Origin of the sequence: Nocardia sp. NPDC050435 (assembly GCF_040655395.1) — a bacterium.
In the GTDB taxonomy this organism is placed as follows: Bacteria; Actinomycetota; Actinomycetes; order Mycobacteriales; family Mycobacteriaceae; genus Nocardia.
This window is the reverse complement of record NZ_JBFAJW010000004.1, coordinates 116,386-172,405: the sequence shown is the minus strand read 5'-3', so window position 1 is coordinate 172,405 and position 56,020 is coordinate 116,386. Positions and strand designations below refer to the sequence as shown.

The window sequence follows — 56,020 nt, the reverse complement described above, 5'->3', positions numbered from 1 at the left end:
CGGAAGTTCTTGCCGTACACCCAGCCCAGCAGTCCGTTGCTGCGCCGCACCACCTTGGTGTTGTGCGCGGCCATGACGAAGGTCGAGACCCAGCCGTCCAGGCTCGGATCGATATTGGCGGCCCGCTCCAGCGCCTGATCGGACTGACGGCCAACATCCGGGTCCATCGACTTGTCCGGGCTGAGCGAGTACGGGTGCATCATGACCGACGCCTTGGACGAATCGGCGGCGATCGCCTCCATCATGGCGCGCCCGGAATCGATGGTGCCGCCGCTGACGCCGCCCTTGAGCGCGGCGATCAGGGTGGTGTCGGTCAGCTCGCCGGTGTTGTCGGCGACCGTCGACCGGTACAGCTGGTAGACGCTGAGGTCCGACGGAATCGAGTCGTAGCCACAGGAATTCACGATCTTCGCGCCGCTGGCGACGGCTTCGTCGTGGTGCGCGTCGATGGCGTCGCGGATGAACAGCGGCTCGCCGGTGAGATCGGCGTAGTGCGTGCCCGCCTTGGCGCAGGCCGCGACCAGCGGCATCCCGTAGCGCAGGTACGGGCCGACGGTGGTGACGACGACCTTGGTGCGCGCCGCCAGGGCGTCGAGCGCGTCGGCGTCGCCGGAGTCGGCCACCACCAGGCCCCAGTTGGCCGCTCGGTCACCGAGTTCCGCGCGCACCCTGGTCAACTTGTCCAGCGAGCGCCCGGCCAGCCCGATCCGCACCTCCACCGGGGCCGCGTCCCGCAGATATTCGGCGGTCAGCTTGCCGACGAAACCCGTGGCGCCGAAGAGGATCAGATCGAATTCTCGGTTCTCAGCCATATGCTCACTCTTTCGTTCAGGTACGACGGGGGCGCTTGGCGCGCGCTTTCTTCTTCGGGGTGACCGGCGGATGCTCGGCCAACCATTCGGCGTGGATTTTTCCGAGCTCGGTGACCGGCGGCTCGTCGTAGAGCCATTCCCGGGCCACGCGGTGCCAATTCGCGGTGCAGTGCAACTGGCCCAGCATGCCGAAGGTGAGAAAATCCGCGCGCCGAGAGAACAGGTGCTCGGGCGGCAGATTCTGCTGTTTCATGCCGGCGAATTCACTCGCCCGCGGATCGACGGCGAGCAGGAACGCGCCGCTGGCCAGATCGGGGGTGATGGTGAGTTCCTCGTCCACCAGGCACCATTCCGAGGCGGCCAGCACGTATTCCAGGCATTCCTCCGGGCCGACCTCCTCCGGGGAATCGATGACGCCGCGCTGGATCATCAACTGCTGCAGATCTTCCGCGCGATCCTCGGCGGCCGCGCGCAGGCAGATCGCCTCGAATTTCACGTAGTCCGGATCCATCCGGTTGAACAGCCCGAAATCGAGGAATCCGACCCGGCCGTCGTCGGCCAGCATCACATTGCCCGGATGCGGGTCGCCGCAGAATTCGTTGAACGTGAACAGCGAGCCGACGTAGAACCGGTAGATGATCTCGCCGATCCGGCTCCGGTCGGCGTCGGGCAGCTGCCGGATCTGCTCGAAATTCCGGCCCGGCAGGTACTCGCTGACCAGCACGCGGGTGGAGCTGAGCTCGGGCAGCGAGCGCGGCACCACGATGAACGGGTGCCCGGCGTAGAGCTCGGCGATCTCGAGCTGGGTGGCGGCCTCGGCCTGATAATCGAGCTCGCCCTCCATGTTCAGGCGCAGTTCGTCGAGCACCGCGGGCGTCACCCAGGGCAACGCCGACTGCAGCACCTTGCGGAACATGTTGAGGTTCTTCAGATCCGCGCGGACGGCGGCGTCGATGCCCGGGTACTGCACCTTCACCGCGACCTCGCGGCCGTCGTGCAGCCGCGCGCGGTACACCTGGCCGATCGAGGCGGCCGCGACCGCCACCGGCTCGAACTCGGCGAACACCTCCTCCAGCGTGCGGCCGAAATCCTCCTCGATGACCTGCCGCATCGCCTCGAACGACACGTTCGGCGCGGAGTCGCGCAGCACGGCCAGCCGCTTCTGGAAGCGTTCCCGGTGCGCCTCGGGGACCAGATCCAGATCCAGCACCGACATCATCTGGCCGAGCTTCATGGCGACGCCCTTCATGGTGCCCAGCACCATGACCACCTGCTCGGTGGTGCGGATCATCGACTCCTCGGCCATCTTGGCCCGCACGGCCTCTGATCTGCCGCGCATGGACAGCCGGGTGCGCTGTGAGCGCAGCACCGAACTGGCAGCGACGGCACCCAGTTTGGTGCCGCGAGCAAGCCGGGAAGTCGGGACTTGCTTCGCCATCGAGGTACCTCCGTTGGTGCCGACCGCGCAGACGGTGCCCCCTGGCGCACCGCATCCGTCTCAGACTAACCAACCGCGCAAGGCACGGCCTCCGCCCGGCGCACTCCGCCCGCTCGGGCGCTATTCCGCGTCCGGCTCCGGCAGCACGTGCGGCATCTGGGCGAACTTGGCGGGCGAGCCACCGGCGCGCATCATGCCCTCGATCGCGCTCCAGGTCATCATCGTGAGGTAGTCGATGACCTCGTCACGCGACATCGTCTTGTCCGTGGTCCACCAGTGCGTGGCCAGCTGGATGCCGCCGACCAGCACGTAGGACCAGAGCATCGCGCCCTCGGTCTCGGCGCCGTGGGCCCGGCCGCGATCGGTGATCACCGTGGAGACCACCTCGGCGAAGAGTTTCTCGAACTCCGCCAGCGAGGACTGGTCACCCGAGCCGTTGCCCATGATGAACCGGTAGACCTCGGGGTCCTCGTCCACGGTGCCGACGTATTCGGCCAGCGCCGCGCGCACCAGTTCGTATTCGGCGGCGTCGAGGCTGATCGCGCCGTAGACGCGCGGCATCAGCGTGGTCTCGATGAACCGCTGCATGGTGGCGTGCACCAGGTCGTTCTTGTCGGAGAAGTAGCGGTAGAGCACGGTCTTGGAGACGCCGATCTCGGCGGCGATCTCGTCCATGCCCGCGTTGCTGCCCCGGGTACGGATAGCGGCCAGGGTGCCGTCGACGAGTTCCTCACGGCGGTCGATCTTGTGCTGGCGCCACCGGCGCTTGCGGCCGTCCGCCGGGGGTGGCGAGGCGGCGGAGCCGCCGGAGCGGGTGGGTGCTGCGCCGCCGCGCGCCGCCGGACGCTCGCCGACATCGACAAGGTCTTCGGTGGACAGCGTTGACTCCCTCGTTAGGTGGTTCCGTAGAACCAGGGCTTTTGCCACACAGCTTAGGTCCCCGGCACCCGGATGCGTCGCGTTTGGGTCCCGGATGCGGGGGATCCCACACATTCGGGCAGCGCGCGGCGGGGCCGTGTCACTACGACACAGCAGAATGGACGGCATGGAGAACGCGCCAACGAAGCTCGCGCCCGCACCGACCATGCCCGACGGATTCTTCGTCGACGAGGCGAGCAAGCGGCGCGACCTGTTCCGGATGAAGGCGTTCGCGACGGGTCTGCTGGCCTTCGCCTCGCTGATCTACCTGTTCTGCCGCTGGCTGGAGTCGCGCGGGCAGGGCGGGGATTGGGTGGGCTACGTGCGCGCCGCCTCCGAGGCGGGCATGGTCGGCGCCCTGGCCGACTGGTTCGCGGTGACGGCGCTGTTCCGGCATCCGCTCGGCCTGCCGATTCCGCACACCGCCATCATCCGCAAGAAGAAAGACCAGCTCGGCGCGAGTCTCGGCAGTTTCGTGGGCACCAACTTCCTGGCGCCCGAGGTGGTCTCGGCGAAGGTGCAGTCGGCGGAGGTCTCGCTGCGGATCGGGCGCTGGATGGCCGATCCCGGGCACGCCGCCAGAGTCGCGCAGGAGAGTTCGACGCTGCTGCGCGCGGTCGTCGGTGTCCTGCGCGACGAGGACGTGCAGCAGATCATCGACAACACCATCGTCAAACGGATCGCCGAGCCGCTGTGGGGGCCGCCGATCGGGCGGGTGCTGACCGAGCTGCTGGCCGACAACCGCCAGCTGGCGCTGCTGGACATGCTCGCCGAGCGCGCGCACCAGTGGGCGCTGGGCAGCCAGGAGACGATCGACCGCATCGTGATGCGCGACGCGCCGTCGTGGGCTCCGAAATTCGCCAATGTCCTGCTGTCGGAAAAGATTTACCGGGAGTTGGTCGAGTTCACCTGGAAGGTGCGCTCGAATCCGGAGCACGAAGTCCGGCTGGCGGCGAATCGATTCCTGGAGGATTTCGCCGATGATCTGCAGCACGACGACGCGATGATCAAGAAGGCCGAGCGGATCAAGGCGCAGGTCATGGGCCGCGAGGAAATCACCGGCATGGCCGAGGCCACGTGGCGCGCCGCGAAAAGGCTGATTCTGGAGTCGGTGGACGATCCGAACAGCACGCTGCGCCGTAAAGTGGCCGAGAACGTGCAACAGCTCGGTGAGCGGCTGCGCGACGACGACGCCATGCGCGCGAATGTCGACGGCTGGCTGGACCGCGGAGTTCGATACCTGGTGGAGAACTACGCCGCCGAGATCACCACCCTGGTCACCGACACGGTGGCCAAGTGGGACGCCGAGGAGGCGAGCAAGAAGATCGAATTGCAGGTCGGGCGTGATCTGCAATTCATCCGGATCAACGGAACGGTGGTCGGCGCGCTCGCCGGCCTCGCGATCTACACGATTTCACAGTTGCTGTTCCACGGCTGAGGTCCGGCGTGTCGCGCGGTGAATACCGTTGCGAGCACTGCCGATCGAATGCCGCTCGGCATTTGCCGAAATGGTGCTAACAGGGTGCTTGCAAGAGCTAGCACCCTGCCCTAGAATTGGACCCGTACAACCGCCAGAAGGTGAGTGATGGCAGACCAGCCCGAGGTTTCCGCCGAGTACACCGACAGACCCGACGAGCAATCCGAGGGTGTCGGCGACAAAGTGGGACGTGCTGCGCACGACATCGGAGGTTTCATCAGGTCACAGCGAGAGGCCGCGCAAGTCTCGCTGCGACAGCTCGCCGCGCTGGCGGGAGTGAGCAATCCGTACCTGAGTCAGATCGAACGCGGATTGCGAAATCCGTCCGCCGAAGTACTCGCGCAGATCGCCAAGGCGCTGCGCGTCTCCTCGGAGGTGTTGTACGTACGGGCTGGCTATCTGGAACAGCGGCCGCACAGTCCGGTCCGGGATGCCCTGCTCGCCGATACCTCGATCTCCGAGCGGCAGAAGCAGGTCCTGCTGGACATCTATGAATCGTTTCGCCGGGAAAACGGAGGAGACGAGCCAGGGGGGAATGCATGGGACAGCGCCGTTCCGCATCCGATAAACGACACTCCGCCACGCCAGGAGAACGAAGAACTATGACCGAAAAGAATGTCACCGTCACCAAGCCGCTGCTCGCCGCCGTGGGCGCGGGCGACACCGTCTACGCCGTCGTCACCGATGTGGTGACCCAGGTGCGCGAGCGCGCCACCGGCACCGACGTCCAGGGCCGCGTCGACGAGGCCCGCGAGCGTTTCGCGAATGTGCCCGCCGATGTGCAGGCCCAGTTCGAGTCGCTGCGCGAGCGCCTGGCCGGCCTGCCCTCCGAGCTGCCCGAGGATCTGGCCCAGCTGCGCGAGAAGTTCACCGCCGAGGAACTGCGCAAGCTGGCCGAGGAATACCGCGTCAAGGTGCTCGACCTGTACGCCGACCTGGCCGTGCGCGGCGAGGAGACCGTCGAGCGCCTGCGCGCCAACCACCTGGTCGAAGACCGGATCGAGCGGGTCGAGGCGCTGTACAAGGACGCCACCGTGCGCGCCGAGGAGGCGCTGGATCGGGTGAACGGCCTGCTGGGCCGCCCGGCCAAGGTCGAGGACGCCCCGGTCGTGGACGTCACCCCGGTCGTCGAGGCCGAGGTCGTCGAGGTAACCACCGAGACCGTTCCGGCGCCCGAGCCGGTCGTCAAGGCGCCCGCCGCCACCCCGAAGAAGGCCCCGGCCGCCAAGAAGGCTCCGGCCAAGAAGGCCGCCCCTAAGAAGGCGTAAACCTTCCCCCGGCGACCCCGCACCCCCTCCGGGTGCGGGGTCGCTGTGCTGTTCAAGGGATTTCGCACGCCGGGTCGCCGTCCGGCGGACAATTGTTGCCGACGACACCCCGGGTGCGCCGTTCCGGTGCATGAGGATGCGGCGGCGTTGCTCCTAGGATGGTGAGGTGACTGTCTTGCAGGTGAGATTGTGGATTGAGGCCGCGTTCTGGCTGGTGGCGCTCGGCGCGACGATCTTCGCGCTGATCCATGCGATCCGCCAGCGCGCGGACGCCTTCACCGCGGTGGACAAGCAGACCAAGCAGCTGTGGCTGGCGATCCTCGGCGTCTCGCTGTTCCTGCTGGTGATTCCCTTGCTCGCGGGCGGTGTCGGCGGGCTCTCGCTGCTCACCTTCATCGCGATCATCGCGACCGGAATCTACCTCGCGGACGTGCGGCCGAAGGTGGACGAGGTACAGCGCGGCCCGCGCTGGTAGACGGGCGTTCGCCGGGCCGCACAGCGGCCTGACGGCGGCCGGAGGCTCCATAACTATTCACTGCTAGCACTAGCAAGCAGGCGCTCCCGCGCGTTACTGTGATTATCAGTAACACAAAGGAGTGTCCGATGCGTGCCTTGCTGACGACCGTGTGGACCGGCCTATCCAGTGCCCTGTTCGACACGCACCGCGCGAACCTGCGTTCCCGTACCTACGCGACCGCCGCGTTCAATCCGCCCACCGCCCCGCACCGGGTCATCCCCGTGACCGCCCGGGACGGCGCCAGGCTGCGCGTGCACTCCTACGGCCCGAAGGACGCGCCGGCCATCGTGCTGGTGCACGGCTGGACCTGCGCCATCGAATACTGGAACGCCCAGATCAACGCCTTCGCCGGCGAGTACCGCGTGATCGCCTACGACCAGCGCGGCCACGGCGAAAGCGAATTCGGCCCCGGCACGCTCGACATGGACCTGCTCGCCGACGACCTCGCCGCCGTGCTCGACGCGACGCTGGCGCGGGACGAGCGCGCGGTCCTGGTCGGCCACAGCCTCGGCGGCATGACCCTGCAGGCCTGGGCCGGCCGCTACCCCGAGCAGGTCCCGGCCCGCGCGCACTCGGTGCTGCTCAGCAATACCGCCGCCGCGCACCTGATCTTCCAGACCACCGTGGTGCCGCTGTTCAACCGCCCGGCCCGGCTGCTGAAACTCAAAGTGCCGCTGCCGTTCCTGATGGGTCGCGCCGGGCTCGGCCTGCCCCTGGTCTTCCCGCCGATCGCGCCGGTGAAATGGCTGTTCGCCCGGCAGATCATGAGCACCGCCGCCACCGGCGACCTGCTGGACTTCAGCATGAACATCGTCCGGTCCTGCCCGGCGCTGGTCCGGGCCCGGTTCGGCTTCCTGCTCGCCGACATGGACCTCGGCGAATCCGCGCGCAACCTGGTGGTGCCCACCTCGATCGTCGCCGGCTCCTTCGACGACATGACCCCCGTGGCGCACGCCGAGCAGATCGCCGAGATGCTGCGCCGGACCGGCAGTTTCGACCGGATGACGGTGTTGCCGACCGGTCATCTCGGCAACACCGAGGCCCACGAGGAATTCAACGCAGAGCTGGCCCGGGTGGTCGCGGCGGCCTACACGCGCACGCAGGCGGCCGCGAACGCCGGGTGAGCTACACCAGCGTCAGCCAGTAGTCCTGGAAACGCAGGAACACCAGCAGCAGCACCACCGCGAAGAACACCGCGACCACGGTCCATCGCCACTGCGCGAGCACGCCCAGCGGCCCGCGGCTGCCGCCCCACAGGATCTGGGTGACGGCCGCCAGCAGCGGGGTGATCGCCGCCCACACCACCATGCAGTACGGGCAGAGCGCGTTGATCTCGTAGAGGCTCTGGTAGATCAGCCAGCAGATGAAGCCGACCCCGGCCAGCGTGCCCAGCCACAGGCCGCCCCAGACCCAGCGCGGCATCCGCACGCCGGTCACGGCCAGTACGCCCAGCGTCACGACCACCGAGAAGCCGACCACGCCGAACAGCGGGTTCGGAATGTCGAAGAAGACCGCCGCCTGCGGCTTGGCCATCACCGTCCCGCAGGACAGGATCGGGTTGATGCTGCAGGACGGCCGGTACTCGGGGTTGGTGTAGAGCCTGATCCGTTCGACGGTCAGCGTCACCGAGGCCAGCCAGCCCGCCAGCCCGCCCAGCAGGACCAGCCAGGCGGACCGGGGTGGCGCGTCGATCACTGCCCCGCCGCTCCCGCGATGGCCTGCTCCAGCTGAGCCGGGTTGGTCTGCTTGCCGTTGACGAACACCGTCGGCGTCGACTGGACACCCTCGGCGAAGACGTCCTCGGTCACCTTCTTGATGTACTTGCTGTACTTCTGATCCTTGATGCAGCTCGCCACGTCGTCGCCGTAGCCGACCTGCTTGCTGATCTCGACGATCCGGTCGTTGGTCAGGCCGCCCGTGCCCTCCGGCGGCTGCGCGGCGAACATGGCGCCCAGCCAGGCCTGGTACTTCGACGGATCCGCCTCGGCGACACAGTAGGAGGCGTTGGCCGCGCGGGTGGAGTACTGGGTGCCCGACGCCTGGTCGAGGAAGGAGATGATGTTGTACTCGACGGCGATCTTGCCGTCGGCGACGTTCTTCTCCAGCAGGTCCTTGTACTGGGCCTCGAACGCCTGGCAGGCGGGGCACTGCAGATCGGCGACGATGCGCACGGTGGTCTTGGCCTCCGGCTTGCCGATCCGGACGGAACCGTTGTCGGTGATCGAACCGGTGAGGCCGTTCGCGGCCGGGGCGGCGGCGATGGCCGGGGTCGGCCCGGGATCGTCCTTTTCCTTCTTCTTCATCGCGATGCCCACGCCGATGACGGCGATCAGGCCGATGATGACGGCGGCCACGCCGATCTGGATCGCGAGGTTGCGGTTCCGATCGGCCTGCTGCACCTTCGCCAGCGGATTCGGATTCTTTCGCCCACCCGGTTTCTTGCTCACCGTGCGTTCACCACGCCTTTCGCTCGCCTTGCCGGTTCTGCGCTGCCGACCCGATGGTAGTTGCGCGGTTCTTCCCGGCGCGGTCGGGCACGGTTCACATCCTCCTGAACGAACCTGAGAGTTTCCGTAGACCCCGTGTGGTGAGTCCCGTCACGCCGTTTCCAGACGGCGCAGCTGTTCGGCGACGTCGAAATCGGCGGGCGGCCACTCCAGCTTCAACCGCTGCAAGGCATCGATGAGCAACTCGGTGACGGCCAAGCGGGCGTACCACTTCTTGTCCGTCGGCAGCACGTGCCAGGGCGCGTTCTCGGTACCGGTGCGGTCCAGCATGGCCTGGTACGCCTCCTGATACGCGGGCCAGTAGGCGCGTTCGTCGATGTCGGAGGGGTTGAACTTCCAGTACTTGTCCGGCCGCTCCAGCCGCTCGCGCAGGCGCTTCTTCTGCTCGTCGAGGGAGACGAACATCGCCACCTTCACCAGGGTCGTGCCCTGGTCCACCAGTTCCTGTTCGAAGGCGTTGATCTCGTCGTAGCGCGGCTCCCACTCCGCGGGCGGCACCAGGTTGTGCACCCGGACCACGAGCACGTCCTCGTAGTGCGAGCGATCGAAGACGCCGAGCTGCCCGGCGCGCGGCAGCGCGTTGCGGATCCGCCACAGATAGTGGTGCTGCTGCTCCTCGGGCGTGGGCACGCCGAAGGCGTGATGGTCGACGCCCTGTGGGTCGACCGAGCCGATCACGTGCCGGACGATGCCGCCCTTGCCCGCGGTGTCCATGCCCTGCAACACCAGCAGCACGCTGCGGTGATCGCCGGAGCGGCCGTTGGCGTAGAGGCGTTCCTGCAGCTGCGAGAGCACCTCGGCGCGCTCGGCCAGCAGCAGCTGACCGGACTTCTTGTCACCGGTGAAACCCGGCGTCGCGGCCGTGTCCAGGTCGGAGATGCGCAGGCCGTCGGCCTTCAGCGCTTCGGTCGCGGGCATGGTCCACTTCGACATCCCTCAAGAGAACCACGCGCGTCAGCGGATTTGGGCGAGGCGCAACAACTGGGCGGCGAAGTCCGCGTCCGAGACCGGCGTGAGCGTCAGGTCGTGCGCGGTGGTGAGCAGGTAGCGGCCGTCGCCGGTGACATCGAGCCAGGTGCGGTGCCGGGTGGGCGGCGACATCGGGTTGTCGGGTTCCACCGTGACGGTGAGGAACCCGCGCCCGTCGGTGGGCTGGCGCAGCATCTTGCGGAACCGGGCCGGGCCGCGGTGCCCGTTGGTATTGGCCTCGCCCTGGTTGAGCACCGCGTCCTGGCCTTCGCGCAGCGGTCCGAGCCGGCCCGGGCGGTTCGGGCCGATGAGCTGCACCAGCCGCTCGCCGAGGTTGCGGGAGTGGCACATCAGCACGGTCATCTTGTCGGGCGCGCCGACCAGGATGGCGGCGTGATGGTGCACCGCCGCCGCGAAGACCAGCACGCGTTCGGCGCCGCGCTCGCCGGAGAGGGTGAGGGTGGTGGCGTCGTTGCGGGCGCACAGCATGAGCGCGGCGGCCAGGTCCGGATCGGCCTGGCGGGCGAAACGCTGCGGCAGACGCAGCGCGGCGTACTCGGTTTCGGTGCGCACCAGCGAGGCGGGCATCAGGTTGACCGGGTACGGCCGCCGGTCCAGATTCGTTTCGTTCTCCCAGACGTAGGTGAATTCGTCCGGGGTGAGCACCCATCTCACCGTGCGCCGCTCCCGCCTGCGCTGGGCGGCTCGTCGCGGAAGCGGGGCACGCTGTCCCCGGAGGCGGGCATCGTCGGGTTGTAGAGGTAGGTCATGACGTCTTGGGCCTCGGCCTGCGCCGCGGCGGCGGACAGTTCGTGCTCCCAGCGTCTTCGTCCGCCGTGCACGGCCTCCGCCGCCGGGTCGGGCAGCGGCGTGTAGGACCGGACCGGCGGCAGGGCGCACCGGATCGTCTGCGCGGCATCGCTGTTCAGTTCCAGCAGCCGCCGGATCGTGTCGCAGACCTGCAGCGCGCCCAGGCCCTGCGCGATGAACTCCTGGGTCGCGCGCAGCGCCTGGTCGGCCGATCGGCCGGTCCAGTCCGCGAATTCGCGGGCGGTGGCGGCGGCGAAGGTCTCGAAGGCGGCGCCGAGGGCGGCCCCGGCCTGCTGCCAGCCGCCGGCGGCGGCGCCGAGGGCGGCCGGATCCAGCGCCTCGTGGACCTGGTCCCAGATCTCCTGATGGGAGTAGCCGCCGAAGCGTTCGCGCTCCCGGACGAAGCCGGGATCGGTTCCGGCACCGGTGGTTTCCGCGTCTGCGGCCAGGGCCCGTTGCCGGACCCGGATATCGTCGGCGGCCGCGGCGGCCATGGCATCCAGCACCATCACCCCCGCGCGCGGCCCGTCAACGTGGATCCAGGTAGTCGGAGATCAGTTGCAGCGCCGCCTTGTTCGCCGCGTCGGCTTCGGCGAGCCGGTGACCGGCGGCCAGGTAGGCGGCCTTGAACAGCAGCGCCGCCTCCTGGAACGCGGTGACCGTGTCCAGGAACTCCCGGCCCTTGGCGCCGAAGCCCTTGGTCAGCGCCTGGCCGGAGGGCAGGTCCGGGAAACCGGCCACGCCCGTCACGAGATCACCTGTGACCAGCGCTTTCCGTAGATCCTCGATGAGTTTGTCGCAGGCGGCGGCGAGGTTCTGCGCGACCTCGGGCGCCAGCTCGAAGCGGTCGCCACCGGATCCGGTTGCCGCCGCATACAATTCACGCGCTCTGTGCTGTCCGATATCCGGTACCGCCATCTGGGTCGCAGCCCCTTCTGCTCGGTCCACCAAACACGCCGACTCTACCGGCCGGTAAGAGCACCGCTCCCCACTTGCCGACGCCATACCCCTGTGATGTAGCGCACCCTGGTCTGCCGACCGGTTGCTACACTGACCGGTGGTCTTTGCAGGTCGAGCCAGCGGAAGGCATTCGGTGCCCGAAATCGAAGAAGTTCTCCCGAAATACTTGCAGATCTCGGCCTACATCCGCGACCAGATCATGAGCGGTGAGCTGTCGCCCGGCGCGGAGGTGCCCTCCGAGCGCGAGCTCGCGGCGGCCTGGCGGGTGGCGCGGCCGACGGCCTCCAAGGCGCTGAACACGTTGCGGCAGCAGGGATTGGTGATCTCGCAGCGCGGCGCCGGCACCTTCGTGGCCGACAGCCGCATCGCGCCGCAGGCGCGCGAGCGCTACGAACGCGCGCGCCGCTACGGCACCATGTACACCGAGCAGGAATCGGTGACGATCCTGTCGGCCGAGTTGCTGACGGGTCCGGATCACGTCACCGCCGCGCTGCGAATTCCCAAGGGCAGCAGCGTCATCGCGCGCCGCCGCCTGGTGACCAACGAGTCCGGCCTGAACGAGCTGGCCACCTCGTGGTTCGCGGGCGAACTGGCCGAGGTCGCCGAACTGCTGCTGAGCCTGGAGCGACTGGAGGGCGGCACCGCGCAGTACATCGAATCGGTGACCGATCGCCGGGTCACCTTCGCGCGCGATCAGGTCAGCGCCCGCCTGGCCACCGACGAGGAGAGCGACCTGCTCGGCCTGCCGAAACCCGCTGCGGTGCTGGCCTATCGGCTCTCGGTGCACACCATCGAGGGCAGAGTCCTGCAGTTCGACGAGGCGCTGTATCCGCAGGAGTGGTGGGCCTTCCAGCAGGAATACTCGATCGGCTCCTAGCTCGCCGGGCGCCCGGGAATTCGGCATTGACAGCAACCCGCTATAACTGGCATAGTCCACGGCGTCAGATTGGCATAGTCCGCAGGGTGGGAGGCGTGATGTTCGATCAGTTGTCCATCGGAACCTGGGTCATCGTCGGAGAGCACTGCTCGGTTCGCCGGGCAGAACTGCGCCACGACGAGTACCTGACATATGTATTCGAAAGTGGCGGTTCGGAATTCGAGTTCGCCCTGGCTCCGGAAATCCTGCGCCGAATGGTCGACCTCGGCGACTCGCCACCGGGGACTCCGGCGCTGGCCTGAGCCCCGCGCCCGCACCGCCGCCTCGCCCGCACCCGCGGGCCGGGCGAGCGGCCCGGGTCAACCGACGAGCCTGCGGGCTAACCGCCTCTCCCGTGGGTACGTTGACGATGTGCCTGGGGAAGACGATTTCACGCCACCCGCCGAGTCCTCCGAGATCGAGCTGACCGAAGCGACGACGAAAGCCATTGTCACCGCCGACGTGACGGCCGGACCGCCGCCCTGGCTCCTGCGTGCCTTCCTGCTCGCCGCCGCCACCATCGGCGGACTCATCTTCGGGTTCTGGGCGCTGCAACGTTTGCAGGGTCTGCTCACCGTGCTGATGGTCTCGCTGTTCCTGGCCTTCGCCATCGAGCCCGCGGTGAACTGGCTGGCCGCGCGCGGTGTGAAACGCGGCCCGGCCACCGGAATCGTGTTCCTTGCCCTGCTGCTCATCGTGGTCGGCTTCGTGTGGACCCTGGGCGCGCTGCTGGTGGACCAGGTCACCACCCTGGTACAGAACGCACCGCAGTACGCCGACGAAAGCGTCGACTGGTTCAACAACACGTTCCACCAGGAGATCTCGGGCACCGACATCCAGAAGTACGCCACCCAGTGGAGCGACAAGCTCCAGGGCATCCTCACCGGCCTCGCCGGAAACGCCTGGGGCATCGGCACCGCCGCGATCGGGGCGCTCTTCCAGGCCCTCGGCGTGCTGCTGTTCACCTATTACTTCGCCGCCGACGGCCCCCGCTTCCGCAACGCCGTCTGCTCGCTGCTGCCGCCGAGCAAGCAGCGGCACGTGTTGCGCGCCTGGGACATCGCCGTCGAGAAGACCGGCGGCTACATCTACTCCCGCGGTCTGCTCGCGCTCTGCTCCACGATCGCGCACTACGTCGCGCTGCGCGTGCTGGACGTGCCCTCGGCCTTCGCCCTGGCGCTGTGGGTGGGCGTGGTCTCGCAGTTCATCCCGACCGTCGGCACCTACCTGGCCGGCGCGCTGCCGGTCATCGTGGCACTGGTGGACAGCCCGAGCTCGGCGCTGTGGATCCTCGGCTTCATCCTGCTGTATCAGCAGTTCGAGAACTACGTGCTGCAACCGCGCATCACCGCGACCACGCTTGACATGCACCCCGCGGTCGCGTTCGGCGCGGTGCTGGCGGGCGCCGCGATACTGGGGCCGACGGGCGCGCTGCTGGCCATCCCCGTCACGGCTACCGTGCAGGCGTTCGCGGGCGCCTACATCCGGCGCTACGAGGTGAAGACCGACCTCGACGATCTGCCGCCGGATCCGCCGAAGCGCAAGCCGCGGAAGTGGACCCGGCAGATGACGATTCGACTGGTCCGCGGCGAACAGCCGCCTGCACAGGGCTGATTCAGCGCGGCGTCACCGCGCCGAAGCCGAGCAGGGTGCCGGCCAAAGTCTCCGCGATCCGTGCCATCAGATCACCGCTGTAGTAGGCGGTGTCGTATTCGACCTGCACGGTCAGGCGCTCCCCCACCGTGAACACGGTGAGCTTGGGCGGCATCCCCGGCCCCATGGCGTACACGTCGTCGCGCACGAAGGTCAGGCCGGCGGGCAGCGAATGAGCGGGCAGGCGGCCGATATTCGAGATCGCGACGGTCGGCGGCGCGGACAGCACCGCGGCGGTGACCTCGTCGGCGCGCTGCGCGGCCAGCAGGAACACCGCCGCCTGGCGCTGCCGCACCACCTCCGCCATGGCCCCGGCGACCACGCGGGCCAGTTCGAGCGGATCGGCCCCGGCCGGCACCTCCGCCGGGGTGCCCACCCCCGAGGCGCAGTTCAGGATGACCCGCTCCGGCAGCGGCGGTTCCAGATCGCCGCGGACATCGAAGGCGTGCCCGGCGAACATCGGGACGGCACCGGCCGCGGCGTCGAACTGGGCCCGGAACGCGGTCAGCGCGGCCCCCGTGAGCAGGCTGTTCACCGAGACGCCCGCCGCCCGGGCCGTGGCGACCAGATCGGCGGTGCGGGCCGGATCCAGCTCGATGCGCCGCATATCGAAGCGGCCCAGCGGATCCGGGCCGGCGCCGGTGCGCGGCAGCGTGCGCTGCGCCGACTCCGGACCCAGCACCGCCGCCATGGCGCGCACCTGCGCGAGGAAATCCGCGACCTCGGCCGCGCTCAGCAGCGCGGCGAGCCTGGTGTCGACGGCCTCGGGAAGATCCTGCGACAGCGGTGGCGGCACGGGGACGGAGCCGGGCGCGCGCAGCGCGGTATAGCGCTGCCAGAACTCGGCGAGCAAGGCGAAAGCCGATCTGCCGTCGGCGATGCCGTGGTGCACGACCAGCACCACCTGCTGCCGATCGCCCTCGCGCAGCAGGTGGGCCTGGAACAGTCCGTCGCTCCAATCCCGCTGGGTGTTCACCAGTTTCCGGTATTCGTCCGCGCCGCCCTCGGCGAGGTGCAGGCGCGGCCGGAAGTCGTCGTCGCGGACGAAGCGAGCGGGGCCGTCGGCGTCGAGCACCCGGCTGCGTAGCAGCGGATGCGCGGCCGCGAGTTCGGCGAGCGCGCGGCGCAGCGCGGCGGTGTCGAGGTCGCCGCGCACGGTGGAGCCGATGAACAGCGGCATTCCGGCGGTGGGGACGCTGCCGAGCTGCCCGGCCGCGCGAAAGTAACTGGCTTCGAAGGGAGAGAGGAGGCGCTGAGTCGTCATGTCCCGAACCATACACACGTTTCAAACAACTGTCAGAAACAGTTGTTTGAAACAGATGTCATGAACGGTCGTCCGCGCGCCTGTTATCGTGCGCACGTGGGAACCCGTGAAGACCTGCTCGCCGCCGCCAAGCGCTGCCTGGCCGAGCGCGGCTACGCCCGCACCACGGTGCGCGACATCGTCGCCGCCTCCGGCACCAACCTGGCGGCCATCAACTACCACTTCGGCACCCGCGACAAGCTGCTCAATCAGGCGATGATCGAATCCAGCGCGGCCGCGGTGCGGCAGATCCTGGACGCCCTGCCGGGCACGGCCGACCCGGATGCGCGCCTGCGCACCTTCCTGACCCGCCTGATCGATTCGTTCACCGGCGATCCGGCGCTGTGGTCGGCCAACGCGGAGAGCTTCATCCAGGCGCTGCACTCCCCCGACGTGCGCGCCGAACTCGGCGCCGCCCAGGAAATGGCGCGCCAGGGCCTGTCCGAACCCTTCGGGGCGCCTACCGAAGACAACGCCGTCGGCGCGGTGCTGCAGACGATGATCGGCGGCCTGCTGATCCAGTGGCTGATCGACCCCGAGCGCGCGCCCGGCCCGGACACCATCGTCGCGGGCCTGCGCGCGCTCGCCGGTCAGCTGCCGCCGGACTGAGCGCCCCGGCGGCACAGCGGGTTTCGGCGGCCGCTCAGCCGAACAGGTTGCGCACGAACGGCACCGAGTCCACCAGGGACGCGTTCACCGCGCCGCTGTGGTCGGCGTTGTAGGTGCGCAGCGTCACCGGCTGGCCGCCGGCCTTCAGCTTCTCCGCGAACAGCAGCGTCGCCGGGGTGATGACATCGGTGTCGGACAGGCCCTGCCCCAGGAACAGCGGCTTGTCGTAGCCGGTCTCCGGCAGGCCCATGGTGCGGGTGAGCACGCCCGGCAGATCCGGGATCTGCAGCAGCGGGCGAGAGAACAGGTTTCCGAGCACCACGCCGGCCGCGGCGAGCTCCTCGCCGAACGGCTCGATGCAGGAGGTGCGGGCACGCGCCAGCCACTGCCGGCCGGAGTCGGTCAGGTAGGACTCGATATCGAGGTCCGGGTAGCTGGTGCGCAGGCCGTTGAGGATGTAGAGCACGTAGGCCGTGCTGTGCGCGCCCAGCTTGACCGGCGGCACGCCGGGACCGAGCGGCAGCAGGATGTCCTCGATGTAGGCGGGCACGCCGGTGGCGACCGCGCCCCGGTAGTCGAGCTCGCCACCGCCGAACTCGGTGGCGTAGCGGGCGACGAACACCGCCGCGCCACCGCCCTGGGACTGGCCGACGGCCGCCCACTTCTTCGACAGCGTGCTGTACCGGCGGGTCGCGGCCTTCACCGCGTCCACGACGTTGTGCGCCTCCACGATCCCGTTCAGGTAGGGATGCTCGCCCTCGCTGCCCAGCCCGGCATAGTCCGCGGCGACCACCGCGTAGCCCTGATTCAGCCAGGTGCCCAGGTAGGCCCAGTCCCGCTCGACCGCGGAGGGCCCGGCCACGCTGTAGGCGCAGTCGTCGCCGAGGCCGACGGTGCCATGCGCCCAGGCGATCACCGGCCAGCCGCCGGGCGGTGGCGTACCCGGCGGGAAATACACCGCGGCGCTCGCCGTGGTGGGCGCGTCGCCGGCCGTCGTGGTCCGGTAGAGCAGCCGGGCGGCGTTCACCGAACCGGGCAGCGTGGCCACCGCGGGCAGGGGCGACACCGATTCGACGGTGCCCGCCGCCGGGTCCGCGACTGCGGTGGGCAGGGACAACAGGGTGGCGGCCGCGATCACGGCGGCGGCGCAGAGTTTCCGCACTGGGAGGTCTCCTTCGATCTGACCCGGCTGGGCCGACCCGGCAACTGGACAGCTGCTCGAGACGGGGTGGCGCTCAGTGTGCCGCATGGCGGCGCGGCGAGTGGCCCTGCCCACACCGACGGCGGGCGCCCGAACCTGTGAATCGACTCACAGGGCTCCGGAGCGACCCGCCGCGACCACCGATCCGGTGCGGATCGCAAACAGTACGGGCGTTACGCTAAAACCGCACGTCAGCGCTACCGGCGGGTAAGTTGGATGCTTGCAATTAGCCCGCAAATTTCGCAAAGTTAGCAAACGCCGTCTGAAACCTAGCTGAGATTCACATTAGCAACAGGTAGACGGCTATTTCCTGATGTGCCATCGTGTGGAAGTACACCCCAAGGGCCTAGCAAGCCTGCAAATTGCTGCTCCAGCAGTTCGAGTTGTGAAATGGCCAGCTCGTCCACAGGGCATCGAACAAACAGAGGAAGTGGAGTCAGAGATGTCGACCACCGGCACCCCGAAGACCGCTGCGGAAATCCAGCAGGATTGGGACACCAATCCGCGCTGGAAGGGCATCACCCGCAACTACACCGCCGAGCAGGTTGTGAAGCTGCAGGGCACCGTCGTCGAGGAGCACACCCTCGCACGTCGCGGCTCGGAGATCCTGTGGGATCTCGTCAACAACGAGGACTACATCAACTCCCTCGGCGCCCTCACCGGCAACCAGGCCGTGCAGCAGGTGCGCGCCGGCCTGAAGGCCATCTACCTGTCGGGCTGGCAGGTCGCGGGTGACGCCAACCTGTCCGGGCACACCTACCCGGACCAGTCGCTGTACCCGGCCAACTCGGTGCCGCAGGTCGTGCGCCGCATCAACAACGCGCTGCTGCGCGCCGACGAGATCGCCAAGGTCGAGGGCGACACCTCGGTCGAGAACTGGCTGGCCCCGATCGTCGCCGACGGCGAAGCCGGTTTCGGTGGCGCGCTGAACGTCTACGAGCTGCAGAAGGCCATGATCGCGGCCGGCGTCGCCGGTTCGCACTGGGAAGACCAGCTCGCCTCGGAGAAGAAGTGCGGCCACCTCGGTGGCAAGGTGCTGATCCCGACCCAGCAGCACATCCGCACCCTGACCTCGGCGCGCCTGGCCGCCGACGTCGCCGGCGTGCCGACCGTCGTCATCGCCCGTACCGATGCCGAGGCCGCCACCCTGATCACCTCCGACGTGGACGAGCGCGACCGTGAGTTCCTCGACGGCACCCGCACCTCCGAGGGCTTCTTCGGCGTGAAGAACGGCATCGAGCCCTGCATCGCCCGCGCCAAGGCCTACGCCCCGTACTCCGACCTGATCTGGATGGAGACCGGCGTGCCGGACCTCGAGGTCGCGCGCAAGTTCGCCGAGGCCGTCCGCGGCGAGTTCCCGGACCAGCTGCTGGCCTACAACTGCTCGCCGTCCTTCAACTGGAAGGCGCACCTGGACGACGCGACCATCGCGAAGTTCCAGCGTGAGCTCGGCGCGATGGGCTTCAAGTTCCAGTTCATCACCCTGGCCGGCTTCCACTCGCTGAACTACGGCATGTTCGACCTGGCGCACGGCTACGCCCGCGAGGGCATGACCGCGTTCGTCGACCTGCAGGAGCGCGAGTTCAAGGCCGCCAAGGAGCGTGGCTTCACCGCCGTCAAGCACCAGCGTGAGGTCGGCGCCGGCTACTTCGACTCGATCGCCACCACCGTGGACCCGAACACCTCCACCGCGGCCCTGAAGGGCTCGACCGAAGAGGGTCAGTTCCACTGAGTTAGACCGGTTTCCGGGCTCGGTCGCTCCGGGCCCGGAAACGACTTATCCCCAGTAGGGGTGTACCGCCCTCCCCGCTGAACAGCCCTCGGCGGGGAGGGCTTCCCTTTAGATTTGACTTTGATCCCCCCAGAGCCACCCCACAGCCAGAACAACCCAGCAGGAGCGGGACCGTGAGCGAGAAGATTCAGCGCGTCGGCATCATCGGCGCCGGACAGATGGGTGCCGGAATCGCGGAGGTGTGCGCCCGGGCGCATGTCGACGTGCTCGTCTACGAACAGACCCGGGAACTCGCGGCCGCCGGTCGCGCCCGCATCCTGCGGTCGCTGGACCGCGGCGTGAGCAGCGGCAAGATCACCGAGCGCGAGCGGGAGCAGGCGGCCTGGCGGCTGCGCTTCACCTCCGATCTCGGCGATTTCGCCGACCGCCAGCTGGTCGTGGAGGCCGTGCTGGAGAACGAAGAGGTGAAGACCTCGATCTTCGCCGAGCTGGACAAGGTCGTCACCGACCCGAACGCGGTGCTGGCCTCCAACACCTCCTCCATCCCGATCATGAAGATCGCCGTCGCGACCGCCAACCCCGAGCGCGTGGTCGGCATGCACTTCTTCAACCCGGTGCCGGTGCTGCCGCTGGTCGAGCTGGTCACCACGCTCAAGACCACCGAGGCCGTGTCCCAGCGCGCCGAGCAGTTCGCCGCCGAGGTCCTCGGCAAGCAGGTCGTGCGCTCGGCCGACCGCTCCGGCTTCGTGGTCAACGCGCTGCTGGTGCCGTACCTGCTCTCCGCGATCCGCATGGTCGAATCCGGCTTCGCCACCAAGGAAGACGTCGACAAGGCCATGGTGCTGGGCTGTGCCCACCCGATGGGCCCGCTGGCGCTGACCGATCTGGTCGGCCTGGACACCGTGAAGTCGATCGCCGATTCGATGTATCAGGAATTCAAGGAGCCGCTGTACTCGGCCCCGCCGCTGCTGATGCGTATGGTCGAAGCCGGATTGCTCGGCAAAAAGACCGGCGCGGGCTTCTACCAGTACAACCGCGCCTGATATCGAACTTCGGCAACCCAAGCGCAACATGTGCGGCGTCCATTCTCGTGGTGGGCGCCGCATAGGCATCGAAAGGGAGCAGCGCTCATGGTGAACGTGACCGACGGCTACGGATCCAGCATCCTCGGCTACCCGAGGATCGGATCGCACCGAGAACTCAAGCGGGCACTCGAGGCCTATTGGCGCGGTGCGATCCCGCGCGAGGAACTCCTCGAAGTCGGCCGTGACATCCAGGAGAGCCAGTTCAGCGAGCTGGCCGCCACCGGCCTGACCCAGGTGCCCGGCAACACCTTCTCCTTCTACGACCACGTCCTGGACAACGCGCTGCTCTTCGGCGCGGTCCCGGAACGCTTCGGCGTCTATCAGGACGTGATGGATCCGCTGGACTTCTACTTCCTGATGGCGCGCGGCCGGCCCGATCTGCCGCCGCTGGAACTGGTCCGGTTCTTCAACACCAACTACCACTACCGCCAGCCCGAGCTGACCGCGGACACCGCGTTCTCGCTGCACGCCGAGGCGCTGCTGGACGAGTTCGACCGGGCCAAGGCCAAGGGCATCGAGTTGCGGCCGGTCGTGCTGGGCCCGCTGTCGCTGCTGCTGCTGTCCAAGGCCGGGCACGTGCCCGGCGAGCCGGAGTTCGACACCCTGGGCCTGCTGGACCGGCTGCTGCCGGTGTACGAGGAACTGTTCGAGGTGCTGGCCAAGCGCGGCGCGACCTGTGTGCAGCTCGACGAGCCGTCCTTCACCAGCGAGCGCAGCGAGGCCGAACTGGCCGCGTTCGGCGCGGCCTACGAGCGACTATCCAAGGCCCCGCTGCGGCCGCGCATCCTGGTCACCGGCCAGTACGGCGATTTCGGTGAGGCGCTGCGGATCCTGGCGCAGACCCATGTCGAGGCGATCGGCCTGGATCTGGCCAGCTACCGGATCCAGCCCGAGGAGCTGGCCGCGATCCCCGGCATCCGGCGCAAGCGCCTCTACGCGGGCGTGATCAGCGGCAAGAACGTGTGGCGGGCCGACCGCTACGTGACCCTGGAGTACCTGAACGCGCTGGCGCAGGTGTGCCCGGACCTGGTGGTCTCCACCGGCACCACGCTGCTGCACGTGCCCTACGACCTGCTCGTCGAGTACGAGATCGAGGGCAATGTCGCCGACCGGCTGGCGTTCGCGAAACAAAAAGTGGGCGAGGTGGTTTCGCTCGCCAAGGCGCTGACCGAGGGCCCCTCGGACAAGTGGCGCAAGCGGCCCACCGAGGTGCATTTCAAGCAGAAACACGCGGTGCGGCAACGGGTTTACGCCGTGACGCCGGAGATGCGCGAGCGCGAGCCGTACGAGGTGCGCCGGGAGGCCCAGCAGGCCAAGCTCAATCTGCCGCTGGTGCCCGCGACCACGCTCGGTTCATTCCCGCAGACCGACCGGATCCGCCAAGCCCGTTACGATCTGGGCCAGGGCCGGCTGTCCTACGACGACTACCGCAAGCGGATCGAGGCCGAGATCGAGGCCACCATCCGATTGCAGGAGGACATCGGCCTGGACGTGCTGGTGCACGGCGAGCACGAGCGCAACGACATGATCCAGTACTTCGCCGAGCTGCTCGACGGCTTCGCGACCACCCACTTCGGCTGGGTGCAGGTGTACGGATCCCGCTGTGTGCGACCGCCGATCATCTACGGCGACGTCTCGCGGCCGGCGGCGATGTCGGTGGATTGGATCACCTACGCCCAGTCGCTGACCGACAAGCCGGTCAAGGGCATGGTCACCGGCCCGGTCACCATGGTGGCGCGTTCGTTCGTGCGCCAGGATCAGCCGCTCTACGAGACCGCCGACCAGGTGGCGCTGGCCATCCGGGACGAGGTGGTGGATCTGGAGCGCGCGGGCATCTCGATCATCCAGGTCGACGAGCCCGCCCTGCGCGAGCTGCTGCCGTTGCGCCCGGAGGGTCGCGCGGAGTTCCTGCGCTGGGCGGTCGGCGCGTTCCGGCTGGCCACCTCCGGCGTGCGGCCCGAGACCCAGATCCACACCCACATCGCCTATTCCGGTCGCACCGAGGTGGTGGCGGCGATCGAGGAGCTGGACTGCGACGTCACCGCGATCGTCGCGACCCGCTCGATCGAGTGGGTGCTCAAGGCGCTCACCGAGGACTGCGCGGAGGGTCAGGGCCTGAGCCACGGTGTCGGCCCCGGCGTCTACGAGAGCCGTTCGGCCCGTATCCCGGACATCGACGAGCTGGACGAGTTGCTCACCGCGGCCGCCGAAGCCGTTACCCCGGAACGGGTCTGGGCCAATCCGGACGGCGGCCTGAAGACTCGCCACTACTGGCAGCTGGAGCCGTCGCTGCGCAACATGGTCGCGGCCGCCCGCCGCGTGCGCCGCCGCGCCCTCGCCGCCCAGCAGTAGCCCGCCGATCACGAAGGCCGCCTTCCCCGAAAAGGGCAAGGCGGCCTTCGGGTTTCTAGGCGGGCGGGTGCACCGTGCGCCAGTGCTCGGCGATCTCGATGCGGCGCGGGATCCAGACCCGGTCGTGGGACTGGATGTGGTCCAGGAACCGTTCGAGGGAGGCCAGGCGGGCGGGGCGGCCGACGATGCGGCAGTGCAGACCGACCGAGAGCATCTTCGGGCTGCCCTCGCAGCCCTCGCGGTAGAGGACGTCGAAGGCGTCGCGCAGGTGCGCGAAGAACTGTTCGCCCGTGGGGAATCCGGCCGGTGAGGCGAAGCGCATGTCGTTGGTGTCGAGGGTGTAGGGCACGACCAGGTGGTCGCGGTCCTGCACCCGCACCCAGTACGGCAGGTCGTCGGCGTAGGAGTCGGAGTCGTAGACGAAACCGCCGTGCTCGACGACCAGGTCGCGGGTGCGCGGCGAGTCCCGGCCGGTGTACCAGCCCAGCGGCGCGGCCCCGGTCAGTTCGGTGAGGATGCGCACCGCCTCGGCCAGGTGCGCGCGCTCGGTGTCGACGTCGGTCTCCTGGTAGGACTTCCAGCGCAGACCGTGGCTGGCGATCTCGTGGCCGAGTTCCCGGAAGGCGGCCACCGCCTCGGGGTTGCGCTGCATCGCCTGCGCCACGGCGAAGATGGTGAGCGGCAGACCCCGCCGTTCGAACAGCCGCAGGATGCGCCACAGGCCGGCGCGGGAACCGTACTCGTAGAGCGATTCCATGCTCATGTGCCGGTTCGGGAAGGCTTGCGCCGGAGTCATTTCCGAGAGGAAGGTCTCGGAGTGCTCGTCACCGTAGAGGACGTTGTTCTCCCCGCCCTCCTCGTAGTTCAGCACGAACTGCACGGCGATGCGGGCGTCGCCGGGCCAGCGCGGATCCGGCGGATTCTTGCCGTAGCCGAGGAAGTCGCGGTCCGGCCCGTACAGGTGGTCGCTCATGCGCCCAGCTCCCCGTACAGGCGCAGGCGGGCCAGGCCGCCGTCGGGGTACACGTCGAGCCGGACCTCCTGGACCGAGGCCGCCTTCGCCGCGATCGGGAAGCGGTGCCGGGTATCTGGCTGTAGCTCGGTGCGCGGCAGCAACTCCACCTCGGTGCCGTCGGCGGTGGTGCCGGTCAGCCGGGCCGCGCCGGGGCTGTTGCCGAGGAAGTAGGAGGTGTCGATCTCGGCCAGCCGGATCAGGCCGGGACCGGCCAATCGGATTCGCACCCAGTCGTTTCCGTCGTCGCGGCGGCGCGCGGTCTCCCAGCCGTCGCCCATCTCGCGGGCCAGTCCGGGATAGAGCATCTGATTGGGTTCGCTGTAGAAACGGTTGGAGCAGTCCAAGACCAGCGCGCCGTTCTCCAGCGCGGCCAGGTCGACCGGCCCGAGACCGAGCAGCGCCCGGTCGGGACGACCCTCGCCGTGCACGCGCAGGCGGGCCACGCCGCCGTCCGGGTGCATGGTGAGTTTGACGTGGGTCCAGCGGTTCTCGTCGTCGACGCGCAGCGGGTTGCGGCTGTCGCCGGCCACCGGCGCGTGCTCGACGAGCGGCACCCAGTCGGTGCGCGCGGCGATCTCCTCGGCGGCGGGATAGCCCTCGATCGCCAAGGCGGACAGCGAGATCGCGGGCGGATAGTTGCCCTTGAACCAGGCGGTGTCCACGACGACGCCGCGGATGACCCCCGGCACGCCGAGCCGCACGATAGCGCTGTCGTCTCCGGGTTTACCGCGGTGCCTGCGGGTTTCCCAGCCGTCGTAGATCTGGCCCTTGTGGCCGAAGGTCGAGGGCCGGTAGTCCGCGGGACCCGGATTGATCAAATTCTCCTTCTCCGCGAAGAATTCGTCGTTCGCCCAGATCACCGCGCCGCCCAGCGGCCGGACCGCGAGGTCCGGCAGCAGGGTGAAGTCCATGGATAGCTCGCTCATCGTGCCTCCGGTCAGGCCAGGGGCGCGCGGGCCACCAGGGCCCGCAACACCTCCGGGGTCAGGTGGTCCGGCAGGTCGCCGGCGGTACGCGCACCGCAGCTGAGCCCGCGCAGCACGGTGGCGGCCAGGGCTTCGGCCGTCGCCGGCTCGTCCATGACGCCGCCGGAACGGCGGTCCAGGTAGGCCTCGAGCCGCGGCACCGCGACATCGATGGCCTTGCGGAAGAAGTCGTAGGTGGCCAGCCAGCGGGTCACCAGGTGCGCCGGGTGCATGTCCCAGCCCTGGTAGTAGCCGCGGGTCAGGGCCCGCCCGACCAGCCGGTGATGGTTGCGCACGGCGAATTCCGGGTCGTCGCCGGGCACGATCTGGGTGGAGCCGTCGCAGATCCAGACGCCGGTCTGCGCGGCGGCCACCTGCATCACCGACTTGGCGAAGTCGGCGGCGGGATGATCCAGGGCCTGATCGGTGGCCGCGACGCCGCACGCGGCGGTGTAGTCGTAGGTGCCGAAGTGCAGCGCGCTGCACCGGCGGGCCGACGCGGCGATCATGGTGGCGATCGGCGCGGTGCCGTCGGCGGCGATGATCGCCTGGGGGCTCTCGATCTGCAGTTCGAAGCGCAGCGTGCCCTCGGCGAGCCCGGAACCGCGCTCGATGCCCTCGCACATCGCGGCCAGCGCCGCCGCCTGCCCGGCGGAGCGGATCTTGGGGACGGTGAACACGAAGCCGGCCGGCACCCCGCCCATGCCCTCCAGCACCAGTTCGAGGGTGCGCAGTGCCCGGCGCCGCTCGGTGCCCGCCAAGCCCTTCATCCGGATGCCATAGCTGGCCGGAGCGCCCTCGTTCGCCCACGCCGCGAGGACCGCGCCGGCGTTGGCGGCCGCCGCGTCCTCTTCGGCGTCGCTGCGGAAGCCGTAGCCGTCCTCGAAGTCGATGCGCAGGTCCTGGATCGGTTCCTGTTCCAGGCGGGTCCGCACCGCGGCCAGCGAGTCGGTGGCGTCGAGCTCGGACAGCAGCGCCTGCTGGGCGTCGAGCAACTCGACAGCAGCCGCGCCCCACTCCTTCGGCGTCTCGACCGTGGCCCGATCGGCGCCGATGTAGGCCGTGTGGATCGGCTGGTCACGGCCGTCCGGGCCGGGGTAATGGGCGTTCAGTTCGGCGTCGACGGAATCGAGCATCGACTCGATCCTGGCCCGGACATTCTCCGGCAACCGTGTGGACGTCACCCTGGCTCTCCTTCTCGCATGGCGCGCCGGATCCGTCCACCGCGGGTGGTCGCCGGTCCGGCCGTACCGTGCAAGCATTCCGGATGGTCGTCACGGGTGTGAGGTCGGCCCGTCCCACATCACAGTGCGGCCGCTCAGCGCGGCTCCCGGATCCGTGCACATTCATCCCCAGGCGCGGCGCTCAGCACGCCAGCAGGACGCCGCCGCCGGTGCCGAACAGGGCCAGCGCCGCCAGCCCGGCGAGGGCGGGTGCGGGGCGGCGCACGATCTCACGGAAGCGCCCCGGCGTCCGGCGCGGCGCGGCGCCGCCGGACCGGTTCCGCAGACGCCGCAGGAACGCGATCGTGCTGATGACTATGGTCGCGATCAACATCGGGGACTCCCCTCACACCTCGGCCGGCTGCGCCGCCCGGCGCGGACGGTGCACGATTCCGTGCTCGATCAAGCTCGCCGCGGTGTCGAGCACCGAGTCGCGCACCGGCCGCATGGTCCAGCCGAGTTCGCGCCGCGCTTTGTCGGCGCTGAGCCGTTCCGCGACGCCGAGGGTGGGGACGGTGAGGCGAACGCCCTTGTCGAACAGCGCGACCGCGCGCACCAGCAGATCCGGGAGGGTGCGGGTGGGGACGCGATAGCCGCGCGAGGCGAACTCGGCGGCGAGGATGTCGCCGAGCTCGCGCATCCAGACGTGTTCGCCCGCCGCGATATAGCGATTGCCCGCCGCCGCGGGCTGCTCGAGCGCCAGGCGATGCAGGACCGCCAGGTCGCGCACGTCCACCGTCGCCCAGCCCACCCGGGGTGCGCCCGGCACCGCGCCGGCCAGCAACCGGCGCACCGGTTCGTGCGAGGTGCTGGTGGCGGTGGCCGATTGCAGCGGGCCGAGCACCATGCCCGGGTTCACGGCGACCAGTTCGAAGGGCTGTTCCGCCGCGACGAAATCCCAGGCCGCCCGTTCGGCTAGGGTCTTGCTCTTCTGATACGCCGCGCTCTCGGCCACCACCGACCAGTCGGCTTCGGTGCGGATCACGTCGTGCCGGGCGTGGCCGTGCGCGATCGCGGCGATCGAGGAGGTGAGCACCACCCGCCGCACCGTCCCCGCCGCGGCGGCCGCGCGCAGCACCCGCAGCGTGCCCTCGACCGCCGGGCCGATCAGTTCCCGTTCGTCCGCCGGGGGTGTGGCGGGAAACGGCGAGGCGACGTGCAGGACCGCCGCGCAGCCGGACACCGCCTCCGCCCAGCCGGCGTCGCGCTCCAGATCGGCGGCGACGAATTCGAGCTCGCCGCCGCGCGCGGCCAGGTGCGCCCGCTTGTCCGGCGCGGCCAGGTCGCGCACCGTCGCACGCACCGCGTACCCGTGTTCCAGTAGTTCGGAGATGACCCATCCGGCGACGAATCCCGTTGCGCCGGTGACCAACACACGTGTGCCCATTGCTGTTCCCTCCAGTCCGCGCCCGCGATCTGAGCGCCGCTCAGATCATTTAAGCACTGCTTGGATTGAACGTCCAGGGGTCGTCGCATACGCTCGGACGGTGACGCGGACCAGCTACCACCACGGCGCCCTGCGCGGCGCGCTGATGGACGCCTGCCTGCGCCTGATCGACACCGAGGGCATCGCGGCCGTCAGCCTGCGGCGGGTGGCGCGCGAGGCGGGCGTCAGCACGGGCGCGCCCTATCACCACTTCGCCGACCGGGCCGCGCTGCTCGCGGCGTTGTCCGCCAACGGTTTCGAGCGGCTCGGCGCCGCACTAGCGGCCGCCCGCGCAACGGCGGACACGCCGCTCGCGGCGCTAACCGCGCTGGCCGAGGCCTACGTCCAGTTCTCCCGCGAGCAGCCCGCGTACTTCCGGCTGATGTTCCGCCCCGAGTTGTCCCAGCCCGAGAAGCATCCCGACGCCGCGGTCGCCGGGGAGGCCGCCTTCGCCGTGCTCGCCGACACCGTCGCCGACTGCGTGGCGGCCGGGCTGGTCGAGCCCGAACGCGCCGACACCGTGACCGTCGCCTGGTGGGGCATCGCGCACGGCCTGGCCTCGCTATGGCTGGACGGCCAACTGGCCAAGCGCGCGAACCTGATGCACACCACGGCGCCCGACCTGGTGCAGAACATCATCCAGGCCTGCACCGGCGTGCTCCGCCGCGGTGTGAACTAGCCGGTCAGGCCACCCAGGCCGGGCCCGGATCCGGCGCGTCCGCCCGGGCGACGGTGGCGTGGATCAGCCCGTACGGGCGGTCCGCGGCGTGGTAGACCTCGCCCTGGTTCTCGATGCCGAACCGGCCCAGGTCGTAGTCGAAATGGTGCTTGTTGGGCGCGGCCAGGCGCACCTCGGCGAGCACCGGATACGCCTCGAGCACCGCCTTGCCCATCTCGAACAGGGTCTGCTGCAGCGCTTTCGAATGCTGGGTGGCGAACACCTCGACCATCCGCTGCCGGATGCCGGCGTACGTCTCGTCCCAGTCCACGTCGGCGACCCCGGCGAAACGCCATTGCGCGACAAGCGAAGTCGCCAGCATCCGATCGGCGGTCGGTTCCAGCACGGTGAAGTCGTCGACCAGGAAATCCGCGAACTCCGACCCGGTCGACTTCAGGATCACCAGGTCCTTGACGCCGCCGATGACCCACGCGCGCTGCGCGTCGCCCCGGCCGGCCACCGTGACGGTGGCCGTGCGCACCTCCGGACCCTGCCGGGTCCAGGTGTGGTCGTGCGGCTGCCCGGCCACCGAGACCCGCTGCCACGCATACTCTTCGACCTCGATGCGGGCGCTCTCCACCGGCTGGGTCCGATCCACGAGGTGCCGCCCCAGCGCCAGGGCGTAATCCTCGATCGGTTGCGCCCCGGCGAGTTTCGCGTAGGCGTAGGCCGTCTGCTTCTGGGTGTCGGTCGGCAGCACCTTGGTCTGATCACCGGCGGTGTAGGCCGCGGTGAAGTCGCCGCGCAGCACCGTCGAGACGTTCACGTCGCGGATCTCGTGCCGGGCGGCGTCGCGGTAGACCCGCACGATCCGGTTCTCGGCTTTGCCGTAACGGTTGTCGGACAACACGATCGGGCCGGACAGGTGCATGGGTCAGCTCCCTCGATAGGTGGAGAAGGCGAACGGCGACAGCAGCAGCGGGACGTGATAGTGCCGCTCGTCGGCGACGACGAAGGCGATCGCGACCTCGGGGAAGAAGGCGTCGACCTGCTGCGCGGCGAAGTACGCGCCGGTGTCGAACACCAGCCGATAGGTTCCGGGCGGCAGCGCCGGACCCAGCCGGCCGACGCGCCCGTCGGCGTCGGTGACCTCGGACGCGAGCCGCTGCCCGCCGTCGTAGAGCGTCACGGTGACGCCGGCGGCCGGGACGCCGCGCACCGCGTCGAGCACGTGCGTGCTGAGCGTGCTCACGCGGCACCGCCCAGCAACCGCGCCAACCTGATCCGATTGATCTTCGCCAATTCCGTTCGCATGACCTGCCTTTCGGTCGCCGGGTCGTTGCCGAGCCGGTCCCGCAGAATGTCGAGCAGTTCCGCGCCGGATTTCCCGGTGGCGCAGACCAGATAGATGTGGCCGAATTTCTTCTCGTAGGCCCGATTTCCCTCGGCCAACGCCGCGCGCACGCCGTCGGCCGCCTGGGCGACCCCGGCTTGTTCGCGTGCCGAGGCGGCCGACTCGGCACGCGCCCCGATCCTGGGGTGACCGGCCAGCGCCTGGTCGATGCCGGATTCCGGCAGCGCCGCGAGTGCCGCGTCCGCGGCCGCGAACAGTTCGGCGTCGCTCGCGTAGGGCCGCCCCGCGGCCACGGCGCGCGCCCATTCCGGCGCCGAGCAACAACCAAGCAACGCGTCGATCGCCGCCGCCTCGGGCAGCGCGCCGAAACCGGCGAGTCCGCTCTCGTCTGTCATCGGTCCAGCATCGAATACGGAACCCGCCACCGCCAGTCGACAGGAGATAGTTCACTTTCGGCGTGTCGGGTCGGCCCGGAGCCGGGAAAAGGGTTTGCCGGACAATTTCGAGGCGCCTCCGCGAATTCACACGCTGCGCTTTTCCTTTCGCCATATCGCACCTATGTTTCGACTGGTAGTAACCCATTGGCAACATGGGCCGGACTACCGTGTTGCCATGCCAGCCGCATCCCGCTCACCGGACCGCGCCGCTGCCGCTCCGCCATCGGTGCCCACCGACGCCGCGTTCATGCGTGTGACTCACAACACATTCCGGGATGCATCTGTGCTCTTACACAAGCTTTCGACCTCGCAGTCCTCGAATGCTGTTAGAAAATCGAAAGGGCCCACCTATTCGGACGCTCGAGTAGATATGGTGTGCGTCACGTGCGACGATTTGGCGACGGGAATGGATCGTGATTTCCCGGCAGCGACGCATGGGTGGATCGGAGCTAGCAGTGCGCGACATCGTCGATGACCTTTTGCGGGTGTGGCATTCCGGGCGTACCGGAGGCTTGGCCACCATTGTGCGGACCGTGGGATCGGGGCCGCTGACCGTCGGAACCTCCCTCCTCGTCGACGCCAACGGCGCGGTGTACGGCTCGATGCTCGGCGGCACCGTCGAGCGCACCGTGCAGCAGGCCGCGATCGAGGCGCTGCGCACCGGCGCCCGGGGCATGCACCGGTTCGGCGTCCCGGCCGGCGAAACCGGCTCCAGCACCGGCGGCATGGTCGACGTGTTCGTGGAACCGTTCTCGCGGCGCGATTTTCCCGAGTTCCCCACCATCGCCGCGGAGATCGCGGCGCACCGTCGCGTCACCCTGTTCACCGTGGTGTGGAACCCCGACCCGGACCTGATCGGTCAGCACCTGATCACCGGCAAGCGGCACAACACCGAATTGGTGGCGCTCCCCGATTCGGATCTGTTCGTCGTGTCCTTCGCGCCACCGCCGCGGCTGATCGTCTTCGGCGCCAACGCCACCGCCGCCGCGCTCACCACCCAGGCCCGACTACTCGGGTACCGGGTGACCATCTGCGATTCCCGCGAGACGTACGCGACGCCGGAGGCGTTTCCCGGCGCGGAAGTCGTGGTGGATTGGCCGCACCGGTACCTGAACACCCTCTCCGCCTCCGGCGAGATCGATTCCAGCACCGCCATCGTCGTGCTCGCCGGTGATCCGAAGTTCGAGATCCCGCTGCTCACCGTCGCGCTGCGCCTGCCCGAACTGGGCTACCTCGGCGCGGCGGGCACCTACGCCGCGCACGTGCGCCGCATGGAGGATCTGCGCGCGGGCGGCTTCGACGAGCAGACCCTCGCCACCATGCACTCCCCCGCCGGCCTCGACCTGGGCGCGCGCACCGCGGGCGAGACCGCCCTGTCCATCGCCGCCGAACTGCTCGCCGCCCGCTCCGGGCGCACCGGCCAGAGCCGCTCACCGCGCGTGGCACCGGCCACCGACAGCCGCGCCTACGACACGGCCGAGCAAGCGTTCATCACCGCGCTGTGAGCCGAAGCCGGTTGCGGCGCCGGGTATTCCGGCGCCGCGACCGCGGTTACACCAGTCCCGGGTTCTCGGCGTACACCTCGCGCAGCACCGACAGATCGAAGAGCTGATCGGCCTCGATGTCGATCTTCGCCGAGCGCAGCGCGGCGATGTTCTGCGCCACGAGCTGATCGGTCATGGTGAACAGGCCGTTGGCCTTGGTGTCGGCCGAGACCACCAGATCGTTCTGCGCCGTCGCCTCTTTCGTCTGCTCGGCGAGATCGAGTTTCTGATCCTTGCCGTAGACCTCGACCGCCAGCCGCGCGGCTTCGGCCGGATTCGCCACCGCGTCCTTCCAGCCCTTGATCTCGGCGGCCAGGAACGCCTTCAGTTTGTCCCGCTCGCCGTCGATGGTGGCCTGCTGCACGGTGAGCGTCTCGGCCACCAGCGGCAGGCCGAAGTCGGCGAACAAGAAGTTGGTATTGGCGAAACCCTTGGCCGCCAGAATGATCGGCTCGTTGGTGACGTAGCTGACCCAGCCGTCCACTTCCCCACTGGCCAGCGGCGTCGGATCGAACTGCGCGGGCACGATCGTGACGTCGCCGGGTCGCATCCCGTTGGCCGCCAGCAGGGCGGCGAAGATCAGCTGGTTGGTGTCCTGCACGCCGATGCGCCTGCCTTTCATCTCCTGCGGCGACGTGATCGGCTTCGCCGCCGAACTGACGATGCAGAACGGGTTCTTCTGGAAGGTGGCGCCGACGATCTTGGCGGGCAGGCCCTCCAGGATGGCGGGCGCGGTGGTCTGCGGCGCGGACAGCCCGATCCAGACCTTGCCGGTGTCCAGGCCCGCCTCCACCGAGGTGCTGGCCGCGCCGCCGGCGATCAGGTTCACCGCCCCGAACCCGGCCTCCTTGAAATAGCCGCGCTGGTCGGCGAAGTACTCACCGGCGAACTCGATGTTCTTGATCCAGGACAGCTGCACGGCGACGGTGCCGAACCTGGAGCCGTCCGGAGTAGTGCCGCCCGGAGCGTCGGCGGAGTCGTCGCCGCAGGCGGCCAGCAGCCCGGCGCCGCCGAGCGCGGCGCCGGTCAGCGCGGAGTAGCGAAGGAAGGACCGGCGATTCAGGGCCGTACGGGTCGAGAGAGATGGCACGGGGTTCATGCGCTGAATCTAGGGAGATCCCGTTTCCGGATCTTTACTGTCAGGTTCCAGGCTGCGTCATTCCGGCCGCGGGCCCGAACCTGGCCAGCACCAGACTCTCCAGCACGCCCACGAGCGCGTACAGCAGCACCGACACCAGGGTGACGAGCACGATCGAGGCCCACAGCTTGTTGTACTGAAAAGTCGGGATCGCGCGGATGATGCCCGCGCCGAGACCGCTTCCGCTGCCCAGCCATTCCCCGATCAGCGCACCGATCAGCGCTCCGGGCACCGATATTCGCGCGGCCGCGAACACCGCGGGCAGGGCGGCCGGAATCGCCACCAGGCGCAGGGCGGTCCAGCGGGAACCACCGAAGGCCGCCACCACATCCGTGGCCTGCCGGGGCGCCGCGCGCAGACCGGCCAGGATCAGCACCAGCGCCGGGAACAGCACCACGATCGCCGCCATCGCCGTCACCCCGCCCAGGCCCCGGCCGAAGACCAGCACGATGATCGGCGTCAGCGCCACCAGCGGCACCGACCGCAGGATCATCGCCACCGGCAGGAAGGTCTGCTCCACGGCCCGGAAGGAGACGAACAGCGCGGCCAGCGTCACGGCCACCGCCATGCCGACGGCGAACCCGATCCCCGCGTCCCGCAGGGTGATCTGCAATTCCGCCGTGAGCACCCGGCGGGCGTCCGCCGCGCCGGGTGCGGTGACCAGATAGCGCCAGATATCACCGGGCGACTTCCCGACCCGCGGCCCGACCTGAGGAAACGCCAGCAAGAACAACTGCCACAGCACGAACATCAGCACGGTCGAGAGCAGCAGCGGGAACAGGAAGCGCCCGGCCCGGCGCGCCGCGTTCACCGCGCCTCCGCCGTGGTCCACGGCGCTACCACCCGGGCCAGGCCCGCCACCAGGGCGTACCCGAGCCCGGCCAGCGCGGCGGCCGCCAGCGCCATGCCCCAGGTGCGCGGCACGTTGTACGCGGTCTGGGCCGCCGTCAGCGCGACGCCGATGCCGCTGTCGACACCGCCGAGATACTCCCCGAGGATCGCACCGAGCACCGCGGACGGCGCGGCGATCTTCAAGGCGGCGAACGTATTCGGCAGCGCGGCGATCACCTGCACGCGGTACAGCCGCTGCCAGCGGCCGCCGCCGTAGGCGCGGACCAGGTCCAGACTGGCGGCGTCGGCCGAGCGCAGACCCGCCACGGTGCCGACCATGGTGGTGAAGAAGCAGTACATCGCCGCGAGGAATACCGTCGGCGTGCGGCCGCCGAACACCACCAGGATGATCGGGCCGAGCGCGAGCAGCGGTGTGCAGTAACTCAGGATCGCCAGCTGCGTGGCCAGCGATTCGATCGGCGGAACCAGCAGCACCAGCACCGCCAGCCCGATGGCCAGCGCGTTGCCCCAGGCGAAACCGAGCAGCGCGCCGCGCGCGGTGATGGTGAAATTGGGCCCGTACAGCGCCCATCCGTCGGCGTACATCGTCTGCGCCACCCGCCACGGGGCCGGGATCGTGCCGCCCGCGACCCCGAACGCCGCAAGCAGCGCCCACGCGCCGAGCAGCCCGGCCACGCCGAGCAGTCCGCCGAATCGCTTCACGCCACACCGCCCGCGCCGAACAGCAACTCGGACAGGTAGTCGTGCAGCCGGTGGAATTCCGGGGTGCGCGTCATTTCCGGCAACCGCGGCCGCGGTAGGTCGATCTCGACCAGTTCCAGCACCGAACCCGGGCGCGGACTCATCACCGCGACCACGTCGGAAAGGAATACCGCCTCGGCGATGCCGTGCGTGACCATCAGTGTGGTGGCGGGTTTTTCGGTCCAGATGCGCAGTAGTTCGAGATTCAGGCGCTGCCGGGTCATATCGTCGAGCGCGCCGAACGGCTCGTCGAGCAGCAGCACGGCCGGCTGCACCACGAGCGCGCGGGCGATCGAAACCCGTTGGCGCATACCGCCGGACAATTGCGCGGGTTTCGCCTTCTCGAAGCCCTCCAGTCCGACCAGCCGGATCAGGTCGGCGATCTGATCCGGATTCGGATCCAGACCGGCCACCTGCAACGGCAGCTTGATATTCGATTCCACTGTGCGCCAAGGCAGCAGCGCCGAATCCTGGAAGGCGATGCCCAGCTCGTGGCGGCGGACCAGCGCGGCGGGCGTATGCCCGTCGATCAGGGCCGTGCCCGCGGTCGCTTGCTCGAGTCCCGCCAGAATCCGCAGCACCGTGGACTTTCCACATCCCGACGGCCCCAGCAGCGACAGGAACGCACCCTGGTCGGTGTGCAGATCGACCGCGTCCAGGGCGCGCACGGTTCGGCGGCCGACCCGGAAGGTCTTGCTCAATCCGCTGATCTGGATCCCGGTGCCGCCCGGGCTCTCGGCTTTCGCCGATTCGAGGCCGATATCCGTGCTCATGCGGTCACCCTAGAAGCGGCCCGTTGCCCCGATATTGCGTAATGCAACCGCCGGATTACGCGAGGCGACGGCGGAAGAGTTCGGCGGTGCTGGTAGTTGTAGCTCGGGTGAACCCGATATACGCGTTGCTGGACGCCAAATTACATATCGCGGGGTCGGAAATCCTGTGGCGGGAAGTCATCGGCAACGGTTTCGGTCTGGCGTCGGCGGTCGGCGGGATGCGGCGGCGGGTCTGGGCCTGGCCGGTGGGTATCGCCGGTAACGCCCTGCTGTTCACCGTTTTCGTGGGCGGGATCTTCAATACGCCGCAGCAGCTGAACATGGCGGGGCAGGCCGGGCGGCAGCTGATGTTCATCGCGGTCAGCGTGTTCGGCTGGTATCAGTGGTATCGCCATTCCCGCGAGACCGGTCTGGAACACCGCGGCGTCGATCCGCGCTGGGCCACCGCCCGGGAACGCCTGGCGCTGGTGGCGGCCATGCTGATCGGCACCGTCGTGTTCGCTCAGCTGTTCGCCTGGATCGGCTCGTACGGACCGTGGGCCGAGGCCTGGATCTTCACCGGGTCGGTGCTGGCCACCTACGGCATGGCGCGGGGGCTGGCCGAATTCTGGCTGATCTGGATCGCGGTCGACATCGTCGGCGTCCCGCTGCTGCTGAAGGCCGGCTACTACCCGTCGGCGACGCTGTACATCGTGTACGCCGGCTTCGTCGCGTGGGGTTTCGCCGTCTGGGCGCGCACGCTGCGCGCGGCCGAGCCGGTCGGCTCGGCCTAGACCAGGTCGACGCGCACGCCCGCGGCCCGGATCTCGGCGACCGCGGCGGCGTCGGCGTCGGTATCGGTGACCAGGACGTGCACCTGCTCGATCCCGCAGATGCGGGCCAGCGCCGTGCGCTCGAGCTTGTCGGCCGTGGCGACCACCGTGACGCGCCGGGACCGGCGCACCATCTCGGTGGTCACACCCGCCTCGTCCAGGTGCCGGCACTGCGCGCCGCCGTCGGCCGTGATCGCGTTCACGCCGAGGATCAGCGCGTCCAGACGCAGTTCGGCCAGGGCGCGCTCGGCCAGCGGCCCGTGCAGTTCATAGGATTCGCGCCGGGCCACCCCGCCCAGGCAGATGGTGCGCAGGTGCGGGCGCAGCACCATCTCCCCCGCGATGTTCAGGGCGTTGGTGACGATCGTGAGCTGGTCGCCGCCGGCCTCGGCAAGATCGGTGCGCCCGGCCAGCGCCCGGGCCACGGCCGTGGTCGTGGTGCCGCCGTTGAACCCGACCACCGAGGACGCCTCGACCAGGCCCGCGGCGTGCTCGGCGATGCGCTGCTTGGCTTCGCCGCCGGTCTGCCGGTAGCGGGCCGGCAGATCGTAGGCGACGGAGGTGGCGACCACGCCGCCGTGCGTGCGGGTGGCCAGCTGCTGTTCGGCCAGCGCGGTGAAATCACGGCGCACGGTGGCCGGGGAGACGCCCAGCCGCTCGGCGGCCTCCTCCACCGAGAGCCGCCCCGATTCGGCGAGCAGTTCCAGCAGGCGATTCCACCGCTGGGGGCGGTCGATCGGCCCGGTCATCGCCTGCCGCCCCGGCGCATCGGCCTCCGCTGTTCCACGGCCACCATCTGACCACACGCGGGGCCGGGCGGGCGGCTCAGCCCAGGCCGAGACCACAGTCGACGAAAAAGGCGATCTCCGCGCAGATCTCGTCGAGCGAGACGGCCCCGCCCGGCATGGTGCTCTGCACCAGCTCCTGCGCCAGCGCGTGCACCGACCCGATCACCGCCAGGGCGAACAGTTCGAAGCGCCGGGATTTGATCTCGCCACGCTCGGCGGCCCGCCGTGCCTCGCCGACCAGCAGGGAGGCGAGCAGGCGGCGCTGCTCCCGCCGCCACTCCTCGACCGCGGGACTGACCCCCACCACCTCGACGTAGAGCACCCGGGCCGAGCGCTGATCGGCGCACGTCACCGCGAGGTAGGAGCGGAAGGCGTCGAGCATCCGGACCGCGAGCGGCTCGGCCCGATTGCGGGTGAGCGAACTGATCGCCTGGTCCACCGCGCGCGTGCAGACCCGATCGGCCAGCGCGATCAGCAGTGCCTCGCGACTGCCCACATCCTCGTAGAAGCTGCGGGTGGAGACGTTGGCGACGGTGCACAACCGTTCGATCGGCGTGGTGGCGTAGCCCTGGGTGCCGAATAGTTCCAGCGCGGCATCGATCAGCCTGGTCCGCCGCTGGGCTACCCGCTCTTCCCTGGATAGTCCGGCGTAGTTGCGTCCACCCCTCGGGTCCCCGGCCACACCTCGATGCTACCGCGCGAAGCGGGCCTGACACGGGGGCGGACAACCAGATGACCGCCCTCACTCCGTTGCGCGCCAACATGTCTCGATCACTTCACGCTGCCGGCGGTGAGGCCGGCGACGAGGCGCTTCTCGATCAGCGCGAACAGGATGACCACCGGGATGATGCCCACGGTGGAGATGGCGAACACGTAATGCCATGCGGTGTCGTACTGTCCGACGAACTTGGTCAGCGCCACCGACAGCGGCTGGTTCTCCGGTGTCGTCAATACCACCAGGCTCGCGGCGAATTCGTTCCAGCAGGCCACCACCGTGAAGATGGTCGCGGTGACGATGCCGGGCCACACCAGCGGCAGGCTGACCTTGGTCAGAATCTGCCAGCGGCTCAAACCGTCGAGCTGCGCGGCCTCCTCGATCTCGACCGGCACCGAGGCGAAGAAGCTGTGCAGGATCCACACCGCGAAGGACAAATTGAACGCCGCGTTCACCAGGATCATGGCCAGCCAGGTGTCGTTGATGCCGAGCGTGAAGAACTCCCGGATCAGACCGGTCACCAGCACCGTCGGCTGCATCATCTGGGTGATCAGCACCACTCCGAGGAACACCGCGCGGCCCGGAAACCGCCGCCGCGCCGTGTAATACGCGGCGGGGATCGCCACGGCCAGCACCAGCACGGTGGCGCACACCGAAATGATCACGGTGCTGGCGAGATTGAACGGCAGCGGGGTCTCCGGGGTGTCCCACATGGTGGCGTAGTTGTCCGGATGCCACGACTGCGGCAGGTAGGTCGGTGGGATGCGCAGCATTTCGGCGCCGCTCTTGAGCGAACCGAGCACCATCACCACGAACGGCAGCAGGAACAGCGCCGCGACGACCACGCCCACCGCGGTCAGATCCCAGCGCCGGCGCGGCTTCTTCGCCACCGTCGGCGCGGTCGGCGGAACCGCCTGGGCCACCGGCTTTTCGGTTACCGAGTTCGTCACGCGTCGACCTCCCGCGTCGGCTTGATCACCTTCACGTAGATCGCGATGATCACCATGATCAGCACGAAATTCAGCACGCTCATCGCGGCCGCGGTATCGAGCTGCTGGTTCTGCTGGATCAGCTTGAAGGTCAGCGTGGTTGTGGTGTCCGCGCCGAAACCCGCGATGCTGCCGGTCAGCACCTTCAGGATGGGCAGCGAATTGAAGGCGTTGATGATGTTGATGATGGTGGCCACCGCGATCGCCGGGCGCAGTTGCGGCAGCAGCAGATACCAGTAGCGCTGCCAGGCGCTCGCGCCGTCCACCCGGCCCGCCTCCACGATCTCGGCCGGAATCGATTGCAGCCCGGCCAGAATCGTGTACGTGGTGAACGGGATGGAGACGAACACACCCACCACGATGGCGACGATGAACGCCTGGGCCGGCTGCTTGGTGAAACCGTAACCGCGATCGAGCAATCCGATGTCGACGAAGAAGCGGTTCGCGATGCCCACGTCCGGATCGAGCATGTTGTAGAAGATCGTCGTGGTCATCACCACCGACGCCGCCCACGGCACCAGGATCGCCATCCGCACCGCGGTGCGGCCGGGGAACCGCTTGTTCAGGAACTGGGCCAGCGCCGCCGACAGCACCAGGGTGATGCCGACGACCGCCACCACCCACACCACGGTGTGCAGCAGCACCGAGCCCAGTTCCTGGATCCCGAACAGGGTGCGGAAGTTGCCGAGCCCGGCCGGGCCCCGGTCCTGGCCGTACTGGCTCAGGTCCCGGGTGCTCGTCCAGAGCATGTACCCGACCGGAAAGGCGACGATCGCGGCTATCAGCACCAGGGTCGGGCCGATCCAGGGCAACGCGCCCAGCATCTGCCGCGTCCTCGAACTACGTTGACTCACCACGACTCAGCCTCCACACACCGGAACAACTACCGCACCCGCCACGACTACTTCGCGGCTTCCTGGACCTTGGTCAGCACCGCGGCCGGGTCCGCGCCCTGCGCGATCGTGCCCATCTGCTGGCGGATCGCACCCTGGGCCGGGGCCCACTTCGGGTTGTTGCTCGGGTAGAACTGCGCCACCGGCAGGGTCGCGGCGAACGCCTTGGTCACCGGGTCGTCGGCCAGCTTTGCCGCGCCGCTGTTGGTGATCGGGATGAAGCCTTCCTTCTGCACGAAGCCGGAGTACACGTCGGCGGAGTAGAAGAAGTCGACGAACTTCTTGATGGTCTCGGCCTTCTTGCCGTCCTTCTTGAACGCCATCAGGTGATCGGCGACGCCCAGGGTGACCGGCTGGCCGGACTTGGTGGGCGAGGGCGCGGTCGAGTACTTCAGCGCCGCGTTCTTGGTCTGGATCTGGCCGATGGTGGGCGGCAGGCCCTCGATCATGCCGATCTTGCCCTGGATGAAGGCGTTGATCACGTCCTTGCGGTCGGTGGCGCCCGGATTCGGCTGGGTCACACCGGCGTCCACCAGCGCGCGCATCGCCTGCACGCCCTCCAGGTTGGCCGGGGTGTCCACGGTGATCTTGTCGCCGTCGGCCCACTTGCCGCCGGCGCCGAAGGTCCAGATCGAGGTCTCACCCTGGGCCTCCTCACTGCCCAGGGGTAGTCCGTAACCGGAGACGCCGCCGCCCAGCGCCTGGATCTTCTTGGCCGCCTCGGTCAGCTCGTCCCAGGTCTTGGGCGGGTTGACCACGCCGGCGCGCTGGAACAGCTCGGTGTTGTAGAACAGGGTGCGGGTGGAGGCGAACAGCGGCAGCGCGAACTGGGTGCCGTTCAGCGAGGCGTTCTTGGCGAACCCGGGCTGGATGTCGGCGATCGTTGCCGGAGAGGCGATTTCGGCGGCCGGGTAGAGCAGGCCGTCACCGGCGAAGCTGGCGTAGGCGTCGACGTTGAGCAGGTCGGGGGTGGTCGACTTGTCCTGCAGCTTGGTGCGGATCACGTCGTTGATGTTGTCCCAGGACTCCATCTGGAGGTTGACCGTGATGTCGGGGTTCTTCTTCTGGAATTCGGCGATGATGCCGTCCCACAGCGCCTTGGTGCCGTTGGCGCCGTCGCTGTAGGTGGGGGCCAGGAAGTTGATGGTGGTGTCGGAGTCGGCCTTGTCGTCGCCACCGAACCCACAGGACGAGACGGCCAGCGCGACGCCGGTGGTCATCGCGATTCCCGCGAGCACACCGCGGAATGTTCTTTTCACGAGTGGAACCCTTCTGCAAAACGCCAAATGTGCGACCGGCACAGGCCGGACCGCCGATGATGGGAGCAACCCATCGCCTTGCGGACAATGTAGCGCTATCGGTGATCGTATGTGACTGATTTGAATGTAAAGTTGACATGAACGATCACCAGGGTGATTCTGGTGCTGTGCCGACCTCCGCTGACACCACCCCCGCCACCCACCTCGCCACCGAGGTCTCCACCCAGCCGGACGACTGGGCGCACGCCGCCGAGATCGCCGCCGCCCACCGCGCGGTGCTGCCGCAACCGGGCGAGCGCGTCGCCGTCGTCGGCTGCGGGACCTCGCTGTTCATGTCGCGCGCCATCGCCGCCCTGCGCGAGGAGGCCGGCCAGGGCCTGACCGACGCCTGGCCCGCCAGTCAGCTGCGCCTGGGCCGCGAATACGACCGCTACCTGTTCATCTGCCGCTCCGGCACCACCACCGAGGTGGTGCGCGCGATGGAGCAGGTGCCCGACGGCGTCGCGCGCACCGTCGTCTGTTCCAGCCCCGGGACCCCGGTACTCGAACTCGGCGATGCGGTCCTGATCGACGAGGTCGACGAAAAGTCCGTGGTGCAAACCCGTTTCGCGACCACCACGCTGGCGATCCTGCGCTGGCACCTCGGCGAGGATCTGACGCCGGTGATCGCCCAGGCCCGCGCGGTCCTCGCCGAAGACCCGGCGGCGTCGCTGGCCGGGGTGCGCCGCGCCGAGCAGATCAGTTTCGTCGGCATGGGTTTCGGCGCGGCCATCGCCGACGAGGCGGGCCTGAAGCTGCGCGAATCCTGCCAGGCCTGGACCGAGGGCTACCTGGCCACCGAGTACCGGCACGGCCCGATCAGCATCGCCGCCCCGGGCCGCGCGGTCTGGGCCTTCGGCGCGCTGGAGCCCGGCTTCGCCGACGATGTCGCCGTCACCGGGGCGCACCTCGAGCACCGCGACATCGACCCGATGGCGGATCTGGTCCGCGTCCAGCAGCTGTGCCTGCTCCGCGCCGCCGACCTCGGCCTGGACGCCGACCATCCGCGCAACCTGAACCGCTCGATCATCCTCGAGCAGTGACCGGATCGAACTCGGGCAGCTCCCCGGCGCGGCCGGGCGACCGTGGCGCGACGGCGGCTAGGGTCGCGGCCATGTCGTCGTCGGCCACCGAGGTATCGCCCGAAGCGCTCGTGCTCGCCGTGGACGTCGGCGGGACCACCATGAAAGGCGAGGTCACCGATGCGGCCGGGGCGGTGCTCGCGGTGCAGGTGGTCGAAACACCGCGGGGCGAGGCCGCTTTCGAGGCCATGGGCGCCCTGGGTGATCGGCTGCTGGCCGAGTTGACCGCCCCGCAGCGGGCGGCGGTGGAGCGCGCCGCGGTGGTGCTGCCGGGCATCATCGATGTGGCGCGCTCCCTCGCGGTGTTCAGCGCCAATGTCGGCTGGCGGGACGTGCACATCGGTGACCGCTTCAGTGCGCGCTGGGGGCTGCCGGTGCTGATCGAACACGATGTCGCCGTGGCCGGGTGGGCCGAGTGGCGGTTCGGGGCGGGGCGCGGCCACGACGACGTGTGCGTGGTCATCCTGGGTACCGGCATCAGCGGAACCCTCTCCGCCGGCGGCAGATTGGTGCGCGGCGGCATCGGCCAGACCGGCGAGTACGGCCACATCACCGTGCGCCACGACAACGGATTGCCCTGCGCCTGCGGCAATGTCGGCTGCGTCGAGACCGTGGCCTCGGGCGCCTCCATCGCGCGGGCCTACACCGCGCGCACCGGCCGGACCACCAGCGCCGCCGAGGTTTTCGCCCGCCGCGACACCGACTCCGACGCCGAGGCGGTTCTCGCCGACGCCGTCGACGCCCTCGCCGACGGCTTGGTCGGCATCGTCCACGCCACCTGCCCCGAGCTGATCATCCTCGGCGGCGGCCTCGCGGGCGCGGGCGCGGCCCTCACCGACCCACTGCACCAGGCCCTGTCCGAACGCCTCCGCCTCGTCCCCGCACCGCGGGTCGTCCTGGGCGAATTCGGCGCCCGCGCCGGACTGACCGGAGCCGCCCGCTTCGCCCGCCTCGGAGAACTCGCATGAGCGCCCGCGATATGGGCAGCGGCGGCGCGGAGGTGCGGGTGGTCCGCGGGCGGATCGTCAGCGCGGCGCAACTGCTCGACGACGGCGTCGTCACCGTGCGGGGCGATCGGATCGAGGAGGTGCGCCCGTTCGCGGAATGGGCTGCGGCCAATCGTGATTCACCGGTCCCGGAGTTCAGCGGGCTGGTGCTGCCCGGGCTGGTCGACATCCACAACCACGGCGGCTTCGGCCACCGGTTCGACACCGTCGATCCGGCGGAGGCCGAGGCGGCGGCGCGGTTCCATCATGCGCGCGGGTCGACCACGGTGGTCGCCAGCGTCGTCACCGGAGCGCCCGCCGACATGGTGGCGCAGACGACGACGCTGCGGGAGCTGGCCGAGGACGGACTGCTCGGCGGGATCCACGCCGAGGGCCCCTTTCTCGCGGTCGCCCGATGCGGTGCGCAGGACCCGCGATTCCTGTGCGCTCCCGACCCGGTGCTGACCGGGCAACTGATCAGCGCGGCCGGCGGGCACCTGCGGGCGATGACCCTCGCACCGGAACTGCCGGGCTATACCGCTGTGGCGCAACAGCTCTCGGATCAGGGTGTGGCCGTCTCACTCGGGCATACCGACAGTTCCTTCGATCTCTTCCGGGACGCGCTGCGCCCCAACGGCTTCGGCGGACTCGTCACGCACCTGGCCAACGGAATGCCGCCCCTCCACCACCGCTCCGGCGGCCCCGTCGCCGCGGCGCTGGCCGCCGCTGCCACCGGCGCGGTCGTCGTCGAGCTGATCGGCGACGCGGTGCACGTCGATTCCGGCTTCGCGGCCATGGTTTTCGCGGCCGCTCCGGGGCATGTGGCTTTGATCACAGACGCGATGCAGGCCGCGGGCATGCCGGACGGCGAGTATCGGCTCGGGCCGCAGTCGGTGCACGTGACCGACGGTGTCGCCCGGGTGCCGAACGGCTCCATCGCCGGCGGTACATCGACCCTGTTGCACTGCGTGTCGTGGGCGGTCACGGCGTGCCGCGTGCCGCTGCGGGCGGCGGTGTGCGCGGCGACCTCGGTCCCCGCCGCGGCCCTCGGCCTGACCGCCGTGGGCGATCTGCGTCCCGGCCTGTTCGCCGATCTGGTGATAGCCGATGACAATCTGCTCTTGCGCCGGGTGCTCAGACGTGGACAGTGGTTGACGTGATCCTCACAGTGACAATGAATCCCGCCTACGACATGACCTACCGCGTGGAGCGGTTCGAACGCGGTCAGGCGCACCGCGTCCGGTCGGTCGAACAGCGCATCGGCGGCAAGGGCATCAATGTCACGCGAGTGCTGAACCAGCTCGGCAAGTACGCCAGGGCAACGGGTTTCGCCGACCACGCCTTCGCCGCCGCGGCCGAGCTGGAGATGCCGGTGGATTTCGTGCACGCGCTGCCCTGGGTGCGCCGCACGGTGGTGATCAGCGAATCCGAGGACGGCACCGCCACCGCCCTGTGGGAGCCGGGCGCGCGCGTCTCCAATCCGCATGCCGCCGAACAGCTCACGATCCGGGTGGCGGGCCTGCTCCCGGACATCAATGGCCTGGTCATCTCGGGATCCCTACCCGGCGGCATCGATCACGGCCTGCCCGCCGAGGTCGCCCGCATCGCGGTCGAGGCCGGCGTCCCGACCATCTGCGATGTCGACGGCGAGGCGCTGCGCCTGGCCGCCGAGGTCCCGGGCGTGATCCTGATGCCGAACACCGAGGAACTGGAACGCCTCACCGGCCTGGTGCCGGTCACCCCCGGCGAGGTGGCGCACGCGGTGCGCCCGCTGCTCGAGCGCGGCGTCCGCGCCATCGTGGCCACCCGCGGCGCCGAGGGCATGATCGCTGTCACCGCCGACGGCGCCTGGATGGCCGAGCTGCCCGAGGTGCTCGCCGGAAACCCCACGGGCGCGGGTGATTCCGCGGCCGCCGCCGTCATCGCCGCGCTGTCCGAGCCGGGCGAGCCCGACTGGCCCGCCATCCTGGTGGACGCCGTGGCCACCTCCGCGGCCGCCGTGGTGATTCCGGTGGCCGGGGAGATCGATCGCTGCCTGCGCACCCGCATCGCGCCCACCGTCGTCGTCGAAAAGCTCAGCGCGCCGTCGCCGAGCACTGCTTAACCCAGGAGCCGCACCGTGCCGTTGACCCCCGTATCCGAGCTGATCGCCGCCGCCCGCCCGGGCGGCCTGGGGGCGTTCAACGTCATCACCCTGGAGCACGCCGAGGCCATCGCCGCCGGCGCCGAGGCCGCCGATCGGCCTGCCGTACTGCAGATTTCGGAGAACACGGTCGCCTATCACGGCAGCCTGGCCCCGCTCGCCCTGGCCTGCCTGCGCATCGCCGCCGACAGCACCGCGCCGCTCGCGGTGCACCTGGATCACGCCACGTCCTTCGCGCTCGTGCGCGCGGCGGCCGAGCTCGGCATCGGCTCGGTCATGTACGACGGATCCACCGCCGCCTACGCCGACAATGTCGCCGCCACCGCGGAGATCGCCGCCTGGTGTCACGCGCGCGGCGTCTTCGTCGAGGCCGAACTGGGCGCGGTCGGCGGCAAGGACGGCGCGCACACGCCGGGCGTGCGCACCGATCCGGCCGAGGCGGCCGAGTTCGTGGCCGCCACCGGCGTCGACGCCCTGGCGGTCGCCGTCGGTTCGGCGCACGCCATGCACGAGCGCAGCGCCGAACTCGACAACGAGCTGATCGGCCGACTATCGGTGAAAGTCCCGGTGCCCCTGGTGCTGCACGGCTCCTCCGGCGTCCCCGACGCGGGCCTGCACGCCGCCGTCCAGCACGGCATGACCAAGATCAACCTGGCGACCCGCCTGAACATCGAGGCCACCGCCGCGGTGCGCGCGGTGCTCGGATCGGACGCCGCACTGTCCGATCCCCGGAAGTACCTGCGGCCCGCCCGCACCGCCATCCAGCGGGAAGTGACCCACCTGCTGCGGGTCCTGCGGGACTGAGCTATCCGGCCCGGGTCACCTCGGCCATCCACTTGCCCGGCTCCTCGGCGGTCCAGCTGACGGTGATGTCGGCGCCGTGGAAATCGCGGGCGTACTCGCAGAGCATCTCGGTGGCCGCGCGCGTGGCCTGGGCGTCGTCGGCGTCCTCGGGCACGTGGTAGAGGTGCCCGCAGATCATCGAGTTCTCGGTGAAGATGCTGTGCCGCCAGCCCTCCGGCGTCGCGTAGACGTACATGCCGGTGGGCATTTCGTAGCGAGCTTCGTAGCGCGGCATCCTGCCACCTCCCCAGGTGCTGAAGTGTGCTCCGCCAGCCTATTTCAACACGTACGGCGACACCGAGCTGCGGTGTTCGGAGATGTCGAGCACCTTGCCCAGCGGCGGGAAGGCCCGCTGCGGGCAGTTGGTGCGCTCGCAGACCCGGCAGCCCGCGCCGATCAGCGTGGGCGTGGCCTCGTCCAGATCGATGCCGTCGGCGTAGACCACCCGCCCGGCGTGGCGCAGTTCGCAGCCCAGGCCGATGGCGAAGGTCTTGCCCGGCTGGCCGTAGCGGGTGGCGCGGCGCTCGACGGTGCGCGCCACCCAGAGGTACTTGCGGCCGTCGGGCATCTGCGCGATCTGGGTCATGATCTTGCCGGGGTAGGCGAAGGTCTCGTAGACGTTCCACAGCGGGCAGGTGCCGCCGCTGGAGGAGAAGTGGAAACCGGTGGCGGACTGGCGTTTCGACATGTTGCCCGCGCGGTCCACCCGGACGAAGGAGAACGGCACGCCGCGTAGCTTGGGCCGCTGCAAGGTCGAAAGCCGGTGGCAGATGGTCTCGTAACTCTGGGTGAAGAACGCCGACAGCCGCTCGATGTCGTAGCGGAAGTCCTCGGCGACCTCGTGGAAGTGCGTGTAGGGCAGCACCGTCGCGGCGGCGAAGTAGTTGGCCAGGCCCAGCATCGCCAGCTTGCGCGAGTCCTCGGTGGCGAAATTGCCCTCCTCGACCAGCTTTTCGAGCAGTTCGTCGCACTCGAAGTAGGCGAGTTCGGCGGCGAGCTTGAAGGTGCGCTGGCCGCCGGACAGGTGCGGCGCGATCTCCAGCACCCGGGATTCCGGGTCGTAGCGGTGCAGCACGCCCTCGCCCAGGTCGATGCGCTCCACGATGCGCACGTCGTGATCGCGCAGCAGCCGGGCGATCTCACGGTTCACGTCGCCGCCGTGGAAGCGGATGCGATCGGTGAGTTTCTCGGCGGCCGTGTCCAATTCGTGGATGTAGTTCTGGCGCTGGTAGAAGAAGTCGCGGACTTCCTCGTGCGGTTTGCTGATGGCGGCGCTGCCGGAACCGTCGGCGAAGCGGTCCTCGGTGGCCGCGGCCAGCTGGGCGCTGGTGTTGCGGTAGCGGTTGTGCATGTTCACCAGCGCGCGGGCCATGCTGGGGTGCGCGGAGACCATGTCGGCGATCTCCTGGGTGTCGGCTTCGATGCCGAGCTCGGCGTCCATGACGACTTCCTGGAGTTCGGCGATCAGCCGGGTGTCGTCCTGGGAGGAGAAGAAGGTGGCGTCGACGCCGAAGACCTCGCTGATCTTGAGCAGCACGGGCACCGTGAGCGGGCGCACGTCGTGCTCGATCTGGTTGAGGTAGCTCGCCGAGATCTCCAGCTTGGTGGCGAGCGAGACCTGGCTCAGCCCCCGTTCGGTCCGCAGCTGGCGTAGCCGCGCCCCGACGTAAGTCTTGGCCATGTGTCCAGCTTAGGCCCGATTTCACAGCCCTGCCAATATCGGGTTAGCGGCCTTCGCTCACCGACCGCATCCATTTGTCATAGGGGCACGCTACCGTCGTTGCGTGCTGTTCTCGGATGTCGTGCAGGCTTCGGAGACCGTTCGCGCCACCCGGTCCCGGAAAACGAAGATCGCCACCCTGTCCGAGCTGCTCGCCGCCGCCGCGGTCGAGGAGCTCGTCCCGGTCGTGGCCTGGGTGTCCGGTGAGCTCCGGCAGGGGCGCATCGGCACCGGCTGGCGCACCCTGACGGGGTTGCAGGCCGCGGCCGCCGCGGCCCCCACGCTCACGGTCGCCGCCGTCGACCAGGTCTTCGACGATCTGGCCGGGGTATCCGGCAGCGGTTCGGCGAACCGGCGCAAGGAGCTGCTGCTCGCGCTGTGGACGGCCGCCACGCCCGAGGAGCAGAGCTTTCTGCTCCGCCTGCTCACCGGCGAGCTGCGGCAGGGCGCGCTCACCGCGATCGTGGCCGAGGCGGTCGCCGCGGCCGAGGCGGTCCCGGTCGAGCTGGTCCGCCGGGCCTACATGCTGTCGGGGCAGCTGCCCGGCACCGCGGCCGCCGCGCGCACCGGCGGCGAGGCCGCGCTGCGGGAGTTCCGGCTGGAGGTGGGCCGCCCGATCCAGCCCATGCTGGCCGCGCCCGGCGCCTCGCTGGACGAGGTGCTCGCCGAGTTCGAGGGCGAGGTGAGCGTCGAGCACAAGATGGACGGCGCGCGCATCCAGGTGCACCGCAGCGGGGACCGGGTCTGGGTCTTCACCAGGACCTTGCGCGACATCACCGACCGCGTGCCCGAACTGGTGCGCCTGGTCGCCGGGCTGGATTGCACCAGCGTCGTGCTGGACGGGGAGACGCTGGCGCTCACCGACGCCGGCCGGCCGCGCCCGTTCCAGGAGACGATGAGCCGGTTCGCCACCTCGGTGCCCACCCCGCCGCTGAGCGCGCCCGATCTGGCCCGCCGCCTGCCCATCTCGGATCCCACGGAGTTGGCGCGCCCCGGTGCGGGCGCGCGCACCGGGGCCACCGCCGCGGCGCTACCGCCGCCGGAGGCCGAGCCCGCCGCTCCGACGCCGCCGGAGCCCGCCCCGGCCACCGCGGTGGCCGAATCCCCCACCCCGAGCGCCACGGCCGACCTGCTGCTGCATCCCTATTTCTTCGACTGCCTGCACCTGGACGGCCGCGACCTGCTCGATGCCCCGCTGCTCCGGCGGCGCGCGGCGCTGACCAAAGTGGCGGCCGAGTACAGCATTCCGGCGCTGATCCGCCCGGACGCCGAGGCGGCCGCCGAATATTTCGACGGCGTCCTGGCCTCGGGGCACGAGGGCGTCATGATCAAATCGCTGGCCGCGCCGTACGCGGCGGGCCGCCGCGGCCGGGCCTGGCAGAAGATCAAGCCGACGCACACGCTGGATCTCCTCGTGCTCGGCGCGGAGTGGGGTTACGGCCGGCGCACCGGATACCTGTCGAACCTGCACCTGGGCGCCCGCGATCCGGAAACGGGCGACCCGGTCATGGTCGGCAAGACCTTCAAGGGCCTGACCGACGCGCTGCTGGGTTGGCAGACAGCCGAATTCCCGCGGCACGAACGCGCACGCGACGAGCACACCGTCTATCTGTGGCCCGAACTGATCGTCGAAATCGCCTTGGACGGGGTGCAAGTGAGCCCGCGCTACCCCGGCGGGGTGGCGCTGCGCTTCGCCCGCGTGGTGCGCTATCGGCCCGACAAAACCCCGGCCGAAGCCGACACCATCGCTGCGGTGCGTGCGCTTTTGCCCTGACTGCCAGCACGAATGCCTCGGTGCGCCCTACCCCGATTCTCGATTCGGATAGGCCAGACTGTTCGCGGGTTTTGTCCGATACGCGTTCGGGAACGGGGTCTGGGCATTGCGAAAGTGGTTGAGAAGAACGGCGCACAGAGCGGTCGTCCTATCAGCTGTGCTGTGCGCCGGCGGCGCCACGATGGCGCAGGCGACACCGCTGGACGAGTTGCAGAAGTACACCAGACCGGTGGTGCGTGATCCGGCGACGGTGATGCCCACCGCCACCGGCGATCCGTTCTACGCCGCGCCACCGGGTTTCGAGAGCACCGCCCCCGGCACCGTGCTCGCCTCGAGAGTCGGCGGCATCGGCTTCACGCTCACACCGGTGACCTCCACCGAACTCCTGATCCGCTCCACCGACACCAAGGGCAATCCGGTTCCGGTGTCGGCCACCCTGCTGGTGCCCCAGGCGCCGTGGACCGGGCCCGGCTCCAGACCCGTGGTCGCCTACAACGTCGCGATCGATTCGCTGGGCCACACCTGCGCCCCCTCCTTCCAATTGCGCCGCGGACCGTCACCCGATCTGGTCGCCGCGCAGATTCCGCTGGCCGAGAACTACGCCGTGGTGGTGCCCGATCACGAGGGCCCGCGGCAGGCCTACGCCGCCGGTCGCATGGCGGGCCACGCGGTGCTCGACTCGATCCGCGGCGCGGTCAACACGCCGGAGCTGCGGTTGCGCCCGGATTCGCCCGCGGTCGTCACCGGATACTCCGGCGGCGCCATCGCTTCGGGCTGGGCGGCCCAGCTGGCGCCGGACTACGCACCCGAGCTCAATCTGGTCGGCGCCGTAATCGGCGGTGTTCCAGCCGATTTCGAGCTGCTGCTCCAGACCATGAACGGGCGCAACGCCGCCGCCGGGGTCTTTCTCGCCGCCGCCCTCGGGGTGGCCCGCGAGTACCCGGAGATGATGTGGATGTTCAACGACAACGGCTGGCGGCTCGCGCAGTCGTTCAAGGATCTGTGCTTCCCGGGCGAGGCGCTGCTCGGCGCAATGCTGCCGGTGCCCGCGGAGATGCTGACCGACGAGGTCGACCCGCTCCAGGATCCGGTGATCCGGCAGGTGCTGACCGACAACCGCATGGGCGCGGCCGCGCCGAGCGTGCCGGTGTACCTGTACCACGGCGCGCACGAGCTGTGGGTACCGCTGGACGGCGCCGAACGGCTCTACGCCGACTGGTGCGCCCAGGGGGTGCCGGTGCGGCTGGATGTCTTCCCGGGCGAGCACATCGTGGTTGGCAGCACGGGGATTCCGGAGGCGAACGCGTGGATCGACCGGATGTTCGCCGGAGACGAACCGGACGGTTGCTCCAAGGGCTGGCGGTGAGCGCCGGATGATCCACGTTAGCGCATCGGAATCCGGCCGCGACATACGGCAACCGCATGGCAATCCGGACGAACCATACGGGACACTGAAAACGTGACCGCCGAATTACTGGTTCTCCTGATCGTCATCGTCACGGCGTTAGCGTTCGATTTCACCAACGGGTTCCACGACACCGCCAACGCCATGGCCACCTCGATCGCCACCGGGGCGTTGCGACCGCGGGTCGCGGTCGCGGTGTCCGCGGTGCTGAATCTGATCGGCGCCTTCCTGTCGGTCGCGGTCGCCGCGACGGTGGCCAAGGGCATCGTCCAGCTCGACGAGGCGCAGGGTCAGGATCTGCTGGTGATCGTGTTCGCGGGTCTGGTCGGCGGCATCCTGTGGAATCTGCTGACCTGGCTGTTCGGGCTGCCGTCCAGTTCCTCGCACGCGCTGTTCGGCGGGCTGATCGGCGCCACCATCGCCTCGCTGGGCTGGGGCGGGGTGATCTGGTCCGGCGCGGAGCAGGGTGTGCTGACCAAGATCGTGCTGCCCGCCGTGCTCGCCCCGATCGTGGCGGCGCTGGTCTCGGCGATCGGCACCCGGGCGGTCTACCGGATCACCCGCGGCGCGAATCCGGAGCAGGTCACCACCGGCTTCCGCTGGGGCCAGATCGGCTCGGCCTCGCTGGTCTCGCTGGCGCACGGCACCAACGACGCGCAGAAGACGATGGGCGTGATCTTCCTGGCGCTGGTCGCGCACGGCACGCTGACCAAGGACGCGGAGATGCCGCTGTGGGTGATGGCCGCGTGTGCCGTCGCCATCGCGGCGGGCACCTACCTGGGCGGCTGGCGGATCATCCGCACCCTGGGCAAGGGTCTGGTCGAGATCGACTCGCCGCAGGGCCTGGCCGCGGAATCGGCGTCGGCCGCGATCATCCTGACCTCGGCGCACTTCGGGCTGCCGCTGTCCACCACGCAGACCGCGACCGGCTCGATCCTGGGCTCCGGGCTCGGCAAGCGCGCCGAGGTGCGCTGGGGCGTGATGGGCCGGATGGTGGTCGCCTGGCTGCTGACCCTGCCCCTGGCCGGTGTGGCGGGCGCGCTCTGCTGGGCGATCGCGCACCTCATCGGCGGGCTGCCCGGCGTGCTGGTGGTGTTCGCGATCCTGATCGCGCTGGCGACGCTGATGTGGCTGCGCTCGCGGCGCAACCCGGTCGACACGCACAACGTCAACGAGTGGCCCAGCGCGACCGAACCGGTCTCCGTCGCCGAGGTGGAGACCACGGTGATCACCACTCCCGAGGCGCCGGTGCGCACCCCGTCGGCGAAGAAGTAGGAGAGCAGACATGCACACGCTCACCACGAACCTCAAGGCCCTGTGGGATGTCACCCTGGCGGCGCTGATCCTCGGCGCCGGGCTGCCGATCATATTCGCGGTCGGCGTGCGGCTTTGGTCGTCCGGGAATACCGTTGGGGCAAACGGCAGCGCAGCCTCGCGGAACTACCCGGCTCTGGCCGGCGCGTGGGCCTGCTTCGCGTTGGTGCTGGCCGCCATCGTCACCGGCATCCTCTACACCGCCAAGGCCTTCCTCGCCGCCAAGTTCGGCATCCATCTGTTCGGACAGGCGTGAAGGGCGAATCGATGACGGATCAGCAGGCTCCCCGGCAGAAGTTGCTCGGCCGGGTCATCGGCTGGCTGCGCGCCGGCTATCCCCAGGGTGTCCCGCAATCGGATTATGTGGCACTGTTCGCGGTGCTGCACCGCCACCTCACCGACTACGAGGTGGTGGCGATCGCCGAAGAGCTGGTCGCCGAACGCAATCCGGAATCCGAGATCAGCCACACCGACATCGAGTCCGCGATCAACCGGGTCGCGATGGAACAGGCGAATCCCCAGGACGTCGCCCGGGTCGCCTCGCATCTGGCGGCCGGCGGCTGGCCCCTGGCCACCCCGCTCACCGAGTCGGACTGACGAGGCGCCGTGCCCCCATTCCTGAACGCCATCATCGACTGGCTGCGGGCCGGCTACCCCGACGGTGTGCCGGAATCGGACTACATCCCGCTGATCGCGCTGCTGCGCCGCCGGCTCTCCGAGGAGGAGGTGCGCCTGATCGCCGCCGAGCTGGCGGCCACCGGCGAACTGCCCGCGGACAAGACCGACATCCAGGTGATGATCACCAAGGTCACCAACGAGATGCCCGCCGAGGCCGACGTGGTCCGGGTGCAGTCCCGCCTCGCCGGTCACGCCTGGCCCACGCCGGAGGCGTGAGCCGGGCCCGTCCGGTCAGAAGGCGGCTTCGTCCAGGGCCATGATGTCGTTGTCGAGGGCCGCCAGGATGTCCTTGGTGGCGGTCAGCTCGGGCAGCACGTTCTTGGCGAAGAAGCTCGCGACGGCGACCTTGCCCTGATAGAACGGCACGTCCTTGGCGGGTGCGTCCCCGGCCAGGGCCGCGGCCGCGATCTCGGCCTGCGCCAGCAGCCGCCAGCCGATCAGCAGATCGCCCACGGCCAGCAGGAAGCGGACCGAGCCGAGGCCGACCTTGTAGAGCTCCGCGGGCTCCTGCTGGGCCGCCATCAGGTAGCCGGTGAGGGTCGCGGCCATGGCGCCGACATCGGCCTGCGCGGTGGCCAGCAGGGCGCGTTCGGTCTCGAAGCGACCGGTCCGGCCATCGAGGAAGGCGGCGATCTGCCCGTTCAGGTGCGCCAGCGCGGCGCCCTGGTCGCGCACGATCTTGCGGAAGAAGAAATCCTGCGCCTGGATCGCCGTGGTGCCCTCGTAGAGCGAATCGATCTTGGCGTCGCGGATGTACTGCTCGATCGGGTAGTCCTGGAGGTAGCCCGAGCCGCCGAAGGTCTGCAGCGATTCGGTCAGGTACTGGTAGGCGCGCTCGGAGCCGACACCCTTGACGATCGGCAGCAGCAGATCGTCGACCCGATGCGCGAGGTCGGCATCGGCGCCCGAAACCAGCTGTGCCACATCGGCGTTCTGATGTGCGGCGGTGTAGAGATACACCGCGCGCAAGCCCTCGGCGTAGGCCTTCTGCAGGGCCAGCGAGCGCCGCACGTCCGGGTGGTGGGTGATGGTGACGCGGGGCGCGGCCTTGTCGGCCATCTGGGTCAGATCAGCGCCCTGCACGCGAGTCTTGGCGTACTCCAGGGCGTTCAGGTACCCGGTGGACAGCGTGCCGGTGGACTTGATCCCGACCACCATGCGCGCGTTCTCGATCACCTGGAACATCTGCGCGATGCCGTTGTGCACCTCGCCGACCAGCCAGCCCTTGGCCGGTACCGCGCCGCCGAAGGTCAGCTCGCAGGTCGGCGAGGACTTCAGGCCCATCTTGTGCTCGAGGCCGGTGACGTAGACGCCGTTGCGGTCGCCCAGCTCCATCGTCTCGGAGTCGAAGAGGAACTTCGGGACGTAGAACAGCGAGAGCCCCTTGGTGCCGGGCCCCGCGCCCTCGGGCCGGGCCAGCACCAGGTGGAAGACGTTCTCGGCGGTCTCGCCGACGTCTCCGCCGGAGATGAAGCGCTTGACGCCCTCGATGTGCCAGGAGCCGTCCTCCTGCTGGATGGCCTTGGTGCGCCCGGCGCCCACGTCGGAGCCGGCGTCCGGCTCGGTCAGCACCATGGTGCCCTGCCAGCCGCGCTCGTAACCCTCGGTGGCCCAGCGCTTCTGCTCGTCGGTGCCGATGTTGAACAGCACCGAGGCCATGACCGGGCCCATGTTGAAGAAGCTGGCCGAGGGGTTGGCGCAGGTGATCATCTCCTGCACCGCCCAGACCACGGCGGCGGGCGCGGCGGTGCCGCCCATGCCCTCGGGTAGGCCCAGCCGGCTCCAGTCCGCCGCGCGGACGGCCTCGACGGTCTTGCGCAGCGGCTCGGGCACCGAGATCGAGTACGTAGCCGGATCGTAGGTGACCGGGTCGCGGTCGGCGGGCGCGAAGGATTCGGCGATGGGCCCCTCGGCCAGCCGCTTCACCTCGGCGAGGATCTCGCGAACGGTGTCGGAGTCGAGCTCGCCGTAGGCGCCGGTATCGAGCAGCTTGTCCAGCTCGAGCACCTCGAAGAGGTTGAACTCCAGATCTCGTGCGTTCGCCCTGTAGTGACCCACCGTGGTCCTCCCTGACTGATTCGCGACCCCGGTGACCGCGAATTCGGGGTTCTGACGTCGTACAAAACGAAGACTGCCGTACGGCCGTCGAGCTACGCAACCGTAGGCAAAACCCTACGTCACCGTAAGTTTCCCGCGCCCAAATCCTGATAGCTGTAAGGTAACTGTGACCTTTTCCGGGCGCTCGGCAACCACGATCCCCACGCGGCGGAAAACCTTGCGGTGAGCATTAATTCACCTGCCCGAAACGCTCGCAACGGACTCGTCACCGAGAGATATTCCGCCGCAACAACTCCTGGCTACCGTTCGCATCACGAATACAGCCGCTGTATACAGCGCGGTCCACAGGCCGCCGCGGCGAACCCGCGAGCAGCCGATACGGACCGTGCCGGTGCCGCAGGCGGGCGTATTCGGCCCGGCGCAGCCAGCGCCGCCGCTCCACCTGATGAAGTTAGAAGGGTTCGCCCCATGCCAGAATCCCGTGCCGCCCGCCGGCCGCATGCCCGCCTGACCAAAACCCTGGTCGTCCCCACCGCGGTGGCGCTGGCCGGTCTGTTGCTGACCGCCTGCGGCGCCAAGGACGACGCCGCCACCGGCTCGAACGCCGCCTCCTGCGTCGACACGACGAAGGACACCATCAAAGTCGGTTCGCTGCACTCGCTTTCGGGCACCATGGCGATCTCCGAGGTCACCGTCGCGAACTCCACCAAACTGGCCGTCGACCAGATCAACGCCGCGGGCGGCGTGCTGGGCAAGAAGATCCAGCTGGTGCTCGAGGACGGCGCGTCGGACCCGAAGACCTTCGCCGAGAAGGCCGAGAAACTGATCAGCTCCGACTGTGTCGCGGCGGTTTTCGGCGGCTGGACCTCCTCCAGCCGCAAGGCCATGAAGCCGAAGTTCGAATCGCTGAACTCGCTGCTCTACTACCCCGTCCAGTACGAGGGCCTGGAGGACAGCAAGAACATCTTCTACACCGGCGCCACCACCAACCAGCAGATCATCCCGGCGCTGGACTACCTGAAGCAGAAGGGCGTGACCTCGCTCTACCTGGTCGGCTCGGACTACGTCTTCCCGCAGACCGCCAACCGCGAGATCAAGGCCTACGCCGCGGCCAACGGCATCGAGATCAAGGGCGAGGACTACACCCCGCTCGGCTCCACCGATTTCTCCACCATCGTCAACAAGGTGCGCAGCGCCAAGGCGGGCGCGGTCTTCAACACCCTCAACGGCGACTCCAACGTCGCGTTCTTCCGCGAGTACACCAACGCCGGCCTGAAAGCCGCCGAGATGCCGGTGGTTTCGGTGTCCATCGCCGAGGAGGAGGTCGCGGGCATCGGCGCGCAGAACATCGCGGGCCAGCTCACCGCCTGGAACTACTACCAGACCGTCGATACCCCGGTGAACAAGAAGTTCGTCAGCGACTACAAGGCCGCCTTCGGCGCCGACAAGCCCACCTCGGATCCGATGGAGGCCGCCTACGCCTCGGTCTACCTGTGGAAGAACACCGTCGAGAAGGCGAAGTCGTTCGCGGTGGCCGACATTCAGGCCGCGGCCGACGGCGTCAGCTTCGAGGCGCCGGAGGGCCTGGTCACCATCGACGGCTCCAACCACCACATCACCAAGACCGCCCGGATCGGTGAGATCCGCCCGGACGGCCTGATCTACACGGTGTGGGACTCCGGCAAGGCCGTGGTGCCGGATCCGTACCTGAAGTCCTACGAGTGGGCCAAGGGCCTGAGGTAGCAGAACCCGAGCCGGGGGGGGGGGGGGGCGCCCCCCCCCCCCCCCCCCCCACGGTGAAAGTGATTGTTTTGGGTGTGGGGCCGCTCTTAACCGGGGTGGTCCAGGGGTCGGTTGTTGTGGTCTGGG

Annotated in this window: 58 protein-coding genes (1 of these 58 cut by a window edge); 27 read left to right on the top strand and 31 right to left on the bottom strand. The window is 69.2% G+C overall.

What is annotated here, in order from left to right:
- From AB0I43_RS13380 to AB0I43_RS13370, 3 genes are all read right to left on the bottom strand, one after another.
- On the bottom strand, positions 1-812 hold the 5' portion of the coding sequence (locus AB0I43_RS13380) for a saccharopine dehydrogenase NADP-binding domain-containing protein (protein ID WP_357432097.1). The gene continues 439 nt to the left of window position 1, outside the view; 812 of the gene's 1,251 nt are visible here — the first part of the coding sequence; its start codon is at positions 810-812; the stop codon falls past the left edge of the window.
- Between the two features lie 16 nt (positions 813-828).
- Positions 829-2,250 carry an AarF/ABC1/UbiB kinase family protein gene (locus AB0I43_RS13375; protein ID WP_356973646.1) on the bottom strand — a complete coding sequence of 474 codons (1,422 nt, stop codon included), beginning with the start codon at positions 2,248-2,250 and terminating at the stop codon, positions 829-831.
- Positions 2,251-2,370: 120 nt separating this feature from the next.
- Positions 2,371-2,994 carry a TetR/AcrR family transcriptional regulator gene (locus tag AB0I43_RS13370; RefSeq protein WP_356973731.1) on the bottom strand — a complete coding sequence of 208 codons (624 nt, stop codon included), beginning with the start codon at positions 2,992-2,994 and terminating at the stop codon, positions 2,371-2,373.
- Positions 2,995-3,295: 301 nt separating this feature from the next.
- Here AB0I43_RS13370 and AB0I43_RS13365 point away from each other — a divergent pair, with 301 nt between their 5' ends.
- The 5 genes from AB0I43_RS13365 to AB0I43_RS13345 all read left to right on the top strand — a co-directional run bounded on the left by AB0I43_RS13365 (position 3,296) and on the right by AB0I43_RS13345 (position 7,554).
- Positions 3,296-4,606 (top strand): DUF445 family protein, encoded by a 1,311-nt coding sequence (locus AB0I43_RS13365; RefSeq protein WP_356973647.1) that lies wholly within the window; start codon positions 3,296-3,298, stop codon positions 4,604-4,606.
- A gap of 147 nt (positions 4,607-4,753) precedes the next feature.
- Complete coding sequence (locus tag AB0I43_RS13360) at positions 4,754-5,251, top strand: helix-turn-helix transcriptional regulator (protein WP_356973648.1); 498 nt, start codon at positions 4,754-4,756, stop codon at positions 5,249-5,251.
- Positions 5,248-5,913, top strand: coding sequence for a heparin-binding hemagglutinin (locus AB0I43_RS13355; RefSeq protein WP_356973649.1), 666 nt, complete (start codon positions 5,248-5,250; stop codon positions 5,911-5,913). Before AB0I43_RS13360 ends, AB0I43_RS13355 begins: the two co-directional genes overlap by 4 nt.
- A gap of 175 nt (positions 5,914-6,088) precedes the next feature.
- Positions 6,089-6,388 carry a DUF2516 family protein gene (locus AB0I43_RS13350; protein WP_356973732.1) on the top strand — a complete coding sequence of 100 codons (300 nt, stop codon included), beginning with the start codon at positions 6,089-6,091 and terminating at the stop codon, positions 6,386-6,388.
- 128 nt (positions 6,389-6,516) lie between these two features.
- Positions 6,517-7,554 (top strand): alpha/beta hydrolase, encoded by a 1,038-nt coding sequence (locus AB0I43_RS13345; protein WP_356973650.1) that lies wholly within the window; start codon positions 6,517-6,519, stop codon positions 7,552-7,554.
- 1 nt (position 7,555) lies between these two features.
- Here AB0I43_RS13345 and AB0I43_RS13340 read toward each other — a convergent pair whose 3' ends face one another.
- From AB0I43_RS13340 to AB0I43_RS13315, 6 genes are all read right to left on the bottom strand, one after another.
- Positions 7,556-8,125 (bottom strand): vitamin K epoxide reductase family protein, encoded by a 570-nt coding sequence (locus AB0I43_RS13340; RefSeq protein WP_356973651.1) that lies wholly within the window; start codon positions 8,123-8,125, stop codon positions 7,556-7,558.
- Positions 8,122-8,877: a thioredoxin domain-containing protein gene (locus AB0I43_RS13335; RefSeq protein ID WP_356973652.1), complete on the bottom strand. Its 756-nt coding sequence runs from the start codon at positions 8,875-8,877 to the stop codon at positions 8,122-8,124. The genes AB0I43_RS13340 and AB0I43_RS13335 overlap by 4 nt, the downstream gene beginning before the upstream one ends.
- A gap of 150 nt (positions 8,878-9,027) precedes the next feature.
- The gene (locus AB0I43_RS13330; protein ID WP_356973653.1) at positions 9,028-9,870 is read right to left on the bottom strand and encodes a polyphosphate kinase 2 family protein; all 843 of its coding nucleotides are present in this window, start codon (positions 9,868-9,870) and stop codon (positions 9,028-9,030) included.
- Between the two features lie 21 nt (positions 9,871-9,891).
- Complete coding sequence (locus AB0I43_RS13325; protein WP_356973654.1) at positions 9,892-10,572, bottom strand: ESX secretion-associated protein EspG; 681 nt, start codon at positions 10,570-10,572, stop codon at positions 9,892-9,894.
- 5 nt (positions 10,573-10,577) lie between these two features.
- Positions 10,578-11,210 (bottom strand): hypothetical protein, encoded by a 633-nt coding sequence (locus AB0I43_RS13320; RefSeq protein ID WP_356973655.1) that lies wholly within the window; start codon positions 11,208-11,210, stop codon positions 10,578-10,580.
- A gap of 34 nt (positions 11,211-11,244) precedes the next feature.
- The gene (locus tag AB0I43_RS13315) at positions 11,245-11,595 is read right to left on the bottom strand and encodes a hypothetical protein (RefSeq protein ID WP_356973656.1); all 351 of its coding nucleotides are present in this window, start codon (positions 11,593-11,595) and stop codon (positions 11,245-11,247) included.
- Between the two features lie 214 nt (positions 11,596-11,809).
- Between AB0I43_RS13315 and AB0I43_RS13310 the strand changes: the two genes are divergently transcribed.
- From AB0I43_RS13310 to AB0I43_RS13300, 3 genes are all read left to right on the top strand, one after another.
- A complete protein-coding gene (locus AB0I43_RS13310; protein WP_356973657.1) occupies positions 11,810-12,553 on the top strand; it encodes a GntR family transcriptional regulator in 744 nt (247 codons plus the stop codon).
- A 95-nt stretch (positions 12,554-12,648) separates the two neighbouring features.
- Positions 12,649-12,855, top strand: coding sequence for a hypothetical protein (locus AB0I43_RS13305; protein ID WP_357432095.1), 207 nt, complete (start codon positions 12,649-12,651; stop codon positions 12,853-12,855).
- A gap of 109 nt (positions 12,856-12,964) precedes the next feature.
- Positions 12,965-14,206 carry an AI-2E family transporter gene (locus AB0I43_RS13300; RefSeq protein ID WP_356973659.1) on the top strand — a complete coding sequence of 414 codons (1,242 nt, stop codon included), beginning with the start codon at positions 12,965-12,967 and terminating at the stop codon, positions 14,204-14,206.
- Between the two features lies 1 nt (position 14,207).
- Here the strand turns inward: AB0I43_RS13300 and AB0I43_RS13295 are convergent, their stop codons facing one another.
- Positions 14,208-15,509, bottom strand: a complete 1,302-nt coding sequence (locus AB0I43_RS13295) for a hypothetical protein (RefSeq protein WP_356973660.1) — start codon at positions 15,507-15,509, stop codon at positions 14,208-14,210.
- 96 nt (positions 15,510-15,605) lie between these two features.
- On the opposite strand from AB0I43_RS13295, the gene AB0I43_RS13290 reads away from it, so the two are divergent.
- Positions 15,606-16,157, top strand: coding sequence for a TetR/AcrR family transcriptional regulator (locus AB0I43_RS13290; protein WP_356973662.1), 552 nt, complete (start codon positions 15,606-15,608; stop codon positions 16,155-16,157).
- Positions 16,158-16,191: 34 nt separating this feature from the next.
- Here AB0I43_RS13290 and AB0I43_RS13285 read toward each other — a convergent pair whose 3' ends face one another.
- Positions 16,192-17,319, bottom strand: coding sequence for a lipase family protein (locus AB0I43_RS13285; protein WP_356973663.1), 1,128 nt, complete (start codon positions 17,317-17,319; stop codon positions 16,192-16,194).
- 481 nt (positions 17,320-17,800) lie between these two features.
- Here AB0I43_RS13285 and aceA point away from each other — a divergent pair, with 481 nt between their 5' ends.
- The 3 genes from aceA (at position 17,801) to metE (ending at position 22,527) form a co-directional block, all read left to right on the top strand.
- Positions 17,801-19,090 (top strand): isocitrate lyase, encoded by a 1,290-nt coding sequence (gene aceA, locus AB0I43_RS13280; protein ID WP_356973664.1) that lies wholly within the window; start codon positions 17,801-17,803, stop codon positions 19,088-19,090.
- A 173-nt stretch (positions 19,091-19,263) separates the two neighbouring features.
- Positions 19,264-20,133, top strand: a complete 870-nt coding sequence (locus AB0I43_RS13275; protein WP_356973665.1) for a 3-hydroxybutyryl-CoA dehydrogenase — start codon at positions 19,264-19,266, stop codon at positions 20,131-20,133.
- 87 nt (positions 20,134-20,220) lie between these two features.
- The gene (metE, locus tag AB0I43_RS13270) at positions 20,221-22,527 is read left to right on the top strand and encodes a 5-methyltetrahydropteroyltriglutamate--homocysteine S-methyltransferase (protein WP_356973666.1); all 2,307 of its coding nucleotides are present in this window, start codon (positions 20,221-20,223) and stop codon (positions 22,525-22,527) included.
- Between the two features lie 55 nt (positions 22,528-22,582).
- On the opposite strand, the gene puuE is transcribed toward metE, so the two are convergent.
- From puuE to AB0I43_RS13245, 5 genes are all read right to left on the bottom strand, one after another.
- Entirely contained in the window at positions 22,583-23,500 is a 918-nt protein-coding gene (gene puuE / locus AB0I43_RS13265; RefSeq protein WP_357432093.1) for an allantoinase PuuE, read from the bottom strand.
- Positions 23,497-24,468: an allantoicase gene (gene alc, locus AB0I43_RS13260; protein ID WP_357432091.1), complete on the bottom strand. Its 972-nt coding sequence runs from the start codon at positions 24,466-24,468 to the stop codon at positions 23,497-23,499. The genes puuE and alc overlap by 4 nt, the downstream gene beginning before the upstream one ends.
- 11 nt (positions 24,469-24,479) lie before the next feature.
- The gene (locus AB0I43_RS13255; protein ID WP_356973669.1) at positions 24,480-25,691 is read right to left on the bottom strand and encodes an aldolase/citrate lyase family protein; all 1,212 of its coding nucleotides are present in this window, start codon (positions 25,689-25,691) and stop codon (positions 24,480-24,482) included.
- A 181-nt stretch (positions 25,692-25,872) separates the two neighbouring features.
- Entirely contained in the window at positions 25,873-26,064 is a 192-nt protein-coding gene (locus tag AB0I43_RS13250; RefSeq protein ID WP_357432089.1) for a hypothetical protein, read from the bottom strand.
- A gap of 12 nt (positions 26,065-26,076) precedes the next feature.
- Positions 26,077-27,117 carry an aldehyde reductase gene (locus tag AB0I43_RS13245; RefSeq protein ID WP_357432087.1) on the bottom strand — a complete coding sequence of 347 codons (1,041 nt, stop codon included), beginning with the start codon at positions 27,115-27,117 and terminating at the stop codon, positions 26,077-26,079.
- Positions 27,118-27,217: 100 nt separating this feature from the next.
- On the opposite strand from AB0I43_RS13245, the gene AB0I43_RS13240 reads away from it, so the two are divergent.
- On the top strand, positions 27,218-27,835 hold the full coding sequence (locus AB0I43_RS13240) for a TetR/AcrR family transcriptional regulator (protein WP_357432085.1): 618 nt from the start codon (positions 27,218-27,220) through the stop codon (positions 27,833-27,835).
- 4 nt (positions 27,836-27,839) lie between these two features.
- On the opposite strand, the gene pucL is transcribed toward AB0I43_RS13240, so the two are convergent.
- The 3 genes from pucL to uraD are packed head-to-tail and all read right to left on the bottom strand — an operon-like array spanning position 27,840 to position 29,563.
- On the bottom strand, positions 27,840-28,745 hold the full coding sequence (gene pucL, locus AB0I43_RS13235; protein ID WP_357432083.1) for a factor-independent urate hydroxylase: 906 nt from the start codon (positions 28,743-28,745) through the stop codon (positions 27,840-27,842).
- Between the two features lie 3 nt (positions 28,746-28,748).
- The gene (gene uraH / locus AB0I43_RS13230) at positions 28,749-29,066 is read right to left on the bottom strand and encodes a hydroxyisourate hydrolase (RefSeq protein WP_357432081.1); all 318 of its coding nucleotides are present in this window, start codon (positions 29,064-29,066) and stop codon (positions 28,749-28,751) included.
- On the bottom strand, positions 29,063-29,563 hold the full coding sequence (uraD, locus tag AB0I43_RS13225; protein ID WP_357432079.1) for a 2-oxo-4-hydroxy-4-carboxy-5-ureidoimidazoline decarboxylase: 501 nt from the start codon (positions 29,561-29,563) through the stop codon (positions 29,063-29,065). The genes uraH and uraD overlap by 4 nt, the downstream gene beginning before the upstream one ends.
- A gap of 476 nt (positions 29,564-30,039) precedes the next feature.
- On the opposite strand from uraD, the gene AB0I43_RS13220 reads away from it, so the two are divergent.
- On the top strand, positions 30,040-31,110 hold the full coding sequence (locus tag AB0I43_RS13220; RefSeq protein WP_357432077.1) for an XdhC family protein: 1,071 nt from the start codon (positions 30,040-30,042) through the stop codon (positions 31,108-31,110).
- A 46-nt stretch (positions 31,111-31,156) separates the two neighbouring features.
- Here the strand turns inward: AB0I43_RS13220 and AB0I43_RS13215 are convergent, their stop codons facing one another.
- From AB0I43_RS13215 to AB0I43_RS13200, 4 genes are read right to left on the bottom strand one after another with little or no spacing between them, the layout of a single operon-like run.
- Positions 31,157-32,248 carry an ABC transporter substrate-binding protein gene (locus tag AB0I43_RS13215; RefSeq protein ID WP_357432076.1) on the bottom strand — a complete coding sequence of 364 codons (1,092 nt, stop codon included), beginning with the start codon at positions 32,246-32,248 and terminating at the stop codon, positions 31,157-31,159.
- Positions 32,249-32,288: 40 nt separating this feature from the next.
- Positions 32,289-33,119 (bottom strand): ABC transporter permease subunit, encoded by an 831-nt coding sequence (locus AB0I43_RS13210; RefSeq protein ID WP_356973678.1) that lies wholly within the window; start codon positions 33,117-33,119, stop codon positions 32,289-32,291.
- Positions 33,095-33,841, bottom strand: a complete 747-nt coding sequence (locus AB0I43_RS13205; protein WP_357432074.1) for an ABC transporter permease subunit — start codon at positions 33,839-33,841, stop codon at positions 33,095-33,097. Before AB0I43_RS13205 ends, AB0I43_RS13210 begins: the two co-directional genes overlap by 25 nt.
- Positions 33,838-34,653: an ABC transporter ATP-binding protein gene (locus tag AB0I43_RS13200; RefSeq protein WP_357432072.1), complete on the bottom strand. Its 816-nt coding sequence runs from the start codon at positions 34,651-34,653 to the stop codon at positions 33,838-33,840. The genes AB0I43_RS13205 and AB0I43_RS13200 overlap by 4 nt, the downstream gene beginning before the upstream one ends.
- A 107-nt stretch (positions 34,654-34,760) precedes the next feature.
- On the opposite strand from AB0I43_RS13200, the gene pnuC reads away from it, so the two are divergent.
- A complete protein-coding gene (pnuC, locus tag AB0I43_RS13195) occupies positions 34,761-35,426 on the top strand; it encodes a nicotinamide riboside transporter PnuC (protein WP_357432279.1) in 666 nt (221 codons plus the stop codon).
- On the opposite strand, the gene AB0I43_RS13190 is transcribed toward pnuC, so the two are convergent.
- From AB0I43_RS13190 to AB0I43_RS13170, 5 genes are all read right to left on the bottom strand, one after another.
- Positions 35,423-36,214 carry a DeoR/GlpR family DNA-binding transcription regulator gene (locus AB0I43_RS13190; RefSeq protein WP_356973682.1) on the bottom strand — a complete coding sequence of 264 codons (792 nt, stop codon included), beginning with the start codon at positions 36,212-36,214 and terminating at the stop codon, positions 35,423-35,425. The two genes, pnuC and AB0I43_RS13190, sit on opposite strands and share 4 nt — an antisense overlap.
- Before the next feature lie 76 nt (positions 36,215-36,290).
- On the bottom strand, positions 36,291-36,935 hold the full coding sequence (locus tag AB0I43_RS13185; protein ID WP_357432070.1) for a TetR/AcrR family transcriptional regulator: 645 nt from the start codon (positions 36,933-36,935) through the stop codon (positions 36,291-36,293).
- Between the two features lie 89 nt (positions 36,936-37,024).
- Positions 37,025-37,918, bottom strand: a complete 894-nt coding sequence (locus tag AB0I43_RS13180; protein ID WP_357432068.1) for a carbohydrate ABC transporter permease — start codon at positions 37,916-37,918, stop codon at positions 37,025-37,027.
- Entirely contained in the window at positions 37,915-38,781 is an 867-nt protein-coding gene (locus tag AB0I43_RS13175; protein ID WP_356973685.1) for a sugar ABC transporter permease, read from the bottom strand. Before AB0I43_RS13175 ends, AB0I43_RS13180 begins: the two co-directional genes overlap by 4 nt.
- A 77-nt stretch (positions 38,782-38,858) precedes the next feature.
- A complete protein-coding gene (locus tag AB0I43_RS13170) occupies positions 38,859-40,109 on the bottom strand; it encodes an extracellular solute-binding protein (RefSeq protein ID WP_356973686.1) in 1,251 nt (416 codons plus the stop codon).
- 167 nt (positions 40,110-40,276) lie between these two features.
- Here AB0I43_RS13170 and AB0I43_RS13165 point away from each other — a divergent pair, with 167 nt between their 5' ends.
- From AB0I43_RS13165 to AB0I43_RS13145, 5 genes are all read left to right on the top strand, one after another.
- Positions 40,277-41,191, top strand: a complete 915-nt coding sequence (locus AB0I43_RS13165; protein ID WP_357432066.1) for a sugar isomerase — start codon at positions 40,277-40,279, stop codon at positions 41,189-41,191.
- Positions 41,192-41,262: 71 nt separating this feature from the next.
- Positions 41,263-42,198 carry an ROK family protein gene (locus AB0I43_RS13160; protein ID WP_357432064.1) on the top strand — a complete coding sequence of 312 codons (936 nt, stop codon included), beginning with the start codon at positions 41,263-41,265 and terminating at the stop codon, positions 42,196-42,198.
- Positions 42,195-43,376 carry an N-acetylglucosamine-6-phosphate deacetylase gene (locus AB0I43_RS13155; RefSeq protein ID WP_357432062.1) on the top strand — a complete coding sequence of 394 codons (1,182 nt, stop codon included), beginning with the start codon at positions 42,195-42,197 and terminating at the stop codon, positions 43,374-43,376. The genes AB0I43_RS13160 and AB0I43_RS13155 overlap by 4 nt, the downstream gene beginning before the upstream one ends.
- On the top strand, positions 43,373-44,320 hold the full coding sequence (locus AB0I43_RS13150) for a hexose kinase (protein WP_357432060.1): 948 nt from the start codon (positions 43,373-43,375) through the stop codon (positions 44,318-44,320). Before AB0I43_RS13155 ends, AB0I43_RS13150 begins: the two co-directional genes overlap by 4 nt.
- A gap of 15 nt (positions 44,321-44,335) precedes the next feature.
- Positions 44,336-45,163: a class II fructose-bisphosphate aldolase gene (locus tag AB0I43_RS13145; protein WP_357432058.1), complete on the top strand. Its 828-nt coding sequence runs from the start codon at positions 44,336-44,338 to the stop codon at positions 45,161-45,163.
- 1 nt (position 45,164) lies between these two features.
- Here AB0I43_RS13145 and AB0I43_RS13140 read toward each other — a convergent pair whose 3' ends face one another.
- Both AB0I43_RS13140 and ramB read right to left on the bottom strand, forming a co-directional pair.
- A complete protein-coding gene (locus AB0I43_RS13140; RefSeq protein WP_357432056.1) occupies positions 45,165-45,437 on the bottom strand; it encodes a hypothetical protein in 273 nt (90 codons plus the stop codon).
- 39 nt (positions 45,438-45,476) lie between these two features.
- On the bottom strand, positions 45,477-46,883 hold the full coding sequence (gene ramB / locus AB0I43_RS13135; protein ID WP_357432054.1) for an acetate metabolism transcriptional regulator RamB: 1,407 nt from the start codon (positions 46,881-46,883) through the stop codon (positions 45,477-45,479).
- A 103-nt stretch (positions 46,884-46,986) separates the two neighbouring features.
- Here ramB and AB0I43_RS13130 point away from each other — a divergent pair, with 103 nt between their 5' ends.
- The 6 genes from AB0I43_RS13130 to AB0I43_RS13105 all read left to right on the top strand — a co-directional run bounded on the left by AB0I43_RS13130 (position 46,987) and on the right by AB0I43_RS13105 (position 52,309).
- A complete protein-coding gene (locus AB0I43_RS13130) occupies positions 46,987-48,696 on the top strand; it encodes an ATP-dependent DNA ligase (RefSeq protein WP_356973694.1) in 1,710 nt (569 codons plus the stop codon).
- A gap of 181 nt (positions 48,697-48,877) precedes the next feature.
- Complete coding sequence (locus tag AB0I43_RS13125) at positions 48,878-50,062, top strand: lipase family protein (RefSeq protein ID WP_357432052.1); 1,185 nt, start codon at positions 48,878-48,880, stop codon at positions 50,060-50,062.
- Positions 50,063-50,155: 93 nt separating this feature from the next.
- Positions 50,156-51,376, top strand: coding sequence for an inorganic phosphate transporter (locus AB0I43_RS13120; RefSeq protein ID WP_356973696.1), 1,221 nt, complete (start codon positions 50,156-50,158; stop codon positions 51,374-51,376).
- Between the two features lie 10 nt (positions 51,377-51,386).
- Positions 51,387-51,671: a hypothetical protein gene (locus AB0I43_RS13115; protein WP_357432050.1), complete on the top strand. Its 285-nt coding sequence runs from the start codon at positions 51,387-51,389 to the stop codon at positions 51,669-51,671.
- An 11-nt stretch (positions 51,672-51,682) separates the two neighbouring features.
- Positions 51,683-52,012, top strand: a complete 330-nt coding sequence (locus tag AB0I43_RS13110) for a DUF3349 domain-containing protein (RefSeq protein ID WP_356973698.1) — start codon at positions 51,683-51,685, stop codon at positions 52,010-52,012.
- A gap of 9 nt (positions 52,013-52,021) precedes the next feature.
- Positions 52,022-52,309 carry a DUF3349 domain-containing protein gene (locus tag AB0I43_RS13105; RefSeq protein WP_356973699.1) on the top strand — a complete coding sequence of 96 codons (288 nt, stop codon included), beginning with the start codon at positions 52,022-52,024 and terminating at the stop codon, positions 52,307-52,309.
- A 15-nt stretch (positions 52,310-52,324) separates the two neighbouring features.
- Here the strand turns inward: AB0I43_RS13105 and AB0I43_RS13100 are convergent, their stop codons facing one another.
- Positions 52,325-54,151 (bottom strand): acyl-CoA dehydrogenase, encoded by a 1,827-nt coding sequence (locus tag AB0I43_RS13100; protein WP_357432048.1) that lies wholly within the window; start codon positions 54,149-54,151, stop codon positions 52,325-52,327.
- Positions 54,152-54,619: 468 nt separating this feature from the next.
- Here AB0I43_RS13100 and urtA point away from each other — a divergent pair, with 468 nt between their 5' ends.
- Complete coding sequence (gene urtA, locus AB0I43_RS13095; RefSeq protein ID WP_357432046.1) at positions 54,620-55,894, top strand: urea ABC transporter substrate-binding protein; 1,275 nt, start codon at positions 54,620-54,622, stop codon at positions 55,892-55,894.
- Positions 55,895-56,020 lie beyond the last annotated feature (126 nt).

What these genes read in the sequence shown, in the direction of transcription:
- AB0I43_RS13375 (WP_356973646.1), bottom strand. Translation starts at nt 2,250, where the DNA reads ATGGCGAAGCAAGTCCCGACTTCCCGGCTTGCTCGCGGCACCAAACTG.
- AB0I43_RS13365 (WP_356973647.1), top strand. Translation starts at nt 3,296, where the DNA reads ATGGAGAACGCGCCAACGAAGCTCGCGCCCGCACCGACCATGCCCGAC.
- AB0I43_RS13360 (WP_356973648.1), top strand. Translation starts at nt 4,754, where the DNA reads ATGGCAGACCAGCCCGAGGTTTCCGCCGAGTACACCGACAGACCCGAC.
- AB0I43_RS13355 (WP_356973649.1), top strand. Translation starts at nt 5,248, where the DNA reads ATGACCGAAAAGAATGTCACCGTCACCAAGCCGCTGCTCGCCGCCGTG.
- AB0I43_RS13345 (WP_356973650.1), top strand. Translation starts at nt 6,517, where the DNA reads ATGCGTGCCTTGCTGACGACCGTGTGGACCGGCCTATCCAGTGCCCTG.
- AB0I43_RS13330 (WP_356973653.1), bottom strand. Translation starts at nt 9,870, where the DNA reads ATGTCGAAGTGGACCATGCCCGCGACCGAAGCGCTGAAGGCCGACGGC.
- AB0I43_RS13320 (WP_356973655.1), bottom strand. Translation starts at nt 11,210, where the DNA reads ATGGCCGCCGCGGCCGCCGACGATATCCGGGTCCGGCAACGGGCCCTG.
- AB0I43_RS13295 (WP_356973660.1), bottom strand. Translation starts at nt 15,509, where the DNA reads ATGACGACTCAGCGCCTCCTCTCTCCCTTCGAAGCCAGTTACTTTCGC.
- aceA (WP_356973664.1), top strand. Translation starts at nt 17,801, where the DNA reads ATGTCGACCACCGGCACCCCGAAGACCGCTGCGGAAATCCAGCAGGAT.
- metE (WP_356973666.1), top strand. Translation starts at nt 20,221, where the DNA reads ATGGTGAACGTGACCGACGGCTACGGATCCAGCATCCTCGGCTACCCG.
- puuE (WP_357432093.1), bottom strand. Translation starts at nt 23,500, where the DNA reads ATGAGCGACCACCTGTACGGGCCGGACCGCGACTTCCTCGGCTACGGC.
- alc (WP_357432091.1), bottom strand. Translation starts at nt 24,468, where the DNA reads ATGAGCGAGCTATCCATGGACTTCACCCTGCTGCCGGACCTCGCGGTC.
- AB0I43_RS13250 (WP_357432089.1), bottom strand. Translation starts at nt 26,064, where the DNA reads ATGTTGATCGCGACCATAGTCATCAGCACGATCGCGTTCCTGCGGCGT.
- AB0I43_RS13245 (WP_357432087.1), bottom strand. Translation starts at nt 27,117, where the DNA reads ATGGGCACACGTGTGTTGGTCACCGGCGCAACGGGATTCGTCGCCGGA.
- pucL (WP_357432083.1), bottom strand. Translation starts at nt 28,745, where the DNA reads ATGCACCTGTCCGGCCCGATCGTGTTGTCCGACAACCGTTACGGCAAA.
- uraD (WP_357432079.1), bottom strand. Translation starts at nt 29,563, where the DNA reads ATGACAGACGAGAGCGGACTCGCCGGTTTCGGCGCGCTGCCCGAGGCG.
- AB0I43_RS13220 (WP_357432077.1), top strand. Translation starts at nt 30,040, where the DNA reads ATGGGTGGATCGGAGCTAGCAGTGCGCGACATCGTCGATGACCTTTTG.
- AB0I43_RS13215 (WP_357432076.1), bottom strand. Translation starts at nt 32,248, where the DNA reads ATGAACCCCGTGCCATCTCTCTCGACCCGTACGGCCCTGAATCGCCGG.
- AB0I43_RS13200 (WP_357432072.1), bottom strand. Translation starts at nt 34,653, where the DNA reads ATGAGCACGGATATCGGCCTCGAATCGGCGAAAGCCGAGAGCCCGGGC.
- AB0I43_RS13190 (WP_356973682.1), bottom strand. Translation starts at nt 36,214, where the DNA reads ATGACCGGGCCGATCGACCGCCCCCAGCGGTGGAATCGCCTGCTGGAA.
- AB0I43_RS13175 (WP_356973685.1), bottom strand. Translation starts at nt 38,781, where the DNA reads ATGCTGGGCGCGTTGCCCTGGATCGGCCCGACCCTGGTGCTGATAGCC.
- AB0I43_RS13160 (WP_357432064.1), top strand. Translation starts at nt 41,263, where the DNA reads ATGTCGTCGTCGGCCACCGAGGTATCGCCCGAAGCGCTCGTGCTCGCC.
- AB0I43_RS13155 (WP_357432062.1), top strand. Translation starts at nt 42,195, where the DNA reads ATGAGCGCCCGCGATATGGGCAGCGGCGGCGCGGAGGTGCGGGTGGTC.
- AB0I43_RS13140 (WP_357432056.1), bottom strand. Translation starts at nt 45,437, where the DNA reads ATGCCGCGCTACGAAGCTCGCTACGAAATGCCCACCGGCATGTACGTC.
- ramB (WP_357432054.1), bottom strand. Translation starts at nt 46,883, where the DNA reads ATGGCCAAGACTTACGTCGGGGCGCGGCTACGCCAGCTGCGGACCGAA.
- AB0I43_RS13125 (WP_357432052.1), top strand. Translation starts at nt 48,878, where the DNA reads ATGGCGCAGGCGACACCGCTGGACGAGTTGCAGAAGTACACCAGACCG.
- AB0I43_RS13115 (WP_357432050.1), top strand. Translation starts at nt 51,387, where the DNA reads ATGCACACGCTCACCACGAACCTCAAGGCCCTGTGGGATGTCACCCTG.
- AB0I43_RS13110 (WP_356973698.1), top strand. Translation starts at nt 51,683, where the DNA reads ATGACGGATCAGCAGGCTCCCCGGCAGAAGTTGCTCGGCCGGGTCATC.
- urtA (WP_357432046.1), top strand. Translation starts at nt 54,620, where the DNA reads ATGCCAGAATCCCGTGCCGCCCGCCGGCCGCATGCCCGCCTGACCAAA.